This is a genomic window from Marivirga sericea (genome assembly GCF_900177665.1).
Taxonomy (GTDB): Bacteria; Bacteroidota; Bacteroidia; order Cytophagales; family Cyclobacteriaceae; genus Marivirga; species Marivirga sericea.
Genome location: NZ_FXAW01000004.1, coordinates 403,701 through 461,371, shown reverse-complemented (window position 1 = coordinate 461,371; position 57,671 = coordinate 403,701). Strand labels below are relative to the sequence as shown.

Below are 57,671 nucleotides of genomic sequence, written 5' to 3'. Positions count from 1 at the left end.
TTAGAAGTCATAGTAGAAGAAATAATCGAATCAACAGCTGAAGGAGTTGTAGTAAAAGCCACTGGTGATTCCAGTCAGGAGACTGAAATAATAACTGCTGTGGTTGTTGAGGAGGAGAGAGAAACGATTAGCGAAGATAGGATAGAAATAATTGTCGAAGAAGCAATAGTTGACTAAGAAGAGTTGTAAGACTAATTTCTAAGAAGTACCATACAATGCAAAAGGGTATTTTATCGAGGACGTATATGATGACAGACCGCACAATTAGATATCTGAAATCAACGTTAGTGTGTTAACTCTGCTAAACATACCCTTTTTATCAAAGAGTTCACTGTGAAGAAAGTAATATGGGGCTTCCTAATATGGGCTTACAACTTTAAATTAGAATCAAACACTTTGAGTGATTGTGTGTAGTCTTCAATATTGTATTTTTAGATAAAACTTTTCAAAATAATTTTTATTTCAATGACATGGAAATTTGTCTTCCTTACAACTTTATTTTTTCTTTTTTCAACATTTAACCTTAAAGCTCAAGGGCTAAAATACTCACTAGCAGATTTCTATAAATATGATGCAGATTTGGCTCAGCTGACAGATAGCATTTTTAATACTTTAACTGAACGAGAGCGCATTGCACAGATGGTAATTACATCTGCCGGTGACCTTGGGAAATCAGATGAGACTGTAAAAGATTTAGTTGAGAAAAATTTAATTGGAGGCGTGGTATATTTGAAAGGCAAAGAAGAGGATCATAAATCTTTGATCAAAGACCTTAAGAAGATATCCACACATAATGGTAGCATTCCCTTGATAAATAGCATGGATGCTGAGCCAAGCTTATTTAACGGCAGGATATTAGGAACCGAGAAGATGGTGAATACCATTGACATTAAATCTCTCGAACAGTGTGACTCTGTTGTTAAAGTTATAAATCAAAAATTACGAGATGTAGGAATACATCACAACTACGCTCCAGTAGTAGATTTAAGTCCTAATAACGAAGCAATCAAATCGAGGAGTTTTGGTAGTAATAGAGATTCTGTTGTGATGCTGAGTAATCAATTTATTTCATCTACACAGTCTGATAATATTGTAGCCACTGCTAAACATTTTCCTGGCCATGGCTTAGTTACTGGGGATACGCACAAGAAATCCGTATACATCGATGGTCCACTTCAAGAAGTAGATGTTTACCGACATCTTATAGAAGATGGTGTTATTTCTATTATGGTTTCACATATTACAGTAATAAATAACGAACAATTTGGAACGAAGGGTTTACCCTCTAGCTGCTCTAGAACTATAGTCACAGATTTACTGAAAAATGAAATGAACTTTAAAGGTATTGTCATTACAGATGCCCTGAATATTATGAAAGCAGTTACAGTACTTGGTAAGGCTACTCTCAAGGCCTCAATAGCCGGATGCGATATGATTTTGATGCCTATTGATGAACTGCAAACAATTAATTGGATTGAAGAAGAAATGAAAGTTAATCCTGTTTATAAAAGGCAAGTATACCAATCGGTATTAAAAATATTGAGGCTTAAGATATGCTTGAATTTAATTTAGAGAAAGAGAAGAAAGGCCCGCAACTTATCATAAGAAGCTAATTATGAAGACTTACACATATGGGGAAGATATAAAATGTTGAGTAAAAAATTAATTTATTTGCTCTTAGTCATTTCTCCTAGTCAAGAGCTTTATGGTCAAAGAAGTTTCCGAAATTCTTCTAATAATATTGTTGAAGCCATACCATTTACACTTACAAGTCACAATAATATTTCTATTAAAGCTATAATTGGAGATGGTGATACACTTGATTTAATGTTTCATACTGCGGCTAACTCTGTGACATTAACAAGAGAAACTACCAGTAGATTAGAAGGTATTTCATGGGATGAAGAGAGTGATGTGGGCACCTGGGGAGGAAGAGCTGTATGGAGATCTAGTAATAATAACAGGATGAGGATCGGCCCTCTAAAATGGGACAGCCTTACTATTTATGAAGATGAAAGATCAGGACCCACAACGGATGGTAAATTTGGGCCACATTTATTTAAAGGCTACTTCATTGAAATTGATTTTAAGGACGGCTTATTGGTGCTCTATGAAAAATTACCAGAGAAGTCAAAGGAGTATCTTAAAATGAATTTGGTCAATATAGACGGTAATCTATTTGTAGAGGGGAAAACTACTATCGATGGAATGGAATATGAAAATTTGTTTCTAATTCACTCTGGCTATGGTGGGGCGCTATTATTTGACGATCAATTTGCTGTAGAAAGCAAAATTGGAGAAAGAATCGCAATTGTAGATCAGAAGGAATTAAGAGACTCATTTGGAAACGTGGTGAAGGTGAAAAAAGGACTGTTACCAAATTTCAAATTGGGAAATATTGAGTTGATACAAGTTCCTGTTGGCTTTTATCAAGGTCAAATAGGTCAGCAGCAAATGAGTATTATCGGAGGAGATGTCTTGAAGAGGTTCAATATGATTATAGATGCTGATAGAGAATCTATTTATATCAAAACCAATGATTTAACAAAATTGGACTATACCGAATTCTAAGAATAGGAGTCAGTTCAGATAAGTGAATTAGTCTCCCTTAGAGAGTTGTAAATAAATGATATTCAAAGCTTTCGGTAGGTACTGCTAAGGTCAATAAAAAGAACAATTTAACTTATAATCTATGCTTACAATTAAAGAAATTAGCCTGTTTATTATTTTCATAGCAGCTTGCATGCTTGCTCAAGCTCAAATAAAAGTGGAAAGAAATTTTAATCTCGAGTTGGCTGAAAAAGACAGCATCAAGTCGCTAAAACTAGAGAAGTCTCTGAATGCATTTTTAACCGAAGCTCAACAGGGGAAGTTTTCAAATGAGTATGTGGATTCTACGCATCAGAGAAAGTATGAATTCTTTTTTAATAAGCTGGTGGGCTTTGGTAAAAATAGTCCAGGTAGGGTGTTCAACAATCCTATTGTCATTAAATCTTATTCAGAAAGAGATGAAGGCGAAATCTATTTTATTACTTTTTCTCTATCAGGATCTCAAGATGGTCAGCCCTTTATTTATAGAATTGTAGAAGTGAAAGCCGTTCCTTATAATGATCATTACCGGTTTTACAGTCCTTTCGAAGAAAGAACATCGAACTTCAAATCTGAAGAATATGATAATATAACCTATTACTATAGTGGAAATTTCAATAAACAGAAAGCTTTGGAATTTTCGGAAATTAGAGATGAGCTATCAACGCTTACTCACACAGAAAAATCACCCTTAGACTATTATAAGTTTGAAAGTATAGACGAATTATTGAAATCATATGGGCTTATTTACAGTGCAAATAATTGTAACTTTTTATGTTATGATTTAGGCTTTACAGATAGCGAAGGCGAGATTTACATGACGGGAACAGATAATGAAAATTATATATTTGGCTATGTCGGTGACTATTTGTACTACAATCTTCCAAATCGAGAACAAATTTACTGGCCATTTGTAAATGGTATTTCAACCTATTTTGGGGGTTATGGCTTAAGCTACGAGTCAATAGAAGAATTAAAAGCACAATTTCGAAGCGAAATTGAAAGGAAACCAAATATTGATTTTTTAGAGGAATTTAAGAAAGGCAGAAAATCATCGGTCAATAGACATTTTTCTTATTTCGTAATGAGTGCCTTTATCTGTGAGGCAGTCATTAAAGATAAAGGATTTGAAAATGTTTTAAAGTTAGTCTATTCTGGAAAGGATGGAGGTTTATTTTTTGAAAACTTAAAGAAAGTTTTGGATGTGGACGAAACAGGCTTTCACGACTTTATTGAGAATCTGATTTATTCTTGAAAACACTTCCCAAAAGTACATTGCTTAATTGACCTTAGTACATAATTAACAAATATGAAAAATAGCTTAGTGCTCTCGATCATTACAGAAGAAATGCCCTATCAACGCTATAGGTTTGTAGGTGACGAAAAAGATACAGGAATCAAGCAAATATGGGAAGAATTAGTAATACCCAGAGGTGATGCCTATGATAAACCACTTATCGTTTTAGTTGGGCGGTGGACAGGGAGTATGGGAGAAGGAATATCTATAGGATTTGATAGTTTTGATAGAGCTGAAATCGTTGGTACCAAAATGGCTGGTTTATTAGGAGGGATCTGGGCTTTTGAATTGGATGAAACTAAAATAGGCTATCAATTCCCGGGTATAAAGCTTTACCATGTTGATAAAACTCCAAGAGAGGATTTTGTGCCTAAGAACAGAATCATTTCGAATTCTGATTATTTACCAAAGGCTAAAGAATTGATTTATAAGAGTGTTCAATAGCCAGACTAAGTTCGTTATGGAATGCGATTAGACTTCAGGCAGTTCACTTATTTTAGCATCAAAACTTCCAAATACCGAATTTGTAGCTGGAAGAAATGTCTGTTGGAATTTTTAGTGATTATGTGCTACCAAAGAGAAATTTAGAGAATTTATGAAATGTATTGTATTTGTATTCATGACTTTCTTGATCAGCAATATTGCAAACGGACAAGAAATAATCCCTTTCAATTTAAAGGATGATAATCGCATGTATGTCCAGGGAAAGATTAATAGTTCAGACACTTTAGATTTAGTTTTTGATTTAGGTGCAAATACGACTGTTATTAACAAAACAAGAATGGAGACAAAGAACGTACAGATTAAATTCGATACTGTGGTTTTGAATAAAGGTGGAAATGGCATTTCAAAGGAAGATAAGAGTTTAAGAAATCAAGTTTTGGTGGGGAAGTATAATTATGAGGGAGTAGATATACTGGGGATTGCTTACCCGGAAGCTGATATTCTAGATGGTCTAATTGGTTGGAATTTTTTTGAGAACAAAATAATACAGCTCAATTTTGAGAGCACAGAGTTGATCATTCACGATCAATTGCCTACACTTTCAGATCAATATAGTAAATGTAAAATCAAGTTTATTAGTGGTCTTCCTTACATAGAAACAATTATTTATAAAGGAAGGAAAAAAGTAAAGATATGGGCAATGTTAGATACTGGCTATAATTCTACTTTCAAAGTTTATTATAATACCGTGATTAATAATAAGCTTGATAATGAATTTTTATTGATCGGTGAGTCTATTAGCTACGGTACTGACGGGACCATTGCTGAGTCAGACTTAGTACTACTGCCAAAGATTAGTTTAGGTGATTTTGAGGTATATAATATGCCTGCTGACTTAGTTAAGACAAAGGTGGAATCAGATATTCCGGCTTTGTTCGGAGGTAATTTGCTCAAACGTTTTCATGTTTTTCTGGATTTCAATAAGAAATTGGCTTACCTCAAGCCCAATATTTACATAAATAGTAAATTTTAGAATAGGTGAATAAATAGCTTCTTAAAAATTATTATCTATTTTAAATCAGATGATCTTTCTTTGCTTTTGCCAGTGCAGCTGATTTACTATTCACATTTAGTTTGATATAAATATTTCTTATGTGCGACCTTGCCGTGTCTTTAGAAATAAAGAGCTCTTCTGAAATCTGGAAATAACTTTTCCCTTCTGATATCAGCTCTAACACTTCGGTTTCTCTTTTTGAGAGGGGAGAATCTTCGTTGATATGGAAATTTTGGATAACGATTCTTGCAATTTGTGGGCTCATGGGGGCACCGCCATTATCAAGCTGTATTAAAGAATCTATAATTTCCAGATAGTTAGCATCTTTTATAATATAACCTGCTGCGCCAGCCTTGAGAGCTTTAAATACAAGGTTAGGGTCATCATATACGGTGACAATAATACATTCCGTTTTAGGGCTTTTCTCTTTGATAATCTTAATGGTCTCGATGCCATTAATGCCAGGCAATTCTAAATCGACCATAGCAATGTCAGGTAAAGTTTTGTGCACTTCAGCTACAGCTGACTCCCCATCAATGTAGGTCTTTAAAACTCTAAATTTTTTTGTACCATTCACAATAAGTTCAAAGCTGTCGCGCAAGTCATCTTGGTCTTCTATGATTATTACTTTTTTCTTAAACATGCTGATTAATTTTTAATATAATTTTTGTTCCAGAATTCCCTTCAGTTCTTGAATTAAAGTCTATTTCAATTCCTGAACGTTTTGATCTGTGATGGATATGAGATAATCCTCCATTTTTGACATCCTCCTTATGAATGAATCCAACGCCATCGTCCACAATGGTAATCACAATATCGGTGTCATCGGAAAATGTTATGGATACGTTTCTTGCACTTGCGTGCTTATAAATATTGGTAAGTAATTCTTTTATAATCAAAGTTAAATCTCTACTCATTTTAACGTTAAGATGCTTCGGTTTCTTTTTTAGATTATTAAAGAATCTAAGATTAGTATCAGTGTTATGAAATAGACTTTCTGAGAATTCATTTATCAAGAAAAAGATCTCATGAATATTGTTGTTTTGGCTTTTTAATGACCAAATGAAACTACTTGTAGAGGAAAACAATTTCTTAGTGTTTTCTTCAATCTTATCAACTGTAGATACAAATTGTGAGGGGATTTCCTGCAATTTTAAAATACCAGAAAGATTAATAATTTTTGCTAAGTGATTGCCCATTTCGTCATGAAAATCAATGGCAATCTCATTTCTTACTTCATTTCTTATTTGTTCTTGAACCAAAAGTTGTTTTTCCTTTAATTCTAAGAATTTCTTGATCGAAAATAGAAGAATGAATAGTGCAATTAAAATTATACCCACTATAAAATAGGTTGTTTTATAAAAGGGGGGAATGATTGATAGTTTAAAAGAAGCTACATTTCTTTTGCTCGGGAACGGATTATCCTCCCAAACCTCAAAGGTATAGTCGCCAGGAGGTAATCTTTTATAAGTAGCTAATTTAGAGTTTTGCGCCTTATTAATCTGACGATCATAATTGACTAGTTTGTAGTAGTAAACATTATTTTTATTGTCAAATTGCATTGAATTAAATGCAATATTAATATCGTAAGTCGAATAAGGTATTTCTAATTTAGAGATGGAATTATTATTTTTAATAGGGTAGACTATATTTTTCTCTCCGTAGGTTACAGTTTCAATTATAGTCTGACTTTGATCATTATTTTTAATTTGCTCTATTATATTTTTTGGGACAGAAATAATCCCTGCAATAGTGCCGATCCAAACCTTGTCTTCAACCTCTTCTATAGCAATCAAAGAAGTTTCGGCACCCCCAAGGGTTGATATATTGCTCAGATTATATACTGTAAAAGAACTATCATTCCCTTCAATAATATCAACACCCTTGTTTGTTCCAATCCATAAATAGCCATTGATTTTTTTGATGAAATTTATTGTGTTTGACGATAACTGGGGTGTTTTGAGATGCCATATTACCTTTTGTTGAACCAGATCATATATTAGAATACCAGAACTAGCTGTTCCAATGAGTAATTCTTTTCTATTGTTAACATTTAATGTTGTAACAGCGAAGTCAGATTCCAATTTATTTTGCAAATTAATTTTTTTCAGGGAATCGTTAACGAGCTGGAAGACGTTTTTTTCATTTGCAATAAAAGTGTACTTTTGATAAGATGTAATTGCACCTGTCCACCCTAGTTTTATACTGTTATTATCAACAGAAAAATGTTTGACTGTATTTCCTACTTTACTGAAGAAGCCATTTCTTGCAGTGCCAATTAGTAGAGTGTCTTGATTTGCGGTAATTGATGTAATATAATATTTGAAATTAGATACTAGTCGTGGCGTCTTGTCATCAATACTTAGCTTAAACAATCCGCCTGGTGTACCCAAATACACGGAATCATCATCGAAAAGAGACATGCACCTCGGAAGTACATTCATGGGGTTTTCCAGCTTAATACTATCTTTTATTACTCCTTTCTCATATATCTTAATTCCATCAAAGTAGCTCAACGACCACACTGAATTATTTACGTAAACAAAATTACTATAGAGTGGTCCTTGAAATTGAGAATCTTCAATCAGCTGAATTTTTTTCTTGTGAATATTGAAAAAACCTACCATAGTGGCTGCCCAGATATTTTCGGAGGTCCGATAAAGCATTTTAGTTGTTTGGCCTAAAATCTTACTTTCTAATTTAAGTTGATTTTCCTCTTCTACATATAGATATAAACCCGATTTGGTTCCTATCCACCATTCATTCCTTATTTTTAGTAGAGAATAAATAGGTTCAGCTAAATCCAAGCTATATCTTTTTTTTACTACTAAATTTTTTTGATTTAGGGCAAAGAGGGAATCATCAGTTTGCATAAATATTTGGTCTTCTGATAGCAAACTATATTTGTAAACAGCATCACCATATTCAGCTTTTCTCGATCCTGGGTGCTTTTTGGGTACTTTTGGAACATTAGAAAATAGACTGTCAGCATCAATGTTTAGTTGAACAGAGGAGTTAGTATTAAAAAGTAAAAATGAGTTGTCTGACTGAATAATTCTGTAATTGTAGAAATCTTTAGCAACAAGAACTTTCTGCTTTAATTTTAAACTTTTAGAGTCAAGAATAAATGCCCATCCGGAATAAGTGAATACTATTATTCTATTTTTAACTTTAAATAACTTAGCAATTCTATCTCTTTGATTTTCAAATTCGGGCTTCAAATCTATATTTGCTCTTATTTGATTCGTGTTTTCAAGTTTACTAATTTCGGTAAAAGTGCAAATGTATTTGTTCTCATTGTCGGCAAATAAAATATCATTAATATAAGAATAACTTAAATCTTCATTTGCAGATTTTAGATCTACCCCATCCCACCTGTAAAGGCCTCCATGGGTAGTGCCTATCCAAATGAAACCAAAACGATCCTGATTAATAGTGGTCATATTACTGCTACTTAGTCCATAGGAATAGTCAATATGCCTAACATCAAACTTTTGACAAAATAGCGCTGTTGAATTAATAGAGAATACTATCAGTAAAAATAGGAATAATCGTATTTGCATTTATTAGTAGAATAAAGAAGCAATTTACGTTAATAAATTAGAAGATAATATCACCCAATTTGTATTAGTTAAAGTACTAATAGCTTGAATAGAAAACTACTTTGATTTATTAAATCAATTGTTTTGATTAAGGGAAGGTCTCCGTTTCTGAGTCTTAGATGACTAAATGAAGTCTATTTATAAAAATAAATACTTTTTGGAGTAATTGAAATTAAATTAAAACCAATAGGAGCTCATTTCAATCACATCAATTTATCTAGGTTGGAGTTTAGGCGAGTAGAAATCGCATCAAGTTCTTTTTTTAGGTCTCCAGTGTCAAAAAGAATAAACATATCGTATTGTAGTTTAAAAACGGTTTCACCATCCTGAAACAAAACTGATAATTTTTTCGGTAGCTTTTCGCCCGAAGTAGTAAATTCTCGACCAGCTTTCTTCATTATTAATGATTTTTCTTCTTCAGAATAAATGAAGAATCCATAGCGTAAAAAGAAATCAATACACCGTTCTTTCGACAAAGTCTTTTTAATTGAGATCTCTTTTGTTTTCATATGATTTTCTTTGTTTTGGGTTGCGGATTTTACCTGTAAAGAGGTTGTCACATTTTGTTCCTTAGGTGTAGACGAAAAACAATATCTCAGATTCTAAAAAAATATGTAAGTAAAAAAGCCCCGAAGTTGAATAATTTTGAAGAAGATTCTACTTTGAGGGGCTTTTACTTGTTAACCTGTTTCAAAGGTATTCCAATTTGTATCGGTTACAATCACTCATAATTGATGAAATATTTAGCAAATATGATAGCATTATTATGAGATAAATTGAGAGGAAGTACAAAAAAATACTTTTAAATGCCTGTAGAAGAGTTTTTAAATGATTTGTTAGGTTGATGCAAAATGTAGTATTCATATTAAATGATGACATTTACTTAGTCCTTGAACAGTTCTGCAATTTTCTTAAATCAGGTCATCTTATTAATTGAATAATAGCTATTACTCTCTAGCGAATTCTATTACTCGATTTAAAATTCACAAGAAGTTTAAAAATATTGCAATTGAGGAGTGTAGCTATTCATCAAACGGTCCTTAGTGTGCTATTATAAAGCTTAAAAATATCACGCAATTAAGACTAAGTAAAAACTTCAGCCTTCAATTAAATTTGCATAGTTAAGATCTTCTCGACAAATAGATAATAAGCAACACGGGTGATTTCTACTCAAATGTTGCTTACAATAGACAATACACAAGCTATCCTGCAATGACAGTGTGTTTTTTTAATAGAAAGCTTATTGAGGTTGAAGGTTGATCTTAACTTAGTGATGCTTTTTTACATAAAAAAAGACATTTATTGATTTTTATATTTAATGAATAAATTTTTCTACAGATGATTCCACAGCTTGGCAGCAAACAATCGACCATGAATATTTTCTTGAGTATTTTAATACTCATATTAGCATCGCCAGTACTATGTGCTCAAGCTAGAGTAGGAAGCAGCGTTTTAGATTACAAGGTTTATAATCTCCAATCTGAACATTTTCCTGGCCAACAGCGGACTGTAAAAATTTATCTTCCAGAGTATTACGATAGTTTAAAAAAATATCCTGTACTCTACACCTTAGATGGCAATACGCTTTTTAATATCACATCAAGCTACGTTTCTCATTTAAGTAAACTGACCATAGATGATGACGGTTACGATTATGGTTCAGATGTGATACCAGAGGCAATAGTTGTTGGTATATTTCATAATGATAGAGGGTATGAAACCACGCCTAACGTTAGCGAAATTCCAAATTCTGATGAAACAATATATAGGGAAGGTTCCCAGCGCCTGAAGGATTTTATATTTAAGGAAGTCTTACCCTTTGTAGATTCAAAATTTAGCACCTCTGGTTACAACGCTATTATTGGACATTCAAACACAGCCCATTTTGTGATGTCTTTACCTTTTCAAAAGAACAATCCTTTTAGGGGAATTATCTCACTTTCTTTAGGCGGATATTCAGATACCTTCAAAAACAAAGTGACATCCTTTTTGAAGGCGAATCAAGCAACCCAAGTGTTTATTGGATATGGTTCGAAGGATTTTGAATTCAAAGAATTGGCTCAACATCTTGAGGGAAATGTCGAAAATAAAAAGCTAAAAGTGATGCGATTTAATGCTAATCATAATGAAATGCCAGCTATATCATTATCACAAGGGCTGAAATTCCTCTTTAATGAGTATAGAAATATTAGTGATTTCGCAAGAAAGTCAACAGCCAAAGATTTTGATGTAAATGACTACTTAAGAGAGTACGAAGATAAGAATAATGAAGCTTACGGAATTAATACAAAAATGAAGGAAGATGATTTTTACAGCTTAATCGAAATGAGTATTGAGTCCAAAAATAAAAAGGTTTTTAATCAACTTATCGATTATGAAACCAAGGTACATGGCTATACACAGCAAACACATATGCTGTTTATCTATAATAAAAAGTTAGGTGATTATAAGAAGGCAATGCTGCTTGCAAAGAAGATGCTCGAGAGTCAAGATGATTTGGACCAACGCATTTTAAAAGCGAATCTGATGCAGTATTATAGCTTCTTTATGAATGATTTAACAGAAGATCAAAAAGCAATTAATTTTTTCCAGGAAGGGAAAAATAAGTTTGCGGACGCTCAACTTGAATTCAGCTACTTCATAGCTAAGGCTTGTTTGGAAAATAATGTAAATAAAGAACTAGGTGATGAAAACTTGGCGTACTGCTTCAAGCATTTTGAGGAAAACCGGTATTTCAGAAAGAGTGATTTGAAATCGCTTAGTGAAAAGTAATTGAAAAGATAAAAATGGTATTCCATTAAGCCTGAAGTGTTACTATAGAGTTTCAATGCAAATTGAACTTTATTTATAGTATTTTAATAATTGACATTAGTGTACTGCTAAATGTGTTAGAGTTTTGAGCGAATAATCATACAAAAGAGACTACTTTTTTAACGCATTGATGCTCTATTTTTACATTAAAGTAGATGTCACATTCTTTTCTAAGGCGTTACTTACTTGGTGGAACATATTTATATACTACACCAAGTATTTGGTCTAAAAATAGCTGATGATGTAGATGTAGACTATTATTTCTAGAGTAAAAAATACTTTGAAGTTATGATGATTCTATTCCAGACATATTTTTTGTAGGGATAAATATAATGTATGATGCTTATAAACATGAATTTAAGAGGTTGGTTTATTTTATTGATGTTGTCATTTACAATCTTAAATGGTTGTATTAACAAAAATGAAAGTAACAATTACTTAAGGATCGAAAAAACCACAGATGAAATCCGTACCAAATTAGTAGCACTTAGAAGAGATTTTCATGAAAATCCTGAGCTTGCAGGAAATGAAGTAAGGAGTGCGAAGATTATTGCTAAGTATTTAGAGGAGTTAGGTTTAGAGGTTAAAACTGACATTGCTGGAAATGGAGTAATAGGGATACTTCACGGTGAATCAGCTGGCAGAAATATAGCTTGGAGAGCAGATATGGATGCTTTACCTAATGATTTTTTGGATGACGTGCCTTTCAAATCTAAAAATGAAGGTGTACAACATGGTTGTGGGCATGATGTGCACATGGCGATTGGTCTTGGAATTGCTGAGGTATTGGCCAAGAATAGAGATCTTTTGAGCGGCACAATATATTTTATCTTTCAACCTGAGGAAGAACCATTTAAAGGAGCAAAGAATATTGTTCAGACCAAGGATTTTTTAAATATGAATCTCGATGAGATCTACACCTTGCATGTTACCGCTTTGCCTGTAGGGAAAATTATGACTAAAGCGAATGAGCTCTATGCCTATCAGAAGCGAATAAAACTTTCTTTTAAGAAGAGTATCTCTCAAAAAGAGTTGAAAGATTTATATGAGAAAATTAGAATTGAGACATTAAGGACTGTAGATGGAAACAAACCGTGGGAGATACCACTAGCATTTGATACTACACGAGGGCTGTCCAACGCAAATACTATGTTCAAAGACTATTTTTTTATGGAAGAAAATTTTGTAATCCACGAAGAAAGTAATCAATGGGAATTGTTAGCTGATGCTTATGAAACAAAGAAGTCAAATGTATCTAATATATTGTCAAACATAATAGAAGTAATTAATAGCAGTGGCTATGAAGATAAATTCATTTCTGCATCTTTTATTCAAGAAAATCCAACTGTAATGAATGATGAGAAATTAACAAGTGAAACTAGTCGATTCCTTGAAAATAGGTTTGGCAGTGAACTACTCATGCAGGACTATGGACAAATACCCTATTTCAATGATGACTTTATCTATTTTCAAGAGAAAATACCTGGAGTATATTTTTTATTGGGTGGTTCAAATAAGGAAAAGGAGATAAATGCAATGAATCATGCTCCAAATTTTAGAGTAGATGAAGAATGTATAAGAGTCGGGGTCAAAACTTTTTCCTCCTTGATGTTGAACCGGGCTGAAAGTGAGAAATAGGCATGCTATTTAGGCTTTATTTTAGAAAGTTGAAAGATCATATATAATAAAACAAAAATATGAAAAACGCCAAGATTATACTTTTTGCAATTTTAACACTCGGAGCTTTGAATCTCAATGCCCAAACCGAAATTGAGCTAATCCAAGAGACTTTAAATGATTATATTGAAGGGACAGCTAATGGAGAACCTGAAAGATTGAGAGATGCATTCCACGAAAATTTCAAATTGTACTTTGTTTCGCAGGATAGTTTAAAAATTTGGTCAGGTAAGCACGATATAAGTAATGTAACACCGGGTAAAAAAAGTAATCGCATCGGTACAATTATTTCCATAGATTATGAAAATAATGCTGCAAGCGCTAAAATCCAAGTTGATATGCCTGATAAGCGAAGAATTTATTCAGATTACTTACTCTTGCTAAAATATGAAGGTAGATGGAAAATAATCCAAAAATCTTTTACTTATGTCTCTTACCCTTAATAAAATACAGGGAATAGAAAAATCAGCCTTTCTTAGGTTAAATTTTATAATAACTACAACTAGTGCAATGCTGTTTTCTTTACTTTTATCATGTGGGAGACAAGAAGAACGCGTTATTTTTTTTCTACATAACCGATTTTTAGAAACGCATGATTTAAATGAGATTCATCCAGAATTTGGACGGACGGAATACTATGAAATAATTCAGGAATTTGAAAAAAATAATTTTACGGTTATTAGTGAAAAGAGGGATGCTAACCTAAATGCCAGAGATTACGCAACAGGAATAGTAGACCAAATTGACAGTTTAATAAGAAAGGGAATAGAACCTAATAAAATCACGGTTGTCGGCACATCCCAAGGTGGTTATATTGCACAATATGTTTCGACTTTTTGTAATAATCCCAACCTAAACTTTGTCTTCATAGCAAGCTTTAGGGAGTCGGACCTTCAAAATATACCAGAAATCAACTATTGTGGTAACATTTTAACAATTTATGAAAAATCAGATCCCTATGGGGTTTCGGCTGTGGAACGAAAGAGAAGGTCAAGCTGTGAAATCGTCAATTTTAAAGAAATTGAACTAGAAACAGGATTGGGTCACGGTTTCTTGTTTAAGCCTCTAAAAGATTGGATTGAGCCCACAATAGAATGGGCAAAGGGAAATTATAATATTATATGAAAATGTTACTTATTTATAAAACACATATTTCTTTTATTTGGCACTACGTGCTGCAGCTTGGTGTCTTGAAAATATCAAAGTATCTAGTAGTCAGTAAACTCCCCCTTTAGGAAGGTCGCATATCATAAATTATTTATAATTGAATATTAAAAAATATGCAGGTTTTATATTAAAAAAAGAACAGAAACTACTATGAAAAGAACAATGGTTTTTACAGCAATACTTTTATCTGTCTCATCTGCATTTGCGCAGGAGAATAAGTTTATTAAAGAATACTTAGAAAGGTTGGAGAGGTCAAAAGACTATTTGATTCTAGTTGCTGAAACAATGCCAGAAGATAAATATGACTTTAAGGCAACAAAAGAATCGATGAGCTTCGCGGAGAATTTAATGCACATTGCTTGGGCAATGGATTGGCATAGTGAATCGCTAATGGGAGGGCGTGAGGCCAGAAATTGGGAAACGGACGTAGAACTGAAGGTTGATCAGAAGTCAAAAAAAGAGATGATCGCAACGATCGACTACACATTTGATAAAACCATTGAGTTCATTAAAAATTTCGATACCAATAGACTTGAAGAACGATTAGAGTACTTTGGAGCGAATAGAACTAAAAGACAGATTTTGTTATTACTCACTGATCACATAACGCATCACAGAGCACAAATGCTTGTTTATATGCGATTGAATGGATTAAAACCACCAAGATATGTATTATACCAATAGCACTAGAAAGTATGGTCTAAATTGGTCTTTACATAACAAGGTCGCCAAAGCTGAATAAAAGACATTTTAATCTAAAATGCTGAGCTTTGATAGCAGAGGCTACTAGAATTTTGATGGAAAAAATAGAGAAACGAAATATTGGAATTGATGTATTGCGAGGTTTAAGTATTTTGGCTGTGATCCTCTTGCACCTTAATATTCATTTCGGGATTTCAAATACTTTTTTAAAGGAACTGCTACCAGCTAAATTGTTTTCCTTACTGTTTTGGAGTGGATTTTATGGTGTTGTAGTTTTTTTTACGCTTTCAGGCTATCTAATTACAAATTCCATTATTAGAAAATGGACGTCACTCTCCAAAATTGACATTAAAATGTTTTATTGGCAGCGTTTTTCAAGAATTATTCCGTTGCTTACCGTATTATTGTTAGTATTATCCATTTTACATGTTTTGGATGTTCAGGGTTTTGTCATAAACGCAGATCAAACATCCTTAGGTCGAGCTATTTTCTCTGCGTTGACTTTTCATATCAATTGGTTAGAAATCCAAGTTGGCTATCTTCCAGCAAACTGGGATGTATTGTGGTCAATTTCAATAGAGGAAACTTTCTACCTGTTCTTCCCAATTATTTGTCTGTTTCTTAAAAAGGAATGGCGATTTTTAGTGATTGTAGGCTTATTTTTGGTTGTGTCACCTTGGGCGCGTACACAACTTTTCGAGGGAAACGAACTGGCAGATAAAAATCATCTAGCATTCGTAGATTCAATAGCTTTAGGCTGCATGACAGCAATTATTACTTCAAAACTCACCTTTTCCAAAGCTTTGAATTATTTTTTTTTAACTCTAGGATGGTCAATGGTCATTCTGATTTTCGTTTTTAAGGGCTTCATCTATAAAGCTGGAATTGTGGATTTAGGGTTAAATATCACCATTCTCTCCGTTGGAGTTTCTCTCATTCTATTTTGGATGCACGAAAAACACAAGTCAAAAGAAGAAAACAGACATTATATTTTTGGCTGGCTTAGAAACATGGGTATTTATAGTTATGAGATTTATTTAACTCATATGTTTATTGTAATTTTTGGAGCGCAACTTTTCGAAAAGTTAAGTATTGGGTCAAATTGGCTAATTCCCTATCTAATTTCTCTATTACTTATTTCATACTTTCTGGGGAAAATAATTTTCCACAAGTTTTCGGAACCTGTGAACATTTGGCTACGAAGGAAACTAAACAATTAGAAATTCTTCTGAAAAGAGAAATAGAACATTGAACCTCTTTCGGGTTCAGAATTTCATTATCAAATTTTAAAATTTATGGTCATCTCTTTGAGGTTAAAGTTTGCTTTTTTACTAATAGTTACTGTTTTATTTGCCTTTACTTTTTTGATTTCGGAACCGAAAAAGACGGCATTAAAAGTACCTGAAGTTACCCAAAGCACAATAATTACAGGAGCAGAAAGGACGGATAAATACGTTCCGCTACTAGCAGGCAAAAGAGTCGCTGTAATGGCTAATCCCACAACAATAATTGGAAAGCGACATTTGATTGATAGCTTATTGCTTTTAGAAGTAGATATCGTAAAAGTATTTGCCCCTGAACACGGGTTTCGTGGAAATTACAGTGCAGGAGCAAAGGTCAGTAACGAAGTGGATGAAGCGACAGGAATTGCCATAATATCCTTGTATGGCAAAAAGAAAAAACCCAGTAAGGAGGATTTAATAGATGTAGATATTGTGATTTATGACCTTCAGGATGTTGGCTGCAGGTTTTACACTAATATCAATGCTCTAGCAAACTTGATGGAGTCGTGCTATGAGAATGGTAAAAAGCTAATCATCTTGGATCGACCTAATCCAAATGGCTATTTAATAGACGGTCCTGTTTTAGATCTGAAATATAAATCGGGAATAGGTCAATTTCCAATTCCCATGTCACATGGACTCACAGTGGGGGAGTTTGCGATGATGGCCAACGGTCAGGGTTGGTTAGAAAATGGCGTGCAATGTGATATAGAAATAGTCCCAGTTGCTAACTATTCTCATGACTTACCCTATAAGTTGCCTGTAAATCCATCACCAAACCTTAATTCACAACAAGCTATTTTGCTATATCCTTCAACATGTATGTTTGAAGGCACTTATCTTAATCACGGGCGTGGCACAAATTATCCATTCCAGATTCTTGGGAGTCCTGCGCTAAAGGATATCTATAATTTTAGTTTTACACCGATCGGAATAAAAGGAATGGCGGAGAATCCAATTTTTAACGGACAAGAGTGTTATGGAATCGATCTTCGCAATCACGATGTAAATAAACTTAGAGAAGAAAAACAGATTAACCTATCCTGGATTTTAGAACTCTATAGTGTTCATCCAAAGAAGGAAAATTTTTTCAATTCAAATTTGAGTAATCAGATGGGCTCTATTGAATATTTAGTTGGCTCATCTTTGTTTAGGGAGCAAATAATAGATGGTGCCTCAGAGCGCGAAATCCGAAATAGTTGGGAGCCCCAGCTTTCAGAGTATAAATCGATGCGCTTGAATTATCTTCTTTATCCCTAAAAAAACACCTGCTGAATATGCGAAAATTAGTACTTATTTCTTTTGTTATTTTGCTTTTGATGAGCTGCAACTATAGCCAACAGGCTTTTAGTGATTATGAGTCCGAAATTTTAAAAATAGAAAAGATACACAACAATCTATTTGTCCATACTTCATACTTACAAAGTAAAAATTACGGGAAATACCCATGCAATGGGCTGATTTATATTAATAGTGATGAAGCCATTATATTTGATACTCCTACTAATAATAAAGCAGCATCGGAATTAATTCAGTGGGTTGGTGAAAAGAAGATTAAAGCCGTAATTGTTACTCATTTTCATGTTGACTGCTTAGGAGGTTTGCAAATGTTTCATTCAAAATCAATTAAATCTTTTGCTACAATAAGGACTATCGAACTTGCAAAAGAAAATATCCAAATATTACCTGAGTATAGTTTTGAAAAGTCGATGGAATTTGACGTTGGAAATGAAGTTATATACGCAAAATTTTTCGGAGAAGGACATACAGAAGATAATATCGTTGGATACATACCAAGTAGAAAAACTTTGTTTGGAGGATGCCTAATAAAGCATATGAATGCGAAAAAAGGAAATATATCCGATGCTACAACAGATGATTGGCCCGAAACAGTCGAAAATATAAAAAACTATTTTCCTGAGATAGAAATGGTAATACCTGGTCATGGAAAAACCGGAGGTCCAGAGCTTTTAGATTATACTATCCAACTTTTTGAAAATTAATTGAAATTCCATCTGTGTACTCAAGTTTTTTGGATTAGGACAAAATAAAAACAAGAAAACCACTAGCTAGGTAGCATCTTTTATACTTAATATAAAAACAAAAGGTAAAGCTACTCTCAGCTAGAATGGCGATTAAAGAGGATTTAAACCCTTTGGCATCTCAAGACCATTAATCAGTTTATTCGGACGGGTTTTCCGTGAAAACGTTAAATCCTATTTGATCATTTTTGACTTTCTGAGAAGCTCATTCTCGAGCTTCAACAACTTCCTAAGTTATTTTTTTTTGACTAGAGCTTGTTCTTATCCAGCAAAGAAAGTTATCGGCAAAGAGCAAATAGTACAATTTGGGTGATAGATAAGTTTTAAGGTCGATATACTTTTAAGCAAGTAATAGGGATCATGACAGATAATATTTTATTACACCTTATCAATACAATATAGATTGTAACTAGAAGGTGTATTTATAAGGTCGAAGGGGAATAAGCTAGATGATTTGGTTTTCAACTCTAAATAGAAAATGGATCATGGCTTTTATATTGATTGTCACATATTTGAAATCATTTCATATGTTATCAAATAGTGTTTCAAGCAAAGCAATTCATTTCTCAGACATAAGAAGACTTCTGGTATAAGGATTAGAAATATGCAGATAAACCTTAATTGGACTTGTTATGGTAGTACAAGAAGTGTCGGATTACTTACTGATTTAATTCTAAATTATTAAATTTTCTAAAAGCATGAGATGCCTAAATTGTGATAGCTTAGTGGAGAAAAACTTTTGTGCTGTTTGTGGGCAAAAGAATTCAATACACCGATTTTCTTTGAAAGATATTTTTAGTCTGGGGATCTTTAATGGTATTTATATGCTTAACAGAGGATTTTTCTTTACAATTAAAGAACTCTTTACCAGACCCGGTCATAGTATAAGAGAATATTTAAATGGCAAAAGAATTAATCATTTCAATGCTTTTAGCTTGTTAATCTTGCTGATAACAGTTGTCTATTTAGTCGATGGCTATTCAGAAATTAAAATAGCAGACTTAGTGGGAGAAGACGATAATGTTAAAGGTTTTACACAATCCATTGAGTCCTTTATGAAGGATTACCCTAAGGCTATCTATTTGATTAACATCCCTTTAATGGCTATTGCATCATACTTTAGTTTTAAAAAAAGTAAAATAAATTTTGCTGAAAATATTATTTTAAATACTTATGTTTCAGGGGCCTTAATTATTTTAACATTTCCTTTGACAGTTTTAAGTGTTTTCTATAGTGGAAAGGATATCCTCATTCTCATGTTTCGAGCAACGCCATATTTCACTTTTGCTTACGTTTTCATAGTTTACTATCAATTTTATTCCTCTTTTAATTTTCGAAAAGTTGGATTGATTGTGAGGTCTGTATTAGCAATAGGAATATTTTCGGCATTACAAGTAGCCGCCATTGTAATATTATTGTTCGCTAAGAGTTGAATGGGATTGAAAATACAAATTGAAACACATGGACCTGATCAAAAAAAAATTTAATTGAATATGCCTACAATTACTAATTGATAACTGTAAATCTGCAGCGAGGCTGTAGTGTTGCTGCAAATTAACCAGAATTTTACTGCAAAATTGAAGAATAGTAAAATACAAACATGGATAAAAAAACAAGATACTTACTCATTTTGATTGGATTTCTTTCAGTGGCCACCGGTATTTACGGAGCATTTAAGACAGGAGAAATTATAGACTCTTTTAGTGGAGTGATAATTGGTCTATCAATAGTTGTGATTGCACTTATTGAAAGAAATAAAAAATCATAACAAAGGGTTTTCATTGACTTTTAGAATTAGTCATTAAAAATCTCAAAGAATTGATCTCAAAGAGTCTCGAATCTGTAATCCATCTAAGTTAAATGAGTTAAAAAAAGCGCTTTCTACTTTTTTATTAACTAAAGTGAACGATTGCTAACGCATCCTCAGTCTATTTTTGCCTTATAAATCATAACTAAAAATAGATAAGAAAATGAAGGTAAAAATTTTAATGATAGGAATTGTTCTGTTCATGAGTTTTAATTCGGGGCTAAAAGCGCAATATTCGAAGAGTGATAGTACTTATAAAGAGTGTTTTGTTGGCAGCACCTTATTTATGCTAGGTAATTTATCTCCTGTAAATAGACCTGATTATGTTCAACTGAACCTTGGGTATCGAATTACAGGAAAAGATGTAATTTCCTTAGAACTAAAAACTTGGAAGTATGCTTGGTCACTTGGAATTAACCCGCTTACAAATGATGCATATGGAACACCTGAGGAGGAGTTCCCAGGTTATATTCGTGATTTTGGCTTCGCATTGGCTTACCAGCGATTTTTGTGGAAAGGTTTATATGCTGAACTTAATGTAATGAATGCATGGCAAACTTTTGTGAATGAAGACGGCAATAAAATTGGCAATGGATTTCATATTTTCAATACTTACCGTGTTGGTTATCACGTTAAACTTTTTAAAGACAGATTTTTCATTCAACCATCAATCGCAATTACTCATCGTCCTTACAGTTCAAAAATGCCTGATGGATTTCAACAGTTGAATGATAAATGGTCTAAATTCCTTTTCGGTGAACCAGGATTGCATTTTGGTTTCAATTTCTGATTGTAAGCATGTGTTAAAATGAAAGCAGCTATCTGTACAAAATATGGCCCACCAGAGACTTTAGAGATCGATCAGGTTGCCAATCCCGTCCCGAAAGATGATGAGATACTTGTCAAAATTATTTCCACAGCAGTAAATTCAGCAGATGTTAGAGTTCGTGGAATGGCTGTTAGTGGCATTCTTCGATTACTAATGAAATTTGTGTTGGGATTTACCAAACCTAGAAAACCAATTTTAGGAACCGTTTATTCTGGCATTGTCATTGGTATGGGCCTAAAGGTACATAAGTTTAATTTGGGGGATAGGGTTTGTGGTTTAACTGGATATGATTTCGGAGCTTATGGAGAGTATGTTACTGTAAAAGAAAACAGTGTGGTGTCTAAAATGCCGGAAAAATTGAGTTTTGATGAGGCTGCTTCTCTAATTTTTGGGGGACAAACAGCAATATATTTCTTAGATAAACTCAAGATAGCAGAGCGTAAGCAACCTAAAGTATTAATTATCGGAGCTACAGGCTCAGTTGGTACTGCTGCTATTCAATTAGCAACCTATTATGGAGGCCTAGTTTATGCGGTATGTGGTTCAGATGGTCGAGCGCTTATGGAGTATTTAGGAGTTTCAAATATCATCTATTACGACAAAGAAGATTTCACGAAATTAGACATGAAATTTGATATTATTTTTGATGCTTTTGGTAAGACCAAACGGAACAGATGTAAGCACCTGCTTGAAAAAGGAGGTGTTTATAAAACTGTCGGTGGTTTGGAGTATGCCTCGGAGTCAGTTGATCAATTGCGACTGATCATGAGGTTATGGAAAAAGGGAGTATATAAGGCAATAATTGATAAAGTGTATGCTTTAGAAGACATAGTGGAAGCACATCGATATGTAGAAAGTGGAAGGAAGAAGGGGAATGTGGTTTTAAGTATAGGTGATAATCCTGACTCTCCAATTAATTTTGATCAAGAGATTCAGAAAATAAGCGTAGGGTAAAAAAAGATAGATATTTGAGTTAAGAATATGAATTAACTTTTCGATAGATCCAGTACTTTATCAGATATCGAAACATCTCAATAAAAATCAAATGAAACAAATAATTCTAGTAGTATTTTTTCTAACCATTTTTGGTTGTAAAGAAAAAACAAAGGTACCGCAAGAAAATTCGCAAACTCAAACGGAATTACAGAAAAAACTCAAGAAAACTGATTTGCCGATTGAAGTTATACAAGCAGATGTATCTTTTTTAAGTAATCCGATATTTGCAAACAATTCTGTTCACTTAAGGTATGAGTTGAATATTTCAAATAATTATAGAATACCTTTTACTTTAAAAAAAGTTGAGATATACGATTTACAAAAAGACGAAGTCCCAATAGCTTTATTCGATACTAAATATATTGAGGAACATTTTGATAGACCTGGAAATAACGATTTAGATGATTTAAAATTACTTTCAGGAAATGAATTTGGCATTCTAAACCTCAATCTTATTTTCAAGAAAGAACAATCATTTCCAGAAAAAATCTTTCACAAACTCTATTTTGAAAGAACGAAAAGCAATGGAGAAATAGCAATGCATCCAATGGAAGTTGCAGTTATAAAAATACCAGAAACAAACAAATTCTCTATAGGTTTACCTTTCAAAACCAAAGGAAAATGGCTTTATGAAGCAGAAAGCCATCAAGGTGCTCGATTTCTAACAGAAGGTCGAGTTAACTATCCGCAAAGGTTCGCAATAGATTGGACACTTATTACCCCTAGTGGTAATTTTGCTTATAACGACACTAAGGAGAATGAGAATTGGGAAACCTACGGCATTGAAATAATTTCAGTAGCGGATGGAAAAATTGTCGGAGTTAAAGACGAGATTATAGAAAACGAACCTCTATCCAGGGATATGGCTGTCCGTATAACTCGTGAAACAATTGGAGGAAATTACGTCATAATCGATATTGGCAGCGGTCGTTATGCGTTCTACGGTCATTTAGTTCCAAATAGTCTAAAAGTAAAAATTGGAGATACAGTTAAAAAAGGACAAGTTATTGGTTTATTAGGTAATAGTGGAAATTCAGACGCACCGCATTTACATTTTCATTTGGAAACTAAAAGTAACACCTTTTTTGGCGGAGAAGGAATTCCGTTTCATATTGATAGATTTACACAGCTTAATAATTATTCCGAACAACAAGTAATGGATTTATTTAATAATAATAGTGTTTCATTAGATAGCCTAAATCCAGTTAAGAAAACTAACGAATTGCCGATTGGATTTGGACTAATCGAAGTTGAATAATTCGAAGTAAATTTGTTTTATAATACACTTATTATACAAACCTAAACAATGATGAAATCAATAATAATTTCAATAATAATGTTAACCATATCATTTAAAGCAGTTTCACAGGATGTCAGTTTCATAAATGCTGACGGAGTCTTTTCAATTGGCACACAATCCAACAGAACTGCATCAATTTCTCTAATTGATTTTGATAAAGACGGCAATTTAGATGCATTAGTGGCAAATGGTAGACATTGGGCAGAACAAAACTATTTATACTTCGGTGATGGAAATGGAGGTTTTAAAACAGCCCAACCAATTGGAAAGTATCTTGATGCTTCATATTCTATTAAAAGTGCAGATTTAAATAACGATGGGTTTATGGATGTTGTCGTTGTAAATGATAATATTAAAAACAGAATATATTTTGGATCTGCCGATAGCAATTTAAAGAAAGGGATTCCATTTGGTTCATTATCGCCTTCTCGTAACCTTGAAATAATGGACATTGATAATGATGGAGATTTTGACTTGATTATTTCAAATAGGAAAGCCAAAAAACGAAATCTATTTAAACAACGGACAAGGCAATTTTGAAATCATTATTACTTTTGGAGAAGAATCCGACCAAACAATTCAAACCAAAATTGCTGATATGAATAATGACGGTTTTTTAGATTTAATAACAGCCGAACGGCAATCAAAAAACAAGGTTTATCTCTATGATGGTAAATTAAATTTCACCCATATTATTAATTTCGGAAATGAAAATGGAGATTCACGTTCTGTTGATATTGGAGATTTTGATAGAGATGGGTTTTTGGATATTGTTGTAGGAAATTTAGGTTCAAAGAACAATATCTATTTTTCTGATAAAAATTTAAGTTTTAAAACATTATTTGATTTCAAAAAGGAACGTTTGACTGCATCGATTAAGGTAGCTGACTTAAACCAAGATGGATATTTAGACATTGTAGAAGGAAATTCAGAAGAAAGGAATTATGTTTATTTAGGGCAAAAGGATGGGAATTTTAAAGAAATTGGTTTAAGAGAAGATTTGAAAGATGATACTTATAATATAGAAATAGGAGACTTAAATAACGATGGATTTCCAGATATAGTAGAATCAAACTCTGCAACTTGGAATTTACATTACAGGACTCGGAAGTAATAACTATTGTCAAAAACGTATATAAAAATCCATTGAGCCTGACACCTTCGAATCTTTGGCCACCCTGGATAAAATACCAAATGAATATGCTTTTGCTAGACAGTTCTATAGACACCCTAATAAAGGGTTCTTGGACAGATGTTAAGAAACTAGGTAAACTAATCTGTAACCACCTATTCAAACAATTGACAGTTGAAACTTTTGTCTTTATTCGGGAAAATGAAACGTGAACTATACTATTTATCATATATCAGAACCTCATAATACAAATGAAATGAAATCAATTAATCGTATAATAATTATATTTTTGACTTTAGGATTTAGTGCTTGCGGAAACGAAAAAAATGAGCGGTCAAAAATGGAACAATCAATTTTAGGTATTTCGTCTGAATTGATGATCGACCATTTCAATATTTGGGTGTCAAATCCAGAAAAAGCAAAAGAAAAGCTGCTTAATATCGGTTTTAACTCCATTCCCGACTCCCTTTCTCAAGTTCATACAGGACAAGGAACGGCTGGAAAATACTTTTACTTTTTAAACGCGTATCTTGAACTTATTTTTGTTTATGATCAAAATGAGTTTACAAATAATAACATCATAAATGAGCAATTAGATTTTGCTGAAAGAAATGATTACAGAAAAAATGGTGCGTCACCATTTAGTATTGCTCTTAAATTAAAAGATTATGATGTAGAGAAAATTCCATTTGAGAAAATTAGATACCATCAAAATTGGATGGAGAAACAGGCGAACATCTATTCGGCAAAAAATTCAAAATTGCGTTTACAGGAACCCTCTATTTTTGTAGTTTATCCAGAAATTGAGTCTGACACCTTCGAAACTTTGGCCGACCTTAACAAAATACCAGATGAATATGCATTTGCTAGACAGTTCTATAGACACCCTAATGGGGCCAAAAAAATTACTAAAATCATAATTAAATCACCAAAGTTGGATTCAAATACTAAGACGATTCAATCTATAAATGGCATAAAGAACATAAGGGTTAGAAATGGGACAGAGAATTTGATGCTGCTTTATTTTGACGAAAACGTTCAAGGCAAATCATTTGATTTACGACCTGATCTACCTCTAATTGTATATTTATAAAAAAGTCGAGCAGTCAAAAGATGATTTCAACATTTAATAGCTCGAAAAAGGTAATCGGATCCAATACTGATTATGCTCGATAGCATATAACTGCTCTTTATATTTTTGGTAGAGAAATGGTTCCAACTAAATGGAAGAGCAAAGAAAGGAAGGCAAAAGAGTTTATAAATTATCTGATTAACTATGGAATTAAGTAAAATTAACTTGGATTCGAAGCTAAAATCCTTCAATGAATATTGGACGCCAAAAATAGTTGGGGAGTTGAATGGACAACATGTGAAACTTGCTAAGTTTCGTGGTGATTTTGTCATGCATAAACATGAACAAGAAGATGAATTGTTCTTTGTCATTAGCGGTAAACTATTCATCCAACTAAAAAGCCAAACCTTAGAATTGAATGTTGGTGAATTTGTTATTATTCCAAAAGGAATTGAACATAAACCTTATGCACCAGAAGAAGTGAGTGTAATGCTATTTGAACCTGCCTCTACCCTAAATACTGGAGATTCTAGAAGTGAATTGACTGTTTCTAAATTAGACAAAATATAGTGAATACTGCAATAAGGTGTGGCCTCATAAATATTGAAAGGATATAAAAAAGGAAAGCAAGACTTTGGAAAGTATAACAAGGAAAGATCTGGTGTACAGTAACCATTACATTCGTTAGTGCAAGCTACCCTAAAGGTAGTGTAATTGAATTACAAGCATGTGTTGTCTGATTATAGCAAAATAACTTGCGCTCAAGCAACAAATCAATAACAAGTGCCTGAAATCTAATTAAATTAAAAAAAATAAATCAATACATTGCATTACTATGTATTTTGTTATATACTTGTATTGTGAACGAGGAATTTATACTTAAATGGAAGTCTCAAGTCAAAAAAGGGACACTGGCTTTTATCATTCTAAGCGTGTTAGAAGGGCATGAATATTATGGCTATGAATTGATTGAGGCAGTTAAAAAATTCACGGCCATAGAAATTGCGGAAGGAACGCTTTACCCACTAATGAACAGGTTGAAAAAAGAAGGCTTAGTTAGTTCTAAATGGGTTGAACAAGAATCTGGAATTCCTAGAAAATATTACGTGCTTAGTAATGCTGGGAAAAAGTCGCTCCATGAAATGACAGTGTATTGGAATGATTTGGGAGTTGCTATTAATAAAATATCAAAGTCAAAATGATGAAAGAGATCGAGTTTCAAGATAAGACATGTCAAAAGCTATATGATAATTATATCCTGCGCATTAAAAGGCAGACTTCTACTCTTTCAAAAGAAGATCGTTTTGATATAATGATGGAATTTAATAGCCATATTTATGAAGCACTTCAAGAAGGTGAGAATAAAACAAAGATTGAAAAATTAGTTGAGATTCTGGATAAACTTGGAAATCCTGAGGATGTCTTGAAATCAATGGTTGCTGATAAAAAACTCATACAAGCAACTCGAACTTTCAATCCTATTCATGTTTTCAAAGCCATATCCTTAAATATTGCGAGTGGAATTTCATTTGTCATATTTGGCATTATGTATCTGCTGCTACTAGCGTTTGGCTTCTTGATCGTTCAAAAGATCTTTCATCCTGATGAGGTTGGGTTATTTTTTAAAAAAGGAGAATTTTTTCTACTCGGCATATTACCAGACCGGTCTCACCATCATTATTCTGAGGTGCTGGGAAACTGGTTTATCCCTGTAATGCTGATAAGTGCAATTTTATTATATGTTCTACTTACTCTATTGCTTCGCCTAAAACGAAAATTAAAATAATATTTTTTATCTATAAACATAGCATAACTATGTACAATGTTAAACTACTTAAAAATGTAATCATGAAAAACAAAATGAAAGCCCTAGTACTCTTTTTTGCCATAGCGACTAGTCAAGCCGTTTATTCGCAAGAAATAAGTTTTGACTCTGAGAAAAGTGCCGAAATCAAAAACTATATCAAACACTTTGAAGATAGCAATCAACTAATGGGTACAGTCTCTATTTTTCAAAATGGTCGAGAGGTTATAAATGAGACATTCGGAAAAAGAAATATCAAAACAGGTAGTTTAGAAGAGAGAAAATACGCAATTGGTTCTACCACTAAATTGTTCGTTGGCGTTTTGTTTGCCAAACTTAAAGAGGACAACAGAATTAGTTTCGTTGAAAATTTGAGCAACTATTTCCCTGAAATACCTAATGCCAATAAGATATCAATAAGACAAATGTTAAACCACACTAGCGGACTTCGAGATTATGTTTCGAAGGGGGATAGTTTACATTTCTGGTTAACTAAACCCCGTGCTACTGAAGAGATCATGGATGAAATTATTTCAGCAGGAGTTGCTTTTCAACCAGGCGACTCATTTGAATATTCAAATTCAGCTTATTATTTATTGGGTAAAATCTTAGAAGAAAAGTACAACAAGTCTTTCTCCCAAATTATTCAAGACGAAATTTCAGCACCTCTGAATTTAGAAAACACTTTTGTCATAGATGACGAGGCTGAGCAAAACAGCATTGCCAAATCCTACGAACAGAAAAAAGGAGAATGGGTAGAAGTAGAAGAATTTTATTTCCCCAATACTTTTAGTGCTGGAGGCATTGCTTCTACTGCTTTTGACTTGAACACATTGCTGGTTAGCTTATTCAATCAAGAAATTATAAAAGATAAAACATTGAAAGCAATGCTACCTATGGAGGATGATTGGTTTGGTTTGGGAATCATGAAAGCTCCCTTTTACGAGCACACTAGTTATGGTCATGGAGGGGACACCTATGGTACGCACTCCGTAGCAATGTATAATCCTAGCAATAGGCTTGCTGTAACCTACATGATAAACGGTGAACATTATCCTACCAATGATTTTGCTATCGGTTTACTGAGCATTATGTATGGTAAAGAATATACACTTCCTGATTTCAAAGAGTATAAAGGAAATGAGAAATACTTTGAGCTTTATGAAGGAAACTACGGTGCCGAAGGGTTTCCAATGAATGTTAAAATCTATGTGGAGGAAGGAGAGCTAAAGGCCCAAGCTGAAGGACAACCTTCATTTACATTAACTCCAACAGAAAAGCATGTCTTTGAATTTTCTAAGGCCGGAATAGAAATTGGGTTTAAACCCTTTGAAAATACTCTTATTCTGAACCAAGGGGGGCAAGTTTTTGAACTGAAACAACTATAAAAAAGCATAGCGATCAGTAAATGAAGTAAAGTCTTGGGTGTTTAGTTGAGATGCCTTTTGACTGTACTAAGCAAAACAAATAAAAGCAAGTATTATGAAAACAATAGCTTTGACATTCCTGTACTTAATTTCAGCACTAAATGCTTTTTCCCAAAATTTAACCAATACAGAACTGCAAGATAGCATTGCCTCGATTTTAAGGGAATCGAAGACTCCCGCTGCATTTGTAAGAGTAGTGACCAAAGATTCGGTTTTATTTCAATCAGAATTTGGCAGTATTGATGCTGATCAGAAAATCAAGTTGATGGAAGACGATCTTTTCGCCTTAGGCTCAATTTCAAAAACACTGACCGCACTTGGCATAATGAAACTTGTTAGTGAAGGCAAGTTAAACTTAGAAGATGAATTAAAGGTAGTTGCTCCAGAAGTTCCATTCACAAATAATTGGGAAGAGCATCATCCTGTAAAGATCAAAGATTTATTGTCACATCGATCAGGCTTTGACGATATGCATATCTCTGATATCATTAAAAAACGTAGTTCTAATATGTCAGCTCTAGAAGAGGTAATGACATATCGAAAATCATATCATTCTAATTGGAAACCAGGACTTGTATTCTCTTATTCTAACCCTGGTTATGTTATTTTAGGTTTTGTGATTGAAAAAGTAAGTGGCAAAACTTATCAGCAATATATTAGTGAAAACATTTTAACCCCGCTTCACATGGATAATACGTTTTATTTATCCACCAATAAAAGTCCTACTTTAATTCAGGGATTTCAACAGAGTGAGAATGGCATAACACCTAGTGATACACCCAATTTGATTGGTGAATCTGCAGGAGGATTAATAAGCAATGGCGATGATATGACGAAATTATTGCAGTTCTTCCTTGCTAAAGGAGAACTTGATTCTGTACAAATACTATCACCTCATCTAATTGAAAAAATGGAACAACTTCAATCAGATTTTGAAATCTCCAATAACATAGAAACAGGATATAGTTTGGGAATGTACGATAGGTACATTTCAAATAAAAATTTGAGATTTAAAGCGCACAATGGCTCAATTATCGGCTTTACAAGTGACTATATTTTCAGTAGATCCCAAAATTTGGGAATTGCCATAAGCACCAGTCTGTTTCAAAAAAGTACTTACAAAATCATGAACCTATTGGTAAATGAGTTTGCTAATACAAGTCCTATAGAAAAGTCTGAAATCACTAAGATAAATGAAGATATTTCCACCTATACGAAATGGGAAGGAACTTATAAAATGCTCAATGGAACAAATGACCTTGTTAATTTCATCAATGTTCCTTTTAGGACAATGAAGCTTTCTATAAATAAAGATAAGTTGCATTTAAAACGTTTTATGCAAGATGTAGAAACTTACGAAATTAAATACTTAAATGCCTTTTCAGATGATGATGGCGATGTAAGCCTTTATTTAAGTACCAACGATCAGGAAAAAGTCCTTGTTTATTATGAGGATACCTTTGTGAAAATTAATCCATATGTTCGTTCGATAATGCTCTTTTTACTGATTTTTGGAATTATTTCTGGTGTTGTTGTAACGCTAATTGCGTTTAGTAAATTATTGATTCTGCCATTCAAGAAATCAGGGGTTAATACGTTAAAACCTTCAATATTAATAGCTTTGCCATTTTTGCTAATTGTTAGCTCTGTGGCTGTTTATCTTAGCAGTTCATCTTTTTTTGAATTGAATGAGTTAGGCACAATTTCCATTACGTCAGTGAGTATATTCATTTTGTCTGCACTGTATCCTGTCTTCAATATCTACAGTGGATATATATTGTTTAAAAGACAAAGATTGTTCAAGAATAGTAAGTTGAGAATAATCTACAATAGTCTATTTGTTGGGGTAACTTTTTTCTCACTCTATTGCCTGTATTTCGGGTGGTTTGCTTTAAGTCTATGGAATTATTGAATTTAAATGAAAGTAAAGTATTTATTGATAATAATTTTAATTGCTTTATCCTCTGGCTGCACCTTGCATTTATTAAAGTGCAGTTTAAAATTATCCGATTATGAAAAGACTTATACCTTTCATTTTTCGAAGGAGGAATTAAAGAATCGAATTGTTGAAGCCTACACTTATGACAAGCGCCTGCTATCAAAGATTTTTGGATTAACATTAATTCAAAATGAAACGATTAACTTGGATTACAGACAAAGTATTGAAGTATGGCTAGATAGGCAAAATTGGGATGAATTTGAATCAGATATAAGAAACAGTACAGCAGATACTTTAAATTTACTAATGGGTAAGCATCTTAGTAGAAAGCAGATTAAATCCTTGGCAATTATCAGTGGTGATAGTAATAAGTCGAATCTAAGGATTAAAAATATTGAATATCACAGGAGAAGAAATTGCAATAAAGATCAAGAGTATTACCAAATCAGAATTTCAGAGAAGATTGATGCTAAGCTAATAGAAGAATTAAAATGATTTAAACTATCAGATGATAAGTATTGGCTTTGGATAATGTTTATTTTTATAGAATACCCCTACCGTTTTTTGTATTTGTAAATATTATTATCGTTTGTAATTTACAATCGTGAAATTTCAAGATCTTTTACTTTTCTTATTTAGCGGCATAGGAGCATTGAATGGGTTCTTTCTTGCCTCGTATTTTGCATTTTTTACGAGTAAAAAAAGTGGATCTACAAAGATCTTGTCCCTGTTAATTGCTACAGTTTCTATCCGCATATTAAAATCAACTTTGGTAGTAATACTGGAAGGATCATCCGATACTTTGGCGCCATTGGGCTTGCTTGCATGTATTTTCATAGGGCCTTTACTCTACCTATATGTGAAGGCCGTCATAAACATAGATTTCAACTGGCATGCTGCTTTAATAAAGCATTTATTTCCATTTGTACTTTTGCTAGTGATTGCCGGATTAATTTTCCCTAGTGAAGAGTGTTGGATTTGCTCAGAATGGTTAAGGCACATGATGTATGTCATATGGTTTTATTATATTTTGCTCACTATTATTACTTTAAAGAAGCCCTTTCGTAACTTATTGACTTATCATGGTAAGCTATCAGATCTTGACATTTGGTTAATTACGATAACTATTGGAATTGCCGTTGTTTGGTTGGCATACTTAATCACAAACTATAGTTCCTACATCATTGGAGCATGGTCTTTCACTTTTGTTTTTTATGCAGTACTTTTTATTTGGCTGTACAAATTTAAACGAACTTCTCTCTTCTTTGAAAAGCAGGAAAAGTATGTCGATAAAAAAATTAGAGCTGTTGAAGCAAAGGAATTTGGTCAAAGACTTCAATCTTTTTTTTATGTACAAAAGCCATTTAAAGATCCAAACTTGAAACTATCTGATGTCGCTTTATCACTAGAGGTCACTCCACATTACCTTTCGCAATTCCTTAATGATAATAAAAACATTACTTTTTCCTCTTATATAAATGAATACCGTGTAGAGGAAGCTAAGTTGCTGCTCGGTAGCAATAATTTGATCACAATAGAAGCAATTGGACAAGAGTGTGGTTTTAAATCAAACTCCTCTTTTTATTCGGCCTTTAAAAAATTGGAAGGCGTCACCCCAGCGAAGTTCAAGAAGCAGTATCTATAGACAACTATTTCTTTGAATTTATAAATCCGTAGACCTTAGGTGTTTTAAATCTCGAAATTTCTTAGTCGAACACATATCATTGTATCCTCTTGTTTCAGGTGATCAAGATTTAGAATGAAAAAAATGTCAAGTTGACACTTAAAATTAAGCGAACAGTAAATTGACTTTAAGTCCTGAAATTAAGGTAATGTTTATAAACTCTTAACACATTAATAATCAAAAATATCTCAAAATTTAAAAAACATACAATGAAAAAAATACTATTAATCTCAGTTATAATGCTTTTCGGAGCTAGATTATATGCACAAGAAACAGGAAATGATAGCTATACGATCCAAAGACTATTGATTTATAATCAGGAAGGTAAAATACTACTAGAAAAAAATGATTTCGGATGGATGACACCTGCATTGAGACATAATGCTAAGGAAACTATAATTGATGGACTTACAAATTTATCTTCTGGCTTTGGTCTCAAAACATCTAGTCCAAAGATTGCCGCTATTTTTATGTTTATATCTGATTACAAAAGCATTTCTCAATTTAGGCAGCATTATACGGCAAATGTTATTGACGGAGAATTGATTGTCCCCGAAAATGTAAAGGATGCTCAATGGTTTTCAATCAGTGAGGCAATAGAAATGATGTCATTACCAGATACCAAAGCCCCCTTTGTAATCAGAGATATGACCAAACAAATATTGCACTATCCTGAAATAATATGGGGAGGTTCATTTTTGTTAAGTAAAGAAGATGGCAAAATATCTTATGTAACGATTGAAAATTTTTATCCCCTAAGATAAATTGCTATTAAGGATATTATATCGATTGTTATAAGTACTCGGTGAGTATTGAATGGGTTTCAATTTTCCAAAGTAAATGGGCAAAACCAAAGCAAATTGGGGTGCGAAGCACTATTTGATAATGAAAAAGGCGTTCTCAGAAAACTCCAAAAGAAGTCCAATCTTATTCTTGACAAAGGATTAATAATATGGATCCGTTTTCTTAACGTAAGTTAACTTAAATATATTTTAAACCTTATTATTTTTTCTAAAGCTTTAATAAATCTTCCTGCTTATCTGCTGAAATAGGAAGGGAATTACTAGATAAAGCTATCAAAATATATAAAGTAGGCTGCTGATAAATACGAATTAAGCTTATCTGTAGTGCTAAATTATTGCCAGGTCTCTCTATTTTAAGTGAGTGACGGTTAAGAAGCATTATGGACTATTTGAGAGCAGTTTAATATAAGATTGGATTTAATATTTAGATCCATATTTTATCATAAGGATTTAGAAACAGACTTCATTAAATGTACTTCAAAGACCGTTAATAAAAAGTTGAAAATGAAAAACATTGTATTGGTCATTTTGAGTTTAATTTTTAACTCGTGCGGTGCTTTTAAGATCCATGATAAACACGAATTGATTGATTTTGAGGATAATCAAGTTCCAGATAACAACTTAAAATTAAATGGGTACTACTTTGCAGAATTAGAACGCGAAGCTCAAAGTTTTGACCAAATTCAAGGGGCAAAAATAAAGTATCTTTCAGTTTTTTTTATCTATGAAGATGGATTTGTTATTAATATTAGTGGCGTTGACGGATTAACAGAATATTATTGTGCCAAAAAAATGACTTTTGACAATACTTATGCAAGTGCACATGAAGCAATTGAATTGATGCTGGAATCTCAAAAATCTGAAGAAAGTAGAATTAGAAGAATTTGTGGATTTGAGCCGCATGACATTGGAAATAAGGGTGTTGCTAAAATTAGTAATGACAGCATAAAAATTCAGTTCTACCGTATTGAAAAACAAAAACCAAGAATAGATTCATTTAATTCAGCATATTTGTACGAAATAAATGGGATTATTAAGTCTGATTCCGGCTTTGTGATAAAAAATGAAATCGAATTTAGAACCAATAAAACAACAGTTGAAAATACAGTGTTCCAATTTAGACGAACTGAACAGAAACCTGATATCGATAATTATTTTATCAAGAATATCGATCGTTTTAAATAGGTGTATGCAAATTGTAGCTCCATTCTATAGCTAAGCAATCATTCTCACAACTAGTAAAGTTATCTTAAACGATAAAAGATACTAGTGTTATTTCGTTTGAATCTTCTGAAATAACTAGCCGCCAGATGTCAGATTAATAATAAAGACACGGAAGTTGAGTAACTTTCTTAAATTCACTAAGTAAAATTTATGTAAACTTTGTAACCGGTACACCCATTTAAAAGTCTTCTTAATTATTAATGGACGATCAAAAGCTTCAAAAATGTGTAGAGGAAGTGCAGAATGGAAATGCACCTGCGTTTTCCTATATAGTTGAAAAATATCAGTCATTAGCTTTTCATATCGCCTTACCTATTGTAAAGAAACATGAAGATGCTGAAGAGGTCGTACAAGATGCTTTCGTCAAAATTTATAGATTCATACATCAGTACAATGGAGAGTCGCGTTTTTCTAGTTGGCTTTACAAAATAGTTTTCAATACTGCATTAACCAAGGCAAAACTTAATCGGCAGCAACTTTTACGCAATGAAGAAGTCTCTAAACAGTATTTTGATAATAATGCCGAGTTGGTTCACTTGAAGGACGATCTGGAGTTTCAGAACCTACGTCAGTATATCGGGCTGGCACTGGACCGATTACGTCCAGATGAACGCTTACTAGTGACTTTGTTTTATTTAGGTGAAAAATCCATTGCAGAAATAGCAGAAATCACCACTTGGAAAGCATCTAAATGTAAAGTGAAGCTTATGCGTACAAGACAAAAATTGAAAGTGATATTAGCAAACAGAAAAGATGACTTATTATGAAAAAAGATAACTCCTCCTTGAAATCACCCTCCAGCGAATTGACTGAAAAGGTGATGCGAAAAATTGAAAAGCCATACACTCGAAAACTAATGATTACTAAACCATCAATGCTTTCGTCTTGGCCTTTCAAGTTAGTCGTTGTATTAGGTGTTTTATTGATTATAGCACTTGGGACACGGGTTAAAAGTATATCGAATGACGATACAGCTATCGTTGGTATGGGAGTTTTACTACTCGCTATAGCAGGTTTTTTAATTCCTATCGTTCTTAATTATGTAAAAAACCAAAAGAAATTGTAACCACCATTCCAGATTGGAAGTCTTCTGATCAAACTAATTAATTCAAATACATTATGGATTTTGGAACTACCCTATCATATGTCAGCTTGTACTTAGTCTCTCTGGCCATATTCTATTATTACTACACAACCAGAAATAAAGAAAGAATGGCCATAATTGAATTAGGAGCGAATCCGGATATGTTCAATTCAGAAGAGAAATATTATATCTTTTTCATTATTGGATTGGTAGCAATAGGCGTTGCTGTCGGTTTGGTAGTTGGATTATATCTCAATATGTTGGTTAAGCCTCTCAACCAGTCCATTATTTATATGGCCTCAATGCTGCTTTTTGGTGGCGCTTCCATGATTGCTGCATTTTTTTTAGTCCTTAAACGGATGAAAAAAGACCTCTAAATAAGTATTTAACTTTTACATCATTAAATCAAAAATTATGAAATTGAAATTTTTCATCCTGTCATTACTATGTCTTATTTTCTGTAGAATTGCTGTTGGTCAAAGTGGCGAAAGCGTCTCAAGTGTGAATAAAGGTGCTATTTTAAATCAGCTGCATCAAGATCACATAGGCGAGATTGCTTTTATGGATAAGTTTATTCCCTTTGCTTCCTTCCAGGAAACGGACTTTCTATCGGCTATAACTTTTACGGAACAAACGGAACTGAACATACGAGCCTTTTTACCAAAGACGCTAACAGCTTACTTGCAGGAGCTAAAACCTGGCCTCTCATTGGAGGAGTACTGTAATAAAGGCAACTTTGAATTTATCTTTGAAGTCGATGGACAAGAGATTTATAAAAATCGGCTTCCCTTTGGTGCGGGTAGTTGCCAGTCAAAAAATGAACAAACAGTCTATGGAATTCCCTTAAAACGAAATGACAACCCAGATCATTGGGGGAGATTTCTGTGGCAGAAATTTATGTACAAAGGAGGCGGAAATGAAGCATTGAGTGAAGGAACGCACAGTCTTACTATCTCAATCAGGCCCTATTTAGTTGTAGAAGAGACATTGGTTGGAAACATCATCGCAAGAGGATCTATAGACATAAAAAAAGAATGGCCGGCTATTGCTGACAGTAAAAAGAAGTTGAACATTCCTAAATCAGATGATTTTAAGGTTTATCAAAAAGACTTTGATCAGGATAGGGTTGAGTCATTGAAGGAAGCTATTCTAAAAGGGAAGTTCAAAGGGGTAACTAGCATTGTTGTTCTAAAAGATGGAGAGCTAGCAGTAGAAGAATACTTTAATGGAGCAAAGAAAAAAACGCTTCACGATACTCGGTCACTGACTAAAAGCTTCACCTCTAGTTTGGTAGGTATCGCTATCGATCAGGGATTTATTAAAAATGAATTTGTAAGGCTGAATAGCTTCTACAAGGGTAAGGAGGAAATTGCCAATGATAAAGCTAAAGCTGCTATATCAATTAATGATCTCCTCACCATGTCCTCTGATTTTGATGGAAATGATAGCGATTATGGTTCGCCAGGAAATGAAGAAAATATGTATGTAACCGATGACTGGGTGCATTTTGTATTGAATTTACCACTAAGAAAGCAGGCAGATCGTGGCACTTGGCAATACTTCACTGGTGGGGTTGTCGTATTGGGTGATATACTTGATCAGACGGTAGAAGGCTTAGAGGATTTTGCTGAAGAGAATCTTTTTGATCCGCTCAATATCAAAAAAGTGCGTTGGCAATATACGCCTACGAAGGTTCCAAATACGGCTGGTTCGTGCCGAATGAATGCACTTTCATTCGCAAAATATGGTCAATTGTATCTAAATAAAGGAAGTTGGAAAGGTCGACAATTGATTTCTGAAGAATGGATTGAAAAGACATTTACTCCTCATCAAAAAATTTCGACTGTAAATAATCAGGATTATGGTTATTTATTTTGGAACAGAGACCTTCAAGGTCCATCTAAAAAATACGACACCTATTTAGCTAGTGGAAATGGAGGGAATCATCTTATGATTTTGCAAGAACTGGAAATGGTTATTCTTATAACCGCAACGGAATACAACAAACCATATGCCCATCCTCAAGCTTTCGAGATGGTGGAAGACTATTTGATTCCTGCATTTGAGTGAATAAGCAATTTATGATATTTTCACCTAGTCCTTATTCTATTAAAAATTACATGATATAAATTATTATTTATCGAATTATGCTCTTTAGAAAAATGATTGGAAATAAAAACATATTGATAATCTAGTAGATGAAACTGTGGAGGCTTAAGGGACTAAATATTTTTTATCCTTTTTTAGTGCAATTTGCAGTATTTTTTACATGATAATTCATAGTACTTTTAGCATTCTTTAAGAATCAAGAAACTGAAGCAATACTTAGCCAGAGAGTTTTCTGAAAGCAATTTATAGGTTATATAAGAGAGGGTTCTTTTATTAACTTAAGTTAACATCAGATTACGTTTTGTCTTAATATGTTTGCATCAGTATTGATTTCCAATGAGCTTAACTTATCTAAGAAGTAGTGACGGTAGTAGTTAGGGTAATTGATACAAACCTATCAATAGATTGTTAGAACTTGTTTGTTGGAGGGATTCTAGCCAGAAGTGAAGCAATCTCTGGATAAAAAAGTGAATACGATTTTAAATCATAAACCTAAATATCTATACATGAATAATTTTTTAAAAACCCTCTTTGCAGTAATTACCTTATCTTTTTTATTTACTAACTGCAATACCGAAAACACCGATTCTAGTTCAAAAGGAAACCAATTTCACGATGAATTAGATTCGGTACTTACCACTTTATACCAAAATGGCGAGTTTAACGGAAACGTATTGGTTGCTAAAAATGATGAAATTATTTATAACAAAGGGTTTGGATTCTCTAATGGAGATAGAAAAACAATTTTATCAAAAACAGATAAATTCAACATTGGTTCTATTTATAAAGAAATTCCAGCGATCGCTATAATGCAATTAGAGGAAAAGGAATTACTAAAATTAGATGACCCAATATCAAAGTACTTGAGTCATTTACCCAATTGGTCAAATCAGATTACCATTCTAAACTTACTTCAATATACTGGTGGTCTTCCAAAAATAAATTGGGGAAAACATCCGGAAATAAATGATGAAGTCCTAATGAAAGATTTGCTTGAAATACCAGATTTGGAGTTTACGCCAGGAGAAGGTTATTTATACACAAATTATAGTCCTTTTCTACTTTCAAAAATTGTTGAGAGTGTATCAAGCAAAAGCTTTTCCGAGTATGCTACCCAAAACATTTTGAAACCATTAGAGCTAAATCAAAGTCACTTTAATGAATCATTTCCTTATAAAAACAGGAGTGCTATGGCTATTTCGTTTAACAATGAATTTATCGAAGACAAACCACCTTTTACAATAAAATCATCCATATTTTTATTTTCTACTACGACTAAAGATTTATTTAAGCTCCTGAAAGGCCTTCACTCATATAATTTAATCGAGAAAAACTCTGTAAAGGCTCTTGGTGAAACTGCTGAATTGGATATCAAGAATATGGAATCTGCTTTGGGTCAAATAAAATATCAAGGAAACCAGATAATTGAACATACTCATCACGGTAGCACTGGAAACTATGAATGTCTCATTAATAAAGATATCTCAAATAATAATACTATTATCATATTAACTAATAGTAAAAAAAGTAATGTTTACTCAATTAAAAATGCCATTGAGGATTTGATGTGATAAAGAAGCTGGTTTAGCTAGAGTTTCTATAAAGTTTTATTGCAGTAGTCAAAAGAGTAGGAAAGGCAGTTGCAAAAAGGGCTGTTTTTTCCACTCTATTGAACATCGGCCCGACCTGTTAATACCTTAGTTGAATTATTTTTTATCCATCTTCGATCGAGATAATTGGCTATCTGGAGTTCTTCTTTTTTACAATCTCAACTTTCTTCTATTACTACATATAGTATTTTTCATAGGTGTTTGAGTCCTAATATGGATTTTAGACAGCAACTATAAACGTCCGTAACTATTTGTTTTGAACCATGAAATCTATGAAATGAGATTTCGTAATTTAAATCAAAAAATAAGTATAGGTACGCCTTAGCCGTTTTTTGGTCAACAACTTATAATTATACACACTTAGGTTAATTTATAAATTCACTATTGTCAAAAAAACTGTAACCTTTTTGTGTTGACAGATATCCAACACACATAAACTTAAAAAAAAATAATATGGATGATTTTTTCTTTGGACCAGGAGTAGTACTGATAACCTTTTTTATAGCCGCAGCTTACTCAATATATAGTTTTATTAAAGCAGCCCATTTAGAGCGAATGGCTAAAATTGAAAAAGGTATTGATACTAATGCCCCTTCAAATAACAATCGCTACTTAGATTTAAAATTAGGGCTGTTGATGGTAGGTGTTGCGTTCGGTTTGCTATTGGCATACATGTTAGAAAAGGCCTTTCGAATTGACGAATTGGTTTTTTACCCTTCTTTTATGCTGTTGTTTGGTGGCAGTAGTCTCATTGTAGCATTTTTCTGGGTGAAGAAAATTAGAAAGAATAAATAGATTTATATGGATTCTCACTACATAGATGAGGTCTTGAAGGGTAATAGCAATGCTTTCAGTTATTTCATAAAAACGTATCAAAATAAAGCTTTTGGAGTCGCTGTTTCAATAGTGAAAAGCGAAGATGATGCTAAAGATGTTGTTCAGGACAGCTTTGTCGCAGCTTATTCTTCGCTACATAAGTTTCGAGTAGAATCTAAATTTTCCACCTGGTTTTACCGGATTGTGGTCAATAAGGCATTACAATTCATCAAACAAGAAAAGCGGAAACATGAGGTGGTCGGAGAATATTCAATTTCAGATGGTGAACGAACTGCATTGAATGACGCAATTGGTCAACTAGAAAAACAAGAGTTGAAGAAACTGATTAAAGCGGTATTTGAGAAAATTCCTGCAAAAGAAGCCTTGGTCTTGCAACTATTTTATATCGATGAACAAAATATGGTGGAGATTGAAGCTATTACCATGTTTACAAAGTCCAATGTAAAAGTTCTTCTTCACCGAGGTAGAACAAGTTTTTATAAAGTGCTTAAGGAGCAAAATCTTAATGAATATAAATATTATGAATAAGGAAGATCACTTAAAAGACATCTTTAGAGAAATAGATAATGTTAATGATCCTATCGATTTGGAAGAGCGTGTTCTGGGGGCAATAGCTACACAGGAAAGCTTACAAGGTAAAATTGGCCACTATAAAGCAAAAGCAATGATGGCTTTAAAACTATCAGTTGGTTTAATAGCTGTTTTAGGAATTCTGTTTAGCTTTTCGACTAATGTTCGAACTATGGAGTACTCCATCGTAACATATACTGCTGTAATCTTAACGCTCATTATTCTGTTCATACAGCTTGAGATTAGCAGAACGAGAACTGTTAAAAACCATAAAATTACTACATAATGAAAAAGATATCTACATATATAATTGTAATTCTACTCTTCGGATGTGACTTAAGTCAGGACAATCTCTATCGAGATAAGATTGGTGAAATTGATGAAAATCTAGAAAAGATCTCCAAGGAGAATGGCTATAGCGGTGCAGTTTTAATTGCTAAAAACGAGGAGGTACTTTTTAAAAAAGCTTACGGCTACGCAAATTTGGCGCATAATGTCCCTAATAGAATTGACACAAAGTTTGGAATAGCCTCAATGGGCAAAATGTTTACTGCCGTTGCAATCATGCAATTGGTACAACAAGATAAATTAAATCTTGACAGTACTGTGGGTGAAACGCTGCCAGATTACCCAAATACTACTGTGAGGGATAGTGTGACGATAGAACAGCTATTGGTTCATACCTCTGGATTAACCGATTTTTTTAATAATAAATTCGAACATCGTGCTAAACATAGTGTAAGAACGATTGCTGATTACTTTAGCTTGTTTAGAGATGATGAGCTACTGTTCTCACCGGGTACCGGATTCAGCTATAGCAATGCAGGTTATATTGTTCTTGGGATGATCATAGAGCGTTTGTCGGGAGATACTTACTATGAGTATGTTAATAAAAACATTTTTGAAGTCGCGGGAATGAAGAATACAGGGAATTATGAAACTGATAGATCAATTCCAAATATTGCCGAGGGATACATTAAGAAAGATGAACATGGTATTTGGACAACAAGTACCTATATGAAAGGAGCCAAAGGCAGCTCTGCAGGAGGTGCCTATTCCACAGTGGAAGACTTACTAAAATTTGCTATTGCACTTAAAAATAATAAACTGATTTCAAAAGAAAGCCTGGCACAAATGATCTCTAACGATGTTCACGATGCTTACGGTTATGGTTTTACGCTCAATAAGTTCAACGGTATTGAAGTGTATGGACATAATGGGGGCGCTCATGGCGTTTCAGGTGAATTGGATATTTATCGAAGTACAGACCTTGTAGTCGCTACTTTATCAAATAGGGGGCCATTGGATGGATGGGTAGATGTAAGAAGTATGATACGTGAAAAGCTAGCAGGTTCTACTTCGGAAACTAATAAATATATAGGTACCAAAGAGCTCATAGAAATCTATGAATCCCAAGGTTTTGATGCCGCAATTGCCAAACTAGATTCCATGGAAGGCAATATATCTGATAAATATATTATGGATGCCGCCAATAAATATCGTGAGTCCAAGGAGTTTGACAAAGCTATTGATTTACTTGAGATACTTGCTACCGCTATACCTGATTCATGGTATATTTTTAGCATTCTGGCGGACACTTATTTAGACTCAGGAGATAAAGTGCTCGCCATTGAGAATTACCATAAAAGTTTAAAATTAGATTCAAATAATCAGTGGGCGATAGAAAAATTAGATACGCTCGAATAAAGGAAATAATCAACCTATAAATTCTAGTCAAGACTAGAGAAATTATCTTTTTTACAATTGACAGATCCATAAAACATTTATCGTTTTATGGATTTTTATATTTGTAGGTGAAGTCAAAGCAATTCTCAGTCTCCCTTAGTCAAAATATATATTGGATGTATTAGGCACTCGAATTTTCCAGACCAGTGCAAATTGATTATATGTTTTGGTCTGTTTTATATGAGTTATCTAGTCAAAATTGTAACCTTCTTAAGTTGACAATAATCTTAATAACAAAAAACACAATTATGACTGATTATATCAATGGATTTGGAATTTTATTACTGATGTTGCTCATAGTGCCTGCTTATAGGAAATCTACTTTTATGACAAACTTTTACGCGAATCAAAGGACTTTCTTCAAAAAGGCACTTATTAACCGGAGTGTTGTAATTTTGATTTGCTCAATGGTATTAATGCCTTCTGTATCTGCATATGCACAAATGACGACAGAGCAAATTGACAGTATAGCAAATAAGGCTTTTAGCACAATGAATAATACTGCAGGCTTTGCAATAGGTGTAGTAAAAGATGGAAAGATTGTTCACGTCAAAGGATATGGTGTTAGTTCGGTCAATTCAAAAGAAGCAGTAACCGCAGACACTCCATTTGGTATTGCCTCGAATTCTAAAGCATTTACTTCTACTGCATTGGCTATTTTGGTTGAACAAGGAAAAGTTAATTGGGAAGATAAGGTAATTGATTACATACCCGAGTTTAAAATGTACGATGAGTATGTCACGAACAACTTTAATATCCAAGACCTATTGACTCATCGAAGTGGTTTAGGGCTTGGTGCTGGCGACCTAATGATTTTTCCAGATGGTTCGGATTTTACAATTGATGATGTACTTACTGCCTTTCAATATTTCGAACCTACCACTCCTTTTAGAACCAAATTCGATTATGACAATTTATTATATTTAGTTGCAGGTGAACTGATTGCAAGGGTTTCTGGCAAGTCATGGGAAACATATGTTGAAGAAAATATTTTTGATCCATTAGGCATGAATCATACATATGGCAGTATAAGTCATGCAATGAAAAATGATAATCCAGCTTCTCCCCATTTTTTTGATGGCCAATCTTTAAAAGTGATTGAATACCCCGTGATTTCAGGGAATTCTGAGATTAAGGAAAAAATGAATGGTGCAGCCGGTGGAATTTGGGCCAGCGCGAATGATATGTGCAAGTGGATGTTAATGCATTTAAATGAAGGTAAATATGGTGCTAAAATGGAGGAAGCATTGTTCCCTAGAGTACAGCAACAAGAAATGTGGCGGGTACATACGGCTATTAATAAGCAAGCAGACCCAAGGTCGCCATTTAAGTCCCACTTTTCCGGCTATGGTTTAGGTTGGTTTTTGTCTGATTTTAACGGGTATTTCAAAGTTGAACATTCTGGTTTAGTAGCAGGCATGGCATCAGAAGTAACTTTGATCCCCGAATTAGAGCTTGGTATTGTTGTTCTTAATAATTCGGAAGCTGCTGGTTCTGAATTCTTGAATGGACTGATGGGTTTTATATTATTGGATGAGTATTTGAAATTAGAAACTGGTATAAACTGGTTAGAGATGGCTAAAGGCATGCAGCAGCAAAGAATATCAATGAGGGACCCTGATGCGGAAAAAGTTTGGAATCAGGTTGAGGCAAACAAAAATGTTAAAATTAAAAAGGAAAACTATTTAGGGATTTACAAGGATGACTGGTTTGGCAAGGTTGAAGTGTTCGATAGAGATGGAGAATTATGGTTCAAATCTTATAAGTCACCAAGGCTAAATGGGAAAATGGTATTTTATGAAAGCAATACTTTTGCTATAAAATGGGAGTATCAAGACATGAAAGCCGATGCCCTTGCTAGTTTTTCAATGAATGAAGATGGAAAAGCAATAAGCATTAAAATGAAAGGTATCTCACGTTTCATTGATTTCAGTTTTGATTTTCAAGATTTGGACTTGCAAAGAGTTAGTCAGAAGCCGTAAATAAAAACAAATAATATAAACTAAATTTTTCAAAAGGTTCTGTATGTTGTTAATTTACAGAACCTTTTTCTTTACCGGAGTGAAACCAATATAAACATCCCACTATAAAAGTTTTATATATCAAATACAAATAAACAATGTTTCTTAACTCTGTAGGCTTCATTTATGAAACAGTCTTTATATGGTGAACGGTTGCAGGTAACTAATCAGTCAAATGAAGGTATTTCTTGTCGCCAATTACATATAGTTTTACTTTTATAGGGTATCTTTGCTTTTCTCCATAGAGAACAGACCTTTCAAAACAGTAGGATACAGTTAGGATGATAATCTATCTTGTTATATTTAACGATCTGGGTAGCTCAAAACACTTAATTAAATAAACGAAGCAGCACAGTAAGTCCCTGAATATTTTCATAAGCAAGCTGAAAATGGCAATTACTTCTATATGATGGTAGCATTGGTTAGCTTTAAATTTTTTCGAACACAATCGGAAGACCTTTATTAGAAATCATTTCAAACTCATTTTTTGTTTGCTTTTTAAACGTTATGGTTTCATTATTTCGCTCGATGAAAAAAGTATTCTCATTAATTGGCATTAAAAGTAGTGATCCAAGTCTTTTGCTTTTCAAGTATAATTTATTGTTTTGTTCTATGATAATTTTAACCTCATTAGAGAAAGGTGATTGATAGCTTCCAGCGTATTCTTTTAATAGTGCTGTGTTTGGATAGTCATTATTGAAATATGCGGAATTAAGTAATATTGATGCGATCTTGATAGGAGCACCATATGAAAGTCCAACATCATATTTACAGTACCCACAATTTCGTAAATGTGCAATAAAAAGTTTTGATTTTGGGAAATACAAGACTATTGCACCGTAACCCCATCCTAAACCATCGTGCAGTACAAAATCATGACCGTTCAAGTTTCCTGTAAATACACCATATCCATTTGCTGCGTATGTGCCATTATTATACTGAATAGGTCTTATTAGCTTTTCTAGATTTTTTTGGCTTATAATTTCATAACTCATTAGAGCTTCATACCACCTTGATAGATCTTCAACCGTAGACATTAGGCCACCTGCTGAATAGAAGTAAGAATCATCACTATCTATTTTCCTAACTTGGTAATCTTGTCCGTCAAAAGAATCGTATCCTATGGCTCTATCCTTTATGACTTTGGAAGTACTCTCTAAAAAAGTATTGTTCATTCTTAGTGGTGTGAAGAAAACTTCTTTCAGATATGCTTCATAGGTTTTACCACTGACGAGCTCAATGATGTATCCTAATAATTGATAGGCTACATTGTTATAATCAAATTTATTTCCAGGTTTGGCATCAAACTTTTCCTTTGTAAAATATTCCAGAATGAAATCAGGGTTATTTTTGTTTTTAATAGCTCTTTTAAAGTTATTACGTTGCTGTTCATCGTTTTTGTATTCCATACCTGAGCTATGAGATAACAAGTGGCCAATAGTAATTTCCCCACCTTCTTTTGGAAAGTTCGGTACAAACTTCGATACTGTATCATTTAGGGAAATTTTTCCTTTCTCTATTAATGTAAAAATAGCTACAGCCGTGAAAGGTTTGGTTAAGGACGCAATGTTGAAGAGATTATTTAGTTGCATATCTATATCTAATTCTAGATTGCTTTTGCCGAATGCAGCCGAAGCGATATGCTTTCCATTTTGTGTTGCAAGAAAAGTTCCCCCTGGTTCATCAGCAGGGAAAAAGGATAGAATTTCAGCAATACTTTTTGCGCTGATTTTAAGTTCTGTTTCTTGTTCTGTTATTGGTTTTTCGTTTTGGGAGCGGCATGTTAATGCAAAAAGACATATTGTAATTAGTACGATGTATTTGTAAGTTCTCATAAGTGAAAAAATTATTTACTGCAAAAAAACAACTATGAGGTTGTATTATTCGACCGAATAATTTATTCGAACTCTTTTTTTTGAAACTTTTTCCGGTAAACTATAGGTGTGATTCCTGTTGCTTTTTTAAAGGCGGTATTAAAGGAAGATTTAGAGTTATACCCAACTCGGTATAATATTTCAAGTATCGTAAGTTTTGATTGTGTTGTGTCTTCTAATATTTCTTTCGCTTTAATTATTCTATACTTATTTATAAATTCATAAAAGTTTAAATTTAATTGCGTATTTATTAAAATTGAGAGGTCTCTTTCTTCCATTTGAATTTGGCTAGCTAAACTCTTAATTGTTAAATCTGAATCTAAATAAGGCTCTTTTTCTAGCATATACTCTTGCAGTTTTTCTTCTTGTCTATTCCAGAGTTCTATCTTAGGGTTATTTCTTTCTTTTTTTAATGTGGAGGCCAATTGCAGATTCGAAGAAATTCCTCTAAATAAATTAGGGGCATTTAATGCTTTAAAAATAAGCCAACAAGTGAAGCCAAGCATAATCAATGAGGTAGAGAATCTTAATGTAGAAATATAGCCAAAATGACTTCCAAAGCGATAAATATTCTTTATGAGTGCAAATATGAATAAAAGCAAACAAATGATATTCATTTGAAACAACCATTTATAATTTGTATCTGTATTTGCAGAATAGTTTTCAAATAGGAGATTTTTGTACCTGGCAAGTAAAACAAAAGTAACTGTGATATAAAATAGATTTTGAATATGAGCTAATATATAGGATAATTTACCTTCGAAGGTATGGGTGTAATTATGATAGAATAAAAGCTGTTCGCTTTTATTTTCTAAATAAAAATTTGGAAGTAATAGTCCTGTACTAACAATAAATGGAATGAGTAACTGAAGATGTTTTGATGAGAGTTTAAAATCTGAATAGATTATCGATAATGTAAACAGGTAAAGTAAAGGTGCTTGAAAAAATGCTCCAATATCCATTCTTAAAATATCAAAAACGGGATTAAAATTAAAAAAAGAAAAAGTAGAGGGAATAATGTCAACAGTTCTAACCAGTAGAAAAAGAGCTAGCAAAACATTGCCAATTTTATTGTTTGATTTTACGTAGAATAAAAAGAATGCGAAAAATAGTGATGTGAAAATTAATAGGGTATTTGCGTAATGAAGGAGTAAATCAGCATTCATGAATTGGAAAAGTATATTATAGATCTGATCACCTCCTTTTTTTAGGACAGCTATAAAATTATTATTTCCTCTGACACGCTGCCTTTTTTATAGGTTCTCTATTCTATTTACATATAGAACATGTTATTTTGAAAATAAAAATAATCTTTATAATCTTAATCCACGAATTTCGCTATCCATTTTGTTATTATTTTTGATATTTTTGAGTTTCAAGTGGTATTAAACACATTTTATATACCAATTTAATATGTTAGTTATCCTCTTTTGTTATGGAAGTAATCACAAAAATACTGAAGTGCAAAATAGGATTCAATGGACTAAAAACTAAAGATTTCTACCAAACTCATTGAACTATCTTTCTCAAATATTATTCTTTTTTGGTGCTATTGGAGCTTTCAATAGTTTATTAGTATCGATATATATTTTACTGAATAGATTATATAGCAAACTAGAGCATCGAATTTTCGGCTTGTTCATGCTCGTTCTTAGTTTAAGAATTTTAAAGGGAGTATTCTATTCTTTTTCAACAGAAGATCCAATTTGGTTTTTACAAACTGGACCTTCCTTTTTTTTATTAATTGGCCCACTACTATTTTCCTATTTTCTTTGTTTAATAGCTCCTAGCTCTTTTTGGGTTAAGCAATGGAAGTATCATTTGTTTTTTTGGATAGTCATTGTAGTTATCACTATGATATGGATGCCTTTTACAGACCACAATGAATTTCACAAAAGCGTATTGCTACCAATTATCAACTCTCACTGGTTGGCTTATATTTTCCTCTGTGGATTTTTCGTAATATCAAATTATAAAAAGACATTGAAGATGAACTGGCTCATCATTCTTCTTATTTCAGTGTTGATTGTTTGGATGCTTTTCTTTTTTATCCCTTTTGATTTCTTTGTTACGGGCTCTATTGTGTTTTCTTCAATATTCTACACTTGTTTTATATTTATGATTTTAAACAAGAAAGTAGCTAATGAAATTTTCCAAAAAGTAAAAATTAGGACGAAGTCAGAGCATTCTGAAAAAAGTAAAGTTGAAGTTAAAAGAATATTGTCTTTAATGATAGATGAAAAACCTTACCTCCAACCGAATTTAAAGCTTTTGGATATTGCTGAGACACTAGATACCCCTGCTCACCAGCTATCAAAACTTATTAATGAGAATTTTGGTAAAAGTTTTACCGATTTTATCAACGAGTATCGAATTGATGAAGCGAAGGAGCTTTTACAAGAAAATTCCCTCTTTACTATTGAAGCAATAGGTAACCATTGTGGATTTAAATCTAAATCAGCATTTTATAAGGCCTTTAGGAAATCTACAAATATGACACCTTCTAAGTTTTTACTCAAAAAGTAAGTTCTGTTTTAGGAATCAGAACCTTATTTTAGCTTTTTAGCGCTGATGCTTAATTATTAAGGTAGTAGAATTGTAAAAAATATAAATTGAACATGAAATTTACAAGACTATTCTTACTACTAATCAGCACCATTATTCTCAGCTGTAACGGTCAAAATAAAGAAAAAAAATCAATTAAAGATGCAATAGTTTCACATTCATATGATGATATTGATGTAGCTATTATGTATTACAAAAAGCTAAAACTAGAAGATCTTGATTCTTACAATTTTAGCGATGAGAATGAATTAAATAATTTAGGCTATCAATTGCTAAATGATAATCGAGTAGAAGATGCTATAAAGATCTTTAAACTTTTGGTCTCCGAATTTCCACAATCCGCTAATGCTTACGATAGTCTAGGAGAAGCCTACAGAAAAAATGGTGATATAAAGTTAGCCTTAGAAAATTATAGAAAATCGCTAGAACTGAACCCTAAAAACCGGAATGCAGAAAGCGTTATTCTAAGTATAGAGAATGAAAATAGAGACAAAGATAAATTCTATAAAGTATATACTAGAAAAGAGTATGTAGCAGATTTAGAAGAATTGGCTGATAACTTAACAACAGTAAATCCACATCCTTTTAAGTTTATGGCTAAAGAAGATTTTTGGAAGGTGGTTGACGCTAAGAAAAGATTTATCTCAGATTCCACAACTTATGGGGAGTTTATTTGGCACTGCAGTGAAATAGTGGCCAATATTAATTGTTTTCATTCTAGTTTAGGTTACTTTAATCAAGAAAGAGAAATGCTACCTACGGAACTTCGTTTTCCACTTGAAACAAGGTTTATTGGCAATAAGCTTTACGTGACAAAACACTTGTCAAATTCTCATATTAAAGAAGGGAGTGAAATCTTGACAATAAATGGAAGAAAGGTGGTAGACTTACAAGCTGAAATTTATAAACATATTTCTACTCAAGGTCATATTGAAACTAGTAAGGAATATTTTTATCCTGGATATGGAACAGCCTATATAGCGTATGCTCTAGGATTTCCTACTAAGTATGAAATTAGGTTAGAGGGTATAAAGCATCCAATAAAGCTTAAACAACTAGGCAAATATGAGCCACTTAAAAGAGTTTACGCAACAAACCTGTGTAAGAGCCGAGACTTATGTTTAGATTTTATCAATGACGAAACAGCGGTCCTAACAATTATCAATTCAGGAGCTTATTACGGGAATAGGTTTACAATTTACAAAGACTTTATTGACGAAAGTTTTCAAGAGATTAGAAATAGGGGCATAAAAAACCTTATAGTTGATATGCGTAGTAATGGCGGTGGTCCAGGTAATACGGGTATTTACTTATTACAACATCTCGCCAAGCAGCCTTTCATTTATAAATCGGTCTCTGAAGGATCTAATGTGGCTGGTCAATCTTTTGAGCCATTTGAGAATGGATTCAAAGGCAACACTTATTTTTTAATAGATGGTGAAGGGGGGTCTACAACTGGACACATTCTGGCTTTAGTTAAAAAATTAAATATGGCAACCATTATTGGCGAAGAATTGGGTGGGAATCACTTTTGCACCGGAGGTCAGAGGGTTTTTAAATTGTCGAATACAGAGGTTTTCTATTATATAGGAAGGTTTACAAACATTTCATCGGCAAATGAATTCCCAGATAATAGAGGGATTATGCCAGATCATTTTGTAGAAAAAAGTATACAAGATTATCTTAATGATAATGATCCTGTTTTGAAATATACACTTGAACTTATTCAGGATAAATGAAATTGACGCTATGAAATCTCTGAAATTGAACTAAGATAGTTTAGCCATTGAATTAAATGTTTTGATGAGTATTTTTTGGATTCTTTTCCCTTTCATATTAACGCTACAATATATTTTGTAATCGTAAAACAAAACGAATAACTAAGAATTGTAACTGTAAATATTTTCCGTTCTTTCACTCGTTAAATGGAGTTAATCGGCCTTCAAATTGTATTTACAGGAATCCACAGATACTCTATTGGATGAAATGAGTATTTATCTTTTATGGCACAAATTGTAGTATATAAATTGTTAGAATTTAGTGCAATGGAATCACTTATTATGGCTTATATAGCTGCAACAGCGTTTTTGCTGCTAGGAGATTTTAAAATAATTAATACAAATTGGATTACTTCAAAAGTGAAGGCTTTTGGTTAATTTTGGGGGTTTCATTATCACAATATCAATGACAAAATTATATTCCAGCATGAAAAAAATTGCACTGCTTACTTTATTTAGTATTGTATTCTTCTCTGGCTCGGCACAAAACGAAGACAGTCGGTTAAAAGGCCTTGAAAAAGAGGTTGAATATTGGTTGGAAACTTATAAGGCAATGGGCTTATCAATCTCTATCGTTGAAAAGGACAGTATCTTATTCAACAGAGGATTTGGGTATAGAGATGTAGAAAGCGAAAGTCCAGTGAACGAGAATACCGTTTTTCCAATTGCCTCTTGCTCAAAAGCTTTTACGGCTTCTCTCTTGGGGATTTTAGAAGCTGAAAATCAACTGTCACTGAAAAATAAACCATCTGACTACATCCCAACGCTTAAGTTTTATGACGATAAGATGGATGATTTGATAACCTTAGAGGATTTGCTTACGCATAAAAGTGGGTTGGGAGCTGTAAATGGAACCTTAGTTTTATTTCCTGAATCCGATCGTTCAGAAGTTTTAGAAAAATTACAATATTTAGAGCCAGAAGGGGAAGTAAAAGAAAGTAGTATCTATAGCAATATGGGTTATACAGTCGCTGGAGCTGTGGCCGAAAAAGTTGCGAATAAGGCTTGGGAGGATTTAATTCAAAATAGGATATTCGAGCCTTTGAAAATGGCCTCATCTTTTACAGATTTAGAAAATGCTAGAGGAAGTAATAATTTTTCGTTGGGTTACGGCCTTCATGAGAATGAAATTCATCAAGTTCAGTTTGAAGAATACCATAATTATAAACCAGCAGGGGGAATAAGAAGTACCTCAACCGATATGGCTCAATGGATGTTAGCTTGGTTGAATGAAGGCGTGGTTAATAGAAAACAGATATTACCGACAAGCTATGTTAAGAAGGCTAGAAAGTTCTACAACGAAAGGGGAGGAGAATACGAGCCTTCATTATTCCTCACAGGATATGGACTAGGATGGAGGGTAGAAGCTCAAAACGGAGATTTTAAGGTTTATCATGGAGGTAACAGTTCCGGCTTTAGTACCCTAGTGGTTACCTATCCTTTTAGAAATCTTGGCATCACAATACTATCAAACCAAGATGATTCAATTTTACCGTATGTGATTGCCGATATTATTAAGAACAGAATGTTTGAGAGCGAACGAATTGATGATTATCCTGTGCTTGTTTCTGATGTTTACCAAAAGGATGAATTAAACATGGCTATGAATGCGGCAAAGATGCCCACGCATTCTTTAGATTCTTTCGTTGGTGAATATGAACACAAAGGGTACGGAAAAATAGAAATCGTTTTAGAAGAGGATAAATTATATGCTATTTATCCTTCATACAAGTTTTTCTTGGAGCACCTTCACCACAATGTTTTTGTGATGAAGCCCCTCGAGGACATATCTGATATCATGAATCCAGAATTTGCTGTAAATTTTAGAACTAATAACTCAGACGAGATATCATCGCTGACTATTAATCTACAATCAGTGCCTGTGGAATTTACAAAGATAAGCAGGAAATAGAAATCGCGTTTTTGAATTATCTTGTTTATAGATGATTACCTGATTTCAGCATTGGTTAGCAGTATTTTATTTAATTGTATATTAAAGAGTCCTTAATGTAAAATAGGTTTTAATCTTTAATAAAGGACAAGCCCAAATATCTTTTTCTATGCTGAAAATATATGAAAGTATTATTAGAAACAGACTCTGCAATTTTCCGGAATTTAAAATTTTACTTTCTTAAGTATAGTAGCAATTGACTACTGCGTCTTAGGCTATAAGTTTTCCCTACAAAGGATTAAGGTTGGTCTCTTGATTATTTATTCAACCGGTTAAAAAAGTAAGTCCCCAAGTTGAAAATTATATGATGAAGATTCTACTTTACGGGGACTTTCTATTTATAACCTACTACAAATGTACGTTGATATACTGGGTTCTAAACCGTACAAAATATGTGAAATTATTTGATGTTCTCTAGCCCATAACTTGGGCAATACATACGATTCTTATCGAAAAAGTAGCTGCTAAAGAGTAAATGGAGTTTTTTAGAAATATAAAAGTAACATAAACTATACTATACGATGTTTAAGATTCTGTTTGCGAAGGTAGGTTACGTCAATACAATTGAAAAGCTGTGCAATTATGTAGAAATAGTTCGTAACGACAGTAAACCAATTACCCATTTAAGGGCCTTTAGTTTACTCCTTTAGTGAATTTTATTATATTTATTAAATTTTTGAACTGATTCCAAGAACTTAGCAGATCAATTATATGCAAAACATATTATTCGACTTTATAGAGAAATATATGCCACTCACTGAAGATGAGAAAGGTGTAATTTTGTCTTTAGATGTGTTCCGGTCCTTTAAAAAAGGAGAGATCCTCTTACGAGAAGGAGAAACATCAAATCAGGGTTATTTTGTTTTGAAAGGGTGTATTAGAACTTTTTATGATGTAGATGGTGAAGAAAAAACAACAGAGTTTTTTACAGAAATGGAGGGACATACCCCAAGTTGCGTGCTTACTAAAAAACCCTCAGAATATTTTATAGCTTGTGTTGAAGATTCGATTGTGAGTGTTTCAAACCCAGATATGGAGGCTGATGTTTTTGCTAAATTCCCAAGATTTGAAACGCTATGCCGAATATTGTCAGAAGAGCTTTTAGCTAATAGTCAAAGAAGTTTTGATGATTTTAAAACTTCTTCTCCTGAGCAGAGATACCTGAATCTTTTAAAGAATAGACCTGCATTACTGAATCGAGTACCTCAACATCAGTTGGCCAGTTACTTAGGTATGAAACCTCAATCATTAAGCCGTATCCGATCAAGAATTATTGAGAAAGAAAAGTAGAATGACAATTATTATCACTTGCAGAATTCAACAACTTAAATTTCGTCAATCTTGATGTCAAAAATATCATCCTGATTAAGTAAGCGATTAAAGAATATTCTTCTACTTATTTAATTAACTAACAATTAGATTTTAACATTTTAAGGATGATTTCTTAATAAATCAGCGATTTTTTAAGAGTACGTTTATTTTACTATTGCAAATTTTTGAAGCTAAATGTATTAATCATTTAGCGTTAAAACCATTCTTTTTGGTGGATTGACAAATCAGAGGTAAATTTTAACTTGAATGCAAATAGGAGAGGCTGTTAGTGTCGAGAAGTACTTTATTATCCTTTTATATGTAAAAAAAAGAAACTGATATGAGTAAAATATTGAAAACTACTAGTATGCTTCTAGCCCTTTCGTCTTCAATTTTCATCTCTTGTAAAGATGATGCCATTCAATATGCAGAAAACTTGTGCAATGTCCGAAATCCTGAAACAGAATTAATTTGGCTAAAAAATGCAATTGAAGAATTTCAGGATGATCAATATTCTTACTTCAATTCAGCCCAGTACGAGGGAAATGTAGTTTTCTTTTCTGGTAACTGCAATCCAAGTATTAATTATGTATCTTTTGTACAGAATTGTAATGGCGATACCCTTGGTTTTACCAATGAGATATCTTCAGATTTAGATAAAATCAAACTTCTCTGGAAAGCTGATAATTCGTTATGTGATCTTTGATATTACCGAGGTAGGAAGTTCCTCTTCTGATGAATTTCAAGCCTTGGTGAAAGCGGAGTGAGGAAAAAAAGCAATTTAGGAAACTGTATTTAATTACAATTGAGATTCCAATGTTTCGTCAATAATTTCAAAAACGCTGCAAATTCAAGTTGAATAATAGGCTGGTATTTCTTTATCAATTTCCGTCACTCGTGAAATGTTGTACAACCGTAAGTTTGTCATATGTATACGATTTCGAAATGCTTAACTGAAAGTTTAGGACAAAGTCAGACACGGGTCAAAACTCTTTATTTTTCTACCATTTTGCCTAATTTTAATGTGCATTGTTAGTTTCTTGCTTTATTAGTTATTTTTCTTTGAATCTTTGTATTTGTCTCCTATGTCTTAGTATATGAACAATTGCATGTTCAAGTAATTGCTCCACATCATATTGTTGTCCCCATCGTACATTTATTTTTCTAATGGATTTGTATTCGTGCAATTCAAGATTTGGATAATCTTCAAACAGTTTTTCAGTATAGCGAAACATATCTCCCAAGGCATTTTTGTATTTAGCAGCACTTCGCAATAGTTCTTTATCCATGAATTGAACTTTTTCGCCTAACCAATTCCTAATTTCGATTACATATGTGTAACCGCTGTGAACTACGTGAGCTAAAATAGTTTGTATTGATTTACAGTCTTCATCATGTGTGCTTGAATCTACGATTTTAATTAAATCATCTACCGGAACGTCAATGATTATAGTTATGAGTTCTTTAATTGATTTCTCGTATTCATCAAGAAGAGCTCCGCTAGCTCCAGTTGTTCGATAACTGATCTTTCCATTCATTTTTTCATACAAAGAATATAATTTCAAAGTAGTAGCGGGTCTCCACTAACTTTGTAGATAATTAGACCTTTGTGTTTTTAGTAGTTTTCCCTTTAACAAGTAAAATGCTCTTCTATTGATAGAATGCTTAAAAGTATCAATTCACTTTTACGAATGTTATGTCATTGTAATTTTGACCCGATAAGGTAAATCCTTTGACTTCTCCATTCTGGCTGAGCTTAAAGTTTAATTCTCCTAAGGGGTACTCTGCATAAAAGCTGTTTTCTGATAGTGGATTTAAAATAATTTCACCATTTGTGAGATGTTTTGCGACAAGCTTGTCTTCTTTTAATAACAGTTCATAAAAAATATTGAATTCTTCATTTTTATAGATTCCTTCATATACTTTTAATTCATCTAAACTAAGAACGGGGGGATTTACCTCAATTTTTTCGCATTGATAATTCATATCACCTATCCTAAATTCCATCGAGTTTGGGTGAAAGGTTATATTTGATAATGGTAGAAAGAAATCAAATTTGCTATTTGCGACCCATGAAAGGGGCTTGTCTATACCGTTAAAATAGAGACGTTCATTCTCGACATTGAATCCCCAGTACTGTCCAGGTTGAAATCTGTAGGTTCCTGCGTACGCTTCCAACTCTTTTTTCGTAGGAGAAATTTTTTCCCGTATAGGTTCTTCAAAGTGTTGATCAAAATACAAATCTAGAATGTCGTAAATTACATGTAGCGCATCAAACCCTTCTTTATTACCTAAGGTGAAGATCGAAAAATTATGTTCAGGGACATGTAAAATATATGCCCGATAGCCAGCGGTTCCTCCACCATGAAAAATGAGTTTTAGTCCTTTATAAGTTTCAGTATAAAGGCCTAATCCATAATGTAAATCTCCAGTTTTGGTTATAGATATTGTGCTTTGAGATAACTGCCTAATCCTGTTCTCATCATCTTCAGGAGGGTTTTGAAAATATACTGCCCATTTTAGCATGTCATTTAATGTAGTATAAACATTTGATGAGCCACTCTCCATTTGTCTGCTAGGAAATTTAGTGAAGGAATCCCCCTTCTTTTTATATGCGTTTGCCTTATTTTTTACAATGGTGTTAGGATCATCAATTATGGCCGTATGAGTCATCTTAAGAGCATCAAAAACCTTTTCTTTCATCAGGACAGTAAACGGCTTATCGTATACACGTTTTAATATCTCAGCGAGCAGTATAAACCCTGAATTACCATATTGATATTTTGTACCTGGTTTAAAGCTCACTTGTTTTACGTTCAAAAGAGTTTCTACTACTTGTATGTTGCTTAATGGGGAAGACAATCCAAAACCTATCATTTCGATTAAATCAGAGTAGTTTGGTAAACCGTGAGAATGATTGGCGAGTTGCTGGATTGTGATTTTATGAGGCAATGTCTTTAGTTCTGGCAGATACTGTCTAATATCATCACTTAAGTTAAATTTGCCTTCTTTTTCAGCAATGAGAGTCAAAAATGCAGTAAATTGCTTTGAAACAGAGGCGATATTAAATGTCGATGAATCAGTTATTTGAAGGTTGTTTGTAAGGTCTGCGATTCCTTTAGAATTCTTGAAAACGGTTTCCCCATTTATAACAATTCCTATTGCCATTCCAGGTTCACCGGGATTACAGTATGAAAGGGCTATTGAATCTAGAATGGATGGCTTGATTGCGGGTAAGCTAGTTTGCGCAAAAACTGTATTAACAGACATAAGTAGTGCCCAAAATAGAATTATTTTCTTCATTAGTTACTTTAAAATTATTGTTTAAGGCTTATTTCTTTTAAAGAGCATTGAATTCAAATGCTTTTCAGACTTTTGATAGCCGTTCGAAATTAGGGGGTATTTCCCTTTGCCAAGTAAAGATATGTCTAATTAAAAAAGTAGGTATCACCCAAAATGTACTATTTGTATCTATTGAACTTTTTATATTATTATTCAGATCTGTTTAATTGATCAAAGTCAAAAAGAGG

54 protein-coding genes (1 of these 54 only partly in view) are annotated in these 57,671 nt (G+C 33.1%); 46 read left to right on the top strand and 8 right to left on the bottom strand.

What is annotated here, in order from left to right:
• The 6 genes from B9Y84_RS11890 to B9Y84_RS11865 all read left to right on the top strand — a co-directional run.
• Positions 1-177, top strand: the 3' end of a protein-coding gene (locus tag B9Y84_RS11890; protein ID WP_085517499.1) for a hypothetical protein. The gene continues 183 nt to the left of window position 1, outside the view; 177 of the gene's 360 nt are visible here — the last part of the coding sequence; its start codon lies beyond the left edge, outside the window; the stop codon is at positions 175-177.
• A gap of 288 nt (positions 178-465) precedes the next feature.
• Entirely contained in the window at positions 466-1,572 is a 1,107-nt protein-coding gene (locus B9Y84_RS11885) for a glycoside hydrolase family 3 N-terminal domain-containing protein (protein ID WP_085517497.1), read from the top strand.
• Between the two features lie 75 nt (positions 1,573-1,647).
• The gene (locus tag B9Y84_RS11880) at positions 1,648-2,571 is read left to right on the top strand and encodes a hypothetical protein (RefSeq protein WP_085517495.1); all 924 of its coding nucleotides are present in this window, start codon (positions 1,648-1,650) and stop codon (positions 2,569-2,571) included.
• Positions 2,572-2,692: 121 nt separating this feature from the next.
• A complete protein-coding gene (locus B9Y84_RS11875; protein ID WP_139828020.1) occupies positions 2,693-3,844 on the top strand; it encodes a hypothetical protein in 1,152 nt (383 codons plus the stop codon).
• 54 nt (positions 3,845-3,898) lie between these two features.
• On the top strand, positions 3,899-4,330 hold the full coding sequence (locus tag B9Y84_RS11870) for a S41 family peptidase (protein WP_085517490.1): 432 nt from the start codon (positions 3,899-3,901) through the stop codon (positions 4,328-4,330).
• Positions 4,331-4,481: 151 nt separating this feature from the next.
• Positions 4,482-5,363, top strand: coding sequence for a pepsin/retropepsin-like aspartic protease family protein (locus B9Y84_RS11865; protein ID WP_139828019.1), 882 nt, complete (start codon positions 4,482-4,484; stop codon positions 5,361-5,363).
• A gap of 40 nt (positions 5,364-5,403) precedes the next feature.
• Here B9Y84_RS11865 and B9Y84_RS11860 read toward each other — a convergent pair whose 3' ends face one another.
• From B9Y84_RS11860 to B9Y84_RS11850, 3 genes are all read right to left on the bottom strand, one after another.
• The gene (locus B9Y84_RS11860) at positions 5,404-6,027 is read right to left on the bottom strand and encodes a response regulator transcription factor (RefSeq protein ID WP_085517486.1); all 624 of its coding nucleotides are present in this window, start codon (positions 6,025-6,027) and stop codon (positions 5,404-5,406) included.
• Entirely contained in the window at positions 6,020-8,947 is a 2,928-nt protein-coding gene (locus B9Y84_RS11855; protein WP_085517483.1) for a sensor histidine kinase, read from the bottom strand. The genes B9Y84_RS11860 and B9Y84_RS11855 overlap by 8 nt, the downstream gene beginning before the upstream one ends.
• Before the next feature lie 242 nt (positions 8,948-9,189).
• Positions 9,190-9,495: a hypothetical protein gene (locus B9Y84_RS11850; RefSeq protein WP_139828018.1), complete on the bottom strand. Its 306-nt coding sequence runs from the start codon at positions 9,493-9,495 to the stop codon at positions 9,190-9,192.
• Positions 9,496-10,324: 829 nt separating this feature from the next.
• On the opposite strand from B9Y84_RS11850, the gene B9Y84_RS11845 reads away from it, so the two are divergent.
• The 22 genes from B9Y84_RS11845 to B9Y84_RS11740 all read left to right on the top strand — a co-directional run bounded on the left by B9Y84_RS11845 (position 10,325) and on the right by B9Y84_RS11740 (position 31,469).
• On the top strand, positions 10,325-11,758 hold the full coding sequence (locus tag B9Y84_RS11845; protein WP_085517479.1) for an alpha/beta hydrolase: 1,434 nt from the start codon (positions 10,325-10,327) through the stop codon (positions 11,756-11,758).
• Between the two features lie 375 nt (positions 11,759-12,133).
• Positions 12,134-13,435 (top strand): M20 metallopeptidase family protein, encoded by a 1,302-nt coding sequence (locus B9Y84_RS11840; RefSeq protein ID WP_221406427.1) that lies wholly within the window; start codon positions 12,134-12,136, stop codon positions 13,433-13,435.
• A gap of 59 nt (positions 13,436-13,494) precedes the next feature.
• Positions 13,495-13,917 (top strand): nuclear transport factor 2 family protein, encoded by a 423-nt coding sequence (locus B9Y84_RS11835; protein ID WP_085517475.1) that lies wholly within the window; start codon positions 13,495-13,497, stop codon positions 13,915-13,917.
• Entirely contained in the window at positions 13,901-14,599 is a 699-nt protein-coding gene (locus B9Y84_RS11830) for an alpha/beta hydrolase (RefSeq protein ID WP_245830857.1), read from the top strand. The genes B9Y84_RS11835 and B9Y84_RS11830 overlap by 17 nt, the downstream gene beginning before the upstream one ends.
• A gap of 192 nt (positions 14,600-14,791) precedes the next feature.
• The gene (locus B9Y84_RS11825; protein WP_085517473.1) at positions 14,792-15,325 is read left to right on the top strand and encodes a DinB family protein; all 534 of its coding nucleotides are present in this window, start codon (positions 14,792-14,794) and stop codon (positions 15,323-15,325) included.
• A gap of 86 nt (positions 15,326-15,411) precedes the next feature.
• Positions 15,412-16,563 carry an acyltransferase family protein gene (locus B9Y84_RS11820; RefSeq protein WP_139828017.1) on the top strand — a complete coding sequence of 384 codons (1,152 nt, stop codon included), beginning with the start codon at positions 15,412-15,414 and terminating at the stop codon, positions 16,561-16,563.
• Positions 16,564-16,638: 75 nt separating this feature from the next.
• Positions 16,639-17,886, top strand: a complete 1,248-nt coding sequence (locus B9Y84_RS11815; RefSeq protein WP_085517469.1) for an exo-beta-N-acetylmuramidase NamZ family protein — start codon at positions 16,639-16,641, stop codon at positions 17,884-17,886.
• 17 nt (positions 17,887-17,903) lie between these two features.
• Entirely contained in the window at positions 17,904-18,629 is a 726-nt protein-coding gene (bla, locus tag B9Y84_RS11810; RefSeq protein ID WP_085517467.1) for a subclass B1 metallo-beta-lactamase, read from the top strand.
• A 737-nt stretch (positions 18,630-19,366) separates the two neighbouring features.
• On the top strand, positions 19,367-20,101 hold the full coding sequence (locus tag B9Y84_RS11805; protein ID WP_085517465.1) for a DUF3667 domain-containing protein: 735 nt from the start codon (positions 19,367-19,369) through the stop codon (positions 20,099-20,101).
• Positions 20,102-20,268: 167 nt separating this feature from the next.
• Entirely contained in the window at positions 20,269-20,436 is a 168-nt protein-coding gene (locus tag B9Y84_RS20635; protein WP_176223784.1) for a hypothetical protein, read from the top strand.
• Positions 20,437-20,638: 202 nt separating this feature from the next.
• Positions 20,639-21,265, top strand: coding sequence for a hypothetical protein (locus B9Y84_RS11800; protein WP_085517463.1), 627 nt, complete (start codon positions 20,639-20,641; stop codon positions 21,263-21,265).
• An 18-nt stretch (positions 21,266-21,283) separates the two neighbouring features.
• Positions 21,284-22,258 (top strand): NAD(P)-dependent alcohol dehydrogenase, encoded by a 975-nt coding sequence (locus B9Y84_RS11795; protein WP_085517461.1) that lies wholly within the window; start codon positions 21,284-21,286, stop codon positions 22,256-22,258.
• 91 nt (positions 22,259-22,349) lie between these two features.
• Positions 22,350-23,558, top strand: a complete 1,209-nt coding sequence (locus B9Y84_RS11790; RefSeq protein ID WP_085517459.1) for a M23 family metallopeptidase — start codon at positions 22,350-22,352, stop codon at positions 23,556-23,558.
• 78 nt (positions 23,559-23,636) lie between these two features.
• On the top strand, positions 23,637-24,140 hold the full coding sequence (locus B9Y84_RS11785) for an FG-GAP repeat domain-containing protein (protein ID WP_176223783.1): 504 nt from the start codon (positions 23,637-23,639) through the stop codon (positions 24,138-24,140).
• Positions 24,141-24,198: 58 nt separating this feature from the next.
• A complete protein-coding gene (locus B9Y84_RS11780) occupies positions 24,199-24,714 on the top strand; it encodes an FG-GAP repeat domain-containing protein (RefSeq protein WP_085517456.1) in 516 nt (171 codons plus the stop codon).
• Between the two features lie 358 nt (positions 24,715-25,072).
• Entirely contained in the window at positions 25,073-25,825 is a 753-nt protein-coding gene (locus B9Y84_RS11770) for a VOC family protein (protein ID WP_221406426.1), read from the top strand.
• 183 nt (positions 25,826-26,008) lie between these two features.
• The gene (locus tag B9Y84_RS11765; protein WP_085517450.1) at positions 26,009-26,374 is read left to right on the top strand and encodes a cupin domain-containing protein; all 366 of its coding nucleotides are present in this window, start codon (positions 26,009-26,011) and stop codon (positions 26,372-26,374) included.
• 290 nt (positions 26,375-26,664) lie between these two features.
• On the top strand, positions 26,665-27,006 hold the full coding sequence (locus tag B9Y84_RS11760; RefSeq protein ID WP_085517449.1) for a PadR family transcriptional regulator: 342 nt from the start codon (positions 26,665-26,667) through the stop codon (positions 27,004-27,006).
• On the top strand, positions 27,003-27,590 hold the full coding sequence (locus B9Y84_RS11755; RefSeq protein ID WP_085517447.1) for an HAAS signaling domain-containing protein: 588 nt from the start codon (positions 27,003-27,005) through the stop codon (positions 27,588-27,590). The genes B9Y84_RS11760 and B9Y84_RS11755 overlap by 4 nt, the downstream gene beginning before the upstream one ends.
• A 62-nt stretch (positions 27,591-27,652) precedes the next feature.
• Entirely contained in the window at positions 27,653-28,996 is a 1,344-nt protein-coding gene (locus B9Y84_RS11750) for a serine hydrolase domain-containing protein (RefSeq protein WP_176223782.1), read from the top strand.
• Positions 28,997-29,090: 94 nt separating this feature from the next.
• Complete coding sequence (locus tag B9Y84_RS11745) at positions 29,091-30,947, top strand: serine hydrolase domain-containing protein (protein WP_085517443.1); 1,857 nt, start codon at positions 29,091-29,093, stop codon at positions 30,945-30,947.
• A 6-nt stretch (positions 30,948-30,953) separates the two neighbouring features.
• Positions 30,954-31,469, top strand: a complete 516-nt coding sequence (locus B9Y84_RS11740; RefSeq protein WP_085517440.1) for a hypothetical protein — start codon at positions 30,954-30,956, stop codon at positions 31,467-31,469.
• A 117-nt stretch (positions 31,470-31,586) separates the two neighbouring features.
• On the opposite strand, the gene B9Y84_RS11735 is transcribed toward B9Y84_RS11740, so the two are convergent.
• Positions 31,587-31,811, bottom strand: a complete 225-nt coding sequence (locus B9Y84_RS11735) for a hypothetical protein (RefSeq protein ID WP_085517439.1) — start codon at positions 31,809-31,811, stop codon at positions 31,587-31,589.
• Positions 31,812-31,833: 22 nt separating this feature from the next.
• On the opposite strand from B9Y84_RS11735, the gene B9Y84_RS11730 reads away from it, so the two are divergent.
• The 13 genes from B9Y84_RS11730 to B9Y84_RS11670 all read left to right on the top strand — a co-directional run bounded on the left by B9Y84_RS11730 (position 31,834) and on the right by B9Y84_RS11670 (position 44,623).
• The gene (locus B9Y84_RS11730; RefSeq protein ID WP_085517436.1) at positions 31,834-32,619 is read left to right on the top strand and encodes a helix-turn-helix domain-containing protein; all 786 of its coding nucleotides are present in this window, start codon (positions 31,834-31,836) and stop codon (positions 32,617-32,619) included.
• Between the two features lie 248 nt (positions 32,620-32,867).
• On the top strand, positions 32,868-33,422 hold the full coding sequence (locus tag B9Y84_RS11725) for an NUDIX hydrolase (RefSeq protein ID WP_085517435.1): 555 nt from the start codon (positions 32,868-32,870) through the stop codon (positions 33,420-33,422).
• A 543-nt stretch (positions 33,423-33,965) separates the two neighbouring features.
• Complete coding sequence (locus tag B9Y84_RS11720; protein WP_139828015.1) at positions 33,966-34,646, top strand: hypothetical protein; 681 nt, start codon at positions 33,966-33,968, stop codon at positions 34,644-34,646.
• Between the two features lie 239 nt (positions 34,647-34,885).
• Entirely contained in the window at positions 34,886-35,452 is a 567-nt protein-coding gene (locus B9Y84_RS11715; protein WP_085517433.1) for an RNA polymerase sigma factor, read from the top strand.
• On the top strand, positions 35,449-35,751 hold the full coding sequence (locus B9Y84_RS11710; RefSeq protein WP_085517432.1) for a hypothetical protein: 303 nt from the start codon (positions 35,449-35,451) through the stop codon (positions 35,749-35,751). The genes B9Y84_RS11715 and B9Y84_RS11710 overlap by 4 nt, the downstream gene beginning before the upstream one ends.
• A 53-nt stretch (positions 35,752-35,804) precedes the next feature.
• Positions 35,805-36,146 carry a DUF6249 domain-containing protein gene (locus tag B9Y84_RS11705; protein ID WP_085517431.1) on the top strand — a complete coding sequence of 114 codons (342 nt, stop codon included), beginning with the start codon at positions 35,805-35,807 and terminating at the stop codon, positions 36,144-36,146.
• Positions 36,147-36,183: 37 nt separating this feature from the next.
• Positions 36,184-37,839, top strand: coding sequence for a serine hydrolase domain-containing protein (locus B9Y84_RS11700; RefSeq protein ID WP_085517430.1), 1,656 nt, complete (start codon positions 36,184-36,186; stop codon positions 37,837-37,839).
• Between the two features lie 545 nt (positions 37,840-38,384).
• Positions 38,385-39,449: a serine hydrolase domain-containing protein gene (locus tag B9Y84_RS11695; RefSeq protein ID WP_085517429.1), complete on the top strand. Its 1,065-nt coding sequence runs from the start codon at positions 38,385-38,387 to the stop codon at positions 39,447-39,449.
• Between the two features lie 492 nt (positions 39,450-39,941).
• The gene (locus B9Y84_RS11690; RefSeq protein WP_085517428.1) at positions 39,942-40,283 is read left to right on the top strand and encodes a DUF6249 domain-containing protein; all 342 of its coding nucleotides are present in this window, start codon (positions 39,942-39,944) and stop codon (positions 40,281-40,283) included.
• A gap of 6 nt (positions 40,284-40,289) precedes the next feature.
• Positions 40,290-40,853, top strand: coding sequence for an RNA polymerase sigma factor (locus tag B9Y84_RS11685; protein ID WP_085517427.1), 564 nt, complete (start codon positions 40,290-40,292; stop codon positions 40,851-40,853).
• Complete coding sequence (locus B9Y84_RS11680; protein WP_139828014.1) at positions 40,846-41,181, top strand: hypothetical protein; 336 nt, start codon at positions 40,846-40,848, stop codon at positions 41,179-41,181. The genes B9Y84_RS11685 and B9Y84_RS11680 overlap by 8 nt, the downstream gene beginning before the upstream one ends.
• Positions 41,181-42,602, top strand: a complete 1,422-nt coding sequence (locus B9Y84_RS11675; RefSeq protein WP_085517425.1) for a serine hydrolase domain-containing protein — start codon at positions 41,181-41,183, stop codon at positions 42,600-42,602. The genes B9Y84_RS11680 and B9Y84_RS11675 overlap by 1 nt, the downstream gene beginning before the upstream one ends.
• Positions 42,603-42,889: 287 nt before the next feature.
• Positions 42,890-44,623: a serine hydrolase gene (locus B9Y84_RS11670; protein ID WP_245830856.1), complete on the top strand. Its 1,734-nt coding sequence runs from the start codon at positions 42,890-42,892 to the stop codon at positions 44,621-44,623.
• A gap of 467 nt (positions 44,624-45,090) precedes the next feature.
• Here the strand turns inward: B9Y84_RS11670 and B9Y84_RS11665 are convergent, their stop codons facing one another.
• A complete protein-coding gene (locus B9Y84_RS11665) occupies positions 45,091-46,497 on the bottom strand; it encodes a serine hydrolase domain-containing protein (protein WP_085517424.1) in 1,407 nt (468 codons plus the stop codon).
• Between the two features lie 62 nt (positions 46,498-46,559).
• On the bottom strand, positions 46,560-47,702 hold the full coding sequence (locus tag B9Y84_RS11660; protein ID WP_085517423.1) for a helix-turn-helix domain-containing protein: 1,143 nt from the start codon (positions 47,700-47,702) through the stop codon (positions 46,560-46,562).
• An 823-nt stretch (positions 47,703-48,525) separates the two neighbouring features.
• Between B9Y84_RS11660 and B9Y84_RS20630 the strand changes: the two genes are divergently transcribed.
• From B9Y84_RS20630 to B9Y84_RS11635, 5 genes are all read left to right on the top strand, one after another.
• Positions 48,526-49,062, top strand: a complete 537-nt coding sequence (locus tag B9Y84_RS20630; protein ID WP_176223781.1) for a helix-turn-helix domain-containing protein — start codon at positions 48,526-48,528, stop codon at positions 49,060-49,062.
• Positions 49,063-49,154: 92 nt separating this feature from the next.
• Positions 49,155-50,840, top strand: coding sequence for a S41 family peptidase (locus tag B9Y84_RS11650; RefSeq protein WP_085517421.1), 1,686 nt, complete (start codon positions 49,155-49,157; stop codon positions 50,838-50,840).
• Positions 50,841-51,306: 466 nt separating this feature from the next.
• Positions 51,307-52,791, top strand: a complete 1,485-nt coding sequence (locus B9Y84_RS11645) for a serine hydrolase (protein WP_176223780.1) — start codon at positions 51,307-51,309, stop codon at positions 52,789-52,791.
• Between the two features lie 750 nt (positions 52,792-53,541).
• On the top strand, positions 53,542-54,120 hold the full coding sequence (locus tag B9Y84_RS11640; RefSeq protein WP_085517419.1) for a Crp/Fnr family transcriptional regulator: 579 nt from the start codon (positions 53,542-53,544) through the stop codon (positions 54,118-54,120).
• 361 nt (positions 54,121-54,481) lie between these two features.
• Positions 54,482-54,847 (top strand): hypothetical protein, encoded by a 366-nt coding sequence (locus B9Y84_RS11635; RefSeq protein WP_085517417.1) that lies wholly within the window; start codon positions 54,482-54,484, stop codon positions 54,845-54,847.
• A gap of 346 nt (positions 54,848-55,193) precedes the next feature.
• Here the strand turns inward: B9Y84_RS11635 and B9Y84_RS11630 are convergent, their stop codons facing one another.
• Entirely contained in the window at positions 55,194-55,679 is a 486-nt protein-coding gene (locus B9Y84_RS11630) for a DinB family protein (protein ID WP_085517415.1), read from the bottom strand.
• Between the two features lie 136 nt (positions 55,680-55,815).
• On the bottom strand, positions 55,816-57,444 hold the full coding sequence (locus tag B9Y84_RS11625; protein ID WP_085517413.1) for a serine hydrolase: 1,629 nt from the start codon (positions 57,442-57,444) through the stop codon (positions 55,816-55,818).
• Positions 57,445-57,671 lie beyond the last annotated feature (227 nt).

What these genes read in the sequence shown, in the direction of transcription:
- B9Y84_RS11650 (WP_085517421.1), top strand. Translation starts at nt 49,155, where the DNA reads ATGAAATTTACAAGACTATTCTTACTACTAATCAGCACCATTATTCTC.
- B9Y84_RS11750 (WP_176223782.1), top strand. Translation starts at nt 27,653, where the DNA reads ATGAAAAACAAAATGAAAGCCCTAGTACTCTTTTTTGCCATAGCGACT.
- B9Y84_RS11875 (WP_139828020.1), top strand. Translation starts at nt 2,693, where the DNA reads ATGCTTACAATTAAAGAAATTAGCCTGTTTATTATTTTCATAGCAGCT.
- B9Y84_RS11690 (WP_085517428.1), top strand. Translation starts at nt 39,942, where the DNA reads ATGGATGATTTTTTCTTTGGACCAGGAGTAGTACTGATAACCTTTTTT.
- B9Y84_RS11635 (WP_085517417.1), top strand. Translation starts at nt 54,482, where the DNA reads ATGAGTAAAATATTGAAAACTACTAGTATGCTTCTAGCCCTTTCGTCT.
- B9Y84_RS11800 (WP_085517463.1), top strand. Translation starts at nt 20,639, where the DNA reads ATGAAGGTAAAAATTTTAATGATAGGAATTGTTCTGTTCATGAGTTTT.
- bla (WP_085517467.1), top strand. Translation starts at nt 17,904, where the DNA reads ATGCGAAAATTAGTACTTATTTCTTTTGTTATTTTGCTTTTGATGAGC.
- B9Y84_RS11745 (WP_085517443.1), top strand. Translation starts at nt 29,091, where the DNA reads ATGAAAACAATAGCTTTGACATTCCTGTACTTAATTTCAGCACTAAAT.
- B9Y84_RS11805 (WP_085517465.1), top strand. Translation starts at nt 19,367, where the DNA reads ATGAGATGCCTAAATTGTGATAGCTTAGTGGAGAAAAACTTTTGTGCT.
- B9Y84_RS11720 (WP_139828015.1), top strand. Translation starts at nt 33,966, where the DNA reads ATGAAAAACATTGTATTGGTCATTTTGAGTTTAATTTTTAACTCGTGC.
- B9Y84_RS11835 (WP_085517475.1), top strand. Translation starts at nt 13,495, where the DNA reads ATGAAAAACGCCAAGATTATACTTTTTGCAATTTTAACACTCGGAGCT.
- B9Y84_RS11850 (WP_139828018.1), bottom strand. Translation starts at nt 9,495, where the DNA reads ATGAAAACAAAAGAGATCTCAATTAAAAAGACTTTGTCGAAAGAACGG.
- B9Y84_RS11780 (WP_085517456.1), top strand. Translation starts at nt 24,199, where the DNA reads ATGAATAATGACGGTTTTTTAGATTTAATAACAGCCGAACGGCAATCA.
- B9Y84_RS11675 (WP_085517425.1), top strand. Translation starts at nt 41,181, where the DNA reads ATGAAAAAGATATCTACATATATAATTGTAATTCTACTCTTCGGATGT.
- B9Y84_RS11715 (WP_085517433.1), top strand. Translation starts at nt 34,886, where the DNA reads ATGGACGATCAAAAGCTTCAAAAATGTGTAGAGGAAGTGCAGAATGGA.
- B9Y84_RS11765 (WP_085517450.1), top strand. Translation starts at nt 26,009, where the DNA reads ATGGAATTAAGTAAAATTAACTTGGATTCGAAGCTAAAATCCTTCAAT.
- B9Y84_RS11640 (WP_085517419.1), top strand. Translation starts at nt 53,542, where the DNA reads ATGCAAAACATATTATTCGACTTTATAGAGAAATATATGCCACTCACT.
- B9Y84_RS11885 (WP_085517497.1), top strand. Translation starts at nt 466, where the DNA reads ATGACATGGAAATTTGTCTTCCTTACAACTTTATTTTTTCTTTTTTCA.
- B9Y84_RS11710 (WP_085517432.1), top strand. Translation starts at nt 35,449, where the DNA reads ATGAAAAAAGATAACTCCTCCTTGAAATCACCCTCCAGCGAATTGACT.
- B9Y84_RS11840 (WP_221406427.1), top strand. Translation starts at nt 12,134, where the DNA reads ATGATGCTTATAAACATGAATTTAAGAGGTTGGTTTATTTTATTGATG.
- B9Y84_RS11880 (WP_085517495.1), top strand. Translation starts at nt 1,648, where the DNA reads ATGTTGAGTAAAAAATTAATTTATTTGCTCTTAGTCATTTCTCCTAGT.
- B9Y84_RS11855 (WP_085517483.1), bottom strand. Translation starts at nt 8,947, where the DNA reads ATGCAAATACGATTATTCCTATTTTTACTGATAGTATTCTCTATTAAT.
- B9Y84_RS11860 (WP_085517486.1), bottom strand. Translation starts at nt 6,027, where the DNA reads ATGTTTAAGAAAAAAGTAATAATCATAGAAGACCAAGATGACTTGCGC.
- B9Y84_RS11865 (WP_139828019.1), top strand. Translation starts at nt 4,482, where the DNA reads ATGAAATGTATTGTATTTGTATTCATGACTTTCTTGATCAGCAATATT.
- B9Y84_RS20630 (WP_176223781.1), top strand. Translation starts at nt 48,526, where the DNA reads ATGAACTGGCTCATCATTCTTCTTATTTCAGTGTTGATTGTTTGGATG.
- B9Y84_RS11770 (WP_221406426.1), top strand. Translation starts at nt 25,073, where the DNA reads ATGGAACAATCAATTTTAGGTATTTCGTCTGAATTGATGATCGACCAT.
- B9Y84_RS11680 (WP_139828014.1), top strand. Translation starts at nt 40,846, where the DNA reads ATGAATAAGGAAGATCACTTAAAAGACATCTTTAGAGAAATAGATAAT.
- B9Y84_RS11700 (WP_085517430.1), top strand. Translation starts at nt 36,184, where the DNA reads ATGAAATTGAAATTTTTCATCCTGTCATTACTATGTCTTATTTTCTGT.
- B9Y84_RS11660 (WP_085517423.1), bottom strand. Translation starts at nt 47,702, where the DNA reads ATGAATGCTGATTTACTCCTTCATTACGCAAATACCCTATTAATTTTC.
- B9Y84_RS11695 (WP_085517429.1), top strand. Translation starts at nt 38,385, where the DNA reads ATGAATAATTTTTTAAAAACCCTCTTTGCAGTAATTACCTTATCTTTT.
- B9Y84_RS11845 (WP_085517479.1), top strand. Translation starts at nt 10,325, where the DNA reads ATGATTCCACAGCTTGGCAGCAAACAATCGACCATGAATATTTTCTTG.
- B9Y84_RS11725 (WP_085517435.1), top strand. Translation starts at nt 32,868, where the DNA reads ATGAAAAAAATACTATTAATCTCAGTTATAATGCTTTTCGGAGCTAGA.
- B9Y84_RS11625 (WP_085517413.1), bottom strand. Translation starts at nt 57,444, where the DNA reads ATGAAGAAAATAATTCTATTTTGGGCACTACTTATGTCTGTTAATACA.
- B9Y84_RS11755 (WP_085517447.1), top strand. Translation starts at nt 27,003, where the DNA reads ATGATGAAAGAGATCGAGTTTCAAGATAAGACATGTCAAAAGCTATAT.
- B9Y84_RS20635 (WP_176223784.1), top strand. Translation starts at nt 20,269, where the DNA reads ATGGATAAAAAAACAAGATACTTACTCATTTTGATTGGATTTCTTTCA.
- B9Y84_RS11870 (WP_085517490.1), top strand. Translation starts at nt 3,899, where the DNA reads ATGAAAAATAGCTTAGTGCTCTCGATCATTACAGAAGAAATGCCCTAT.
- B9Y84_RS11665 (WP_085517424.1), bottom strand. Translation starts at nt 46,497, where the DNA reads ATGAGAACTTACAAATACATCGTACTAATTACAATATGTCTTTTTGCA.
- B9Y84_RS11815 (WP_085517469.1), top strand. Translation starts at nt 16,639, where the DNA reads ATGGTCATCTCTTTGAGGTTAAAGTTTGCTTTTTTACTAATAGTTACT.
- B9Y84_RS11670 (WP_245830856.1), top strand. Translation starts at nt 42,890, where the DNA reads ATGACTGATTATATCAATGGATTTGGAATTTTATTACTGATGTTGCTC.
- B9Y84_RS11740 (WP_085517440.1), top strand. Translation starts at nt 30,954, where the DNA reads ATGAAAGTAAAGTATTTATTGATAATAATTTTAATTGCTTTATCCTCT.
- B9Y84_RS11630 (WP_085517415.1), bottom strand. Translation starts at nt 55,679, where the DNA reads ATGAATGGAAAGATCAGTTATCGAACAACTGGAGCTAGCGGAGCTCTT.
- B9Y84_RS11705 (WP_085517431.1), top strand. Translation starts at nt 35,805, where the DNA reads ATGGATTTTGGAACTACCCTATCATATGTCAGCTTGTACTTAGTCTCT.
- B9Y84_RS11825 (WP_085517473.1), top strand. Translation starts at nt 14,792, where the DNA reads ATGAAAAGAACAATGGTTTTTACAGCAATACTTTTATCTGTCTCATCT.
- B9Y84_RS11735 (WP_085517439.1), bottom strand. Translation starts at nt 31,811, where the DNA reads ATGAAAATACATGCAAGCAAGCCCAATGGCGCCAAAGTATCGGATGAT.
- B9Y84_RS11685 (WP_085517427.1), top strand. Translation starts at nt 40,290, where the DNA reads ATGGATTCTCACTACATAGATGAGGTCTTGAAGGGTAATAGCAATGCT.
- B9Y84_RS11795 (WP_085517461.1), top strand. Translation starts at nt 21,284, where the DNA reads ATGAAAGCAGCTATCTGTACAAAATATGGCCCACCAGAGACTTTAGAG.
- B9Y84_RS11785 (WP_176223783.1), top strand. Translation starts at nt 23,637, where the DNA reads ATGTTAACCATATCATTTAAAGCAGTTTCACAGGATGTCAGTTTCATA.
- B9Y84_RS11830 (WP_245830857.1), top strand. Translation starts at nt 13,901, where the DNA reads ATGTCTCTTACCCTTAATAAAATACAGGGAATAGAAAAATCAGCCTTT.
- B9Y84_RS11645 (WP_176223780.1), top strand. Translation starts at nt 51,307, where the DNA reads ATGAAAAAAATTGCACTGCTTACTTTATTTAGTATTGTATTCTTCTCT.
- B9Y84_RS11790 (WP_085517459.1), top strand. Translation starts at nt 22,350, where the DNA reads ATGAAACAAATAATTCTAGTAGTATTTTTTCTAACCATTTTTGGTTGT.